This window comes from Streptomyces sp. NPDC048696 (genome assembly GCF_043198895.1).
In the GTDB taxonomy this organism is placed as follows: domain Bacteria; phylum Actinomycetota; class Actinomycetes; order Streptomycetales; family Streptomycetaceae; genus Streptomyces.
The window spans coordinates 282,129-339,799 of the sequence record NZ_JBICVJ010000009.1 but is presented as its reverse complement, the minus strand read 5'-3'; the positions used below and the strand labels follow the sequence as shown (position 1 = coordinate 339,799).

Genomic DNA, 57,671 nt, shown 5'->3' with positions numbered 1-57,671 from the left:
GGAAGCCGCGCGGAAGTCCGGCAAGAAGTAACCAGACGATACGGTTGCCGGGGTACGGGTCCTCATCGGACGCGTGCCCCGGTTTCGTTTTGCGGGAGGACATCGATGCAGCTCCAGGACACCCCCGAACAATGGCGGGTCGTCGCCACCACGACTCCGTTCGAGGGCAACAAGACCAGCGTGCGCACCGACGACGTGGTCATGCCCGACGGTACGGTCGCGCGCCGCGACTACCAGGTCCACCCGGGCTCCGTCGCCGTCCTCGCCCTCGACGGCGAGGGCCGGGTCCTGGTGCTGCGCCAGTACCGCCACCCGGTGCGCCACAAGCTGTGGGAGATCCCGGCCGGCCTGCTCGACGTGCCCGGCGAGAACCCGCTGCACGCCGCCCAGCGCGAGCTGTACGAGGAGGCGCACGTCAAGGCCGAGGACTGGCGGGTCCTCACCGACGTCTACACCACGCCCGGCGGCTGCGACGAGGCCGTACGGATCTTCCTCGCCCGCGATCTCTCCGAGGCGGAGGGCGAGCGCTTCGAGGTCTCCGAGGAGGAGGCCGACATGGAGCTCGCCCGGGTGCCCCTGGCCGAGCTCGTACGGGGTGTGCTGGCCGGTGAGCTGCACAACAACTGCCTGGTGGTGGGCGTCCTCGCGCTCACGGCCGCGCAGGCGGGGTCCGGCGTGGACACGCTGCGCCCGGCCGAGGCGCCCTGGCCGGCCCGCCCGTTCGAGAAGTAGGCCTGTCGCCCCGTTCGGGGGCGCGCCGGTGCGACGATCCGCTGATCCGATCGGGCGACCTGTCCGCCGCGCTCGACCGGGCCGGTAGCGGAGGGTGAACTACGCTCGGAACGCCCGTGCGGAGACCCGCCGGGCTCGGCTCGTGCGCAGCGGACGGAGCGTGGCCCGTGACGGATCAGGCGGTGGACGTGGGCGGCTCTGCCGCTGGTCCGCAGGAGTGGAACGGCCGTCAGTTCTTCGGCCGCCAGCGGGAGTTGAAGGAGCTGCGCGAGGACGTCGAGCGGGCCGGGCTCGACACCCTGTCCGGCCGCAAGTCGCCCCGCGCGCGCGTGCTGCTCATCGCCGGACGGCCGGGCTCCGGCCGGACCGCGCTCGCCGAGGAACTGGCTCGCCGGCTCGGCGACGACTACCCCGACGGAGTGCTCCGGGTCGGCCTCACCGAGCCCGGCGGCACCCCCGTCCCCACCGAGCGGGCGGCCCGCGAACTCCTGGACGTACTGGACGTTCCGGTGCCGCCCGGCGGCGGTGAGGACGAGCTGACGCAGCTGGTGCGCGAGGCCCTTCGCGACCGCCGGGTGCTGCTGCTCCTCGACGACGCGGCCAGCGCCGAGCAGGTCGACCCGCTGCTGCCCGAGAACGCCGACTGCCTGGTGGTGGCGACCGCGCGCGGACCGCTCACCGGCATCCCCGACGTACGGCCGTGCACGCTCGGCGGCCTGCTCCCCAAGGCGTCCGTCGAGTTCCTGGAGAGCTTCGCGGGCTCCGTCCGGATCACCGTGGACCCGCGGGCGGCCGAGCAGCTGGCCGAGGAGTGCGCGGGCCAGCCCGCCGCGCTCGCGCTGGCCGGCGGCTGGCTCTCGATCCGGCCCCAGGCGGCCGTCGCCGACGTGGCCAAGCGGCTGCACGCGCTGCCCGACGACGGCGGCGTCCTCACCGGTCAACTCCCCGTCGCCGAGCGGCCGTTGGTACGGGTCTTCCGGCTGGTGTACGAGTCGCTGCCGCAGCCCAACGCGCGGCTGCTGCGGCTGCTCTCGCTCGCCCCGGCCGGTTTCGTCGACGCCCAGACCGCCTCGGCCCTGGCCGGCTGTTCGGTGTCGGCGGCGCAGAACACACTGGAGGACTTCGTCGCGTACGGGCTGCTGCGGACCGTGGGCGAGCCGCACGAGCGGCCCGCCCAGTACGCGGTGCCCGGCTGGCTCGCGCCGCTGCTGGTGAAGCTGGCCGCGACCGACCGGGCGGGGGAGGTGCAGCTGGCCCGGGCCCGGATGCTGGAGCGGACCGTGCGGCTGCTCCAGTCCTGTCGCGCGGTCACCGAGCCGGACGGCTCCCCGGCCCGCAAGAAGCTCGCCGGACTGCCCCGCGCCCTGCGCTTCCCCAGCGCCCCGCTCGCGGCCGAGTGGCTGCGCACCCGCCGGCCCGCGCTGCTCGCGGCCGCCCGGCTCGCGGTCCACGACGGCGACCTGGACACCCTGGCCCGGCGCCTGGTGGCGGCCCTGGTGCGGGCGCTCGCCGCGCACCAGGGCACCGAGGCGGCCGCGCCCGAGCTCTACGGTCTTCACCAGCTGGTCCTCGATGTGGCTGAGCGACGGAATCTGCACCGGGAGAAGGCCGCGGCCCTGCTCAATCTGGGCGATCTGGACGCGGGGACCGGGCGGACGGCCGAGGCGCTGGTGCGCTACCGGGCGGCGCTGGACGCGGGCCGGGCCGCGAACGACCCGTACGCGACGGGCCGCGCGATGGAATCCGTAGGCGGCGCCCACCAGGAGCTCGGCGACTGGCAGCGGGCCGCCGACTGGTACGGCAGGGCGCTCGCCCAGCGGCTCGCGCGGGGCGAGCGCGAGGACGAGGCCCGGCTGTACGGGCGGCTCGGCGCGGTGCACACCTACGCGGGCCGGTACGGCGAGGCGCTGCGCAATTGGCGCGCCGCGGTGGCCGGATACCGCCGTCTCGGCGATCTGCCGGGCCAGGCGCGGGCGCTGAGCGAGGCGGCCCGGGTCCAGGAGTACGCCGGGCGTCCCGAGGAGTCGCTGCGCACCTGCCGGGAGGCGGTCGAGTGGGCGCGGCAGGCCGGTGATCTGCGTCTCCAGGCGGCCCTCCAGCTCAGGCTCGCGGACACCCTCGACCGGCTCGGCGACCCGGCCGGGGCCAGGCTGCACCGGGGTGCCGCCGAGAGGCTGCTGGGACCCGAAGGTGAAGCCGCCGTTCCGGCCTGCGAAATCCGTAGCGTGTCGGCCAAAGATTAATGGTTTGTAAGGGTAGACAGCTGGAAAACCTTCATTAGACTGGCTCCGCCGCACCTTCTTGCGGTGTCTCCCGGTGCGCCCCTGTGCATCCGGGTATGTACGTGTTAGACCCCCTTCATCCCCTGAGCCAAGGACCGTGATCGACGTGAAGGTCGGTATCCCCCGCGAGGTCAAGAACAACGAGTTCCGGGTGGCCATCACCCCCGCCGGCGTCCACGAGCTGGTGCGCCACGGCCACCAGGTCGTCATCGAGCAGAACGCCGGTGTCGGTTCGTCGATCACCGACGCCGAGTACGTCGCCGCCGGCGCCGAGATCCTCGGTACCGCCGACGAGGTGTGGGCCGCCGCCGACCTGCTGCTGAAGGTCAAGGAGCCCATCGCGGAGGAGTACCACCGCCTCCGCAAGGACCAGACGCTCTTCACGTACCTGCACCTCGCCGCCTCCCGCGAGTGCACGGACGCCCTCCTGGAGTCCGGCACCACCGCCATCGCGTACGAGACGGTCGAGACCGCGGGCCGCGCGCTGCCGCTGCTCGCCCCGATGTCCGAGGTCGCGGGCCGCCTCGCCCCGCAGGTCGGCGCGTACCACCTGATGCGCTCGGTCGGCGGCCGCGGTGTGCTCCCCGGCGGCGTCCCCGGCACCCACGCCGGCGAGTGCGTCGTCATCGGCGGCGGCGTCTCCGGCTGGAACGCCACCCAGATCGCCGTCGGCATGGGCTTCCACGTGACCCTGCTCGACAAGGACATCAACAAGCTCCGCGAGGCCGACAAGATCTTCGGCACCAAGGTGAAGACGATCGTCTCCAACGCCTACGAGCTGGAGAAGGCCGTCGTCGAGGCCGACCTCGTCATCGGCGCGGTGCTGATCCCGGGCGCCAAGGCCCCGAAGCTGGTCACCAACGAGCTCGTCGCCAAGATGAAGCCCGGAAGTGTCCTTGTCGACATTGCGATCGACCAGGGCGGCTGCTTCGAGGACTCCCGTCCGACCACGCACGCCGAGCCGACCTTCATGGTCCACGACTCGGTCTTCTACTGCGTCGCCAACATGCCGGGCGCGGTGCCGAACACCTCCACGTACGCGCTCACCAACGCCACGCTGCCCTACATCGTGTCGCTGGCGAACAACGGCTGGGTCGAGGCGCTGCGCCGCGACCCGGCGCTCGCCCTGGGTCTCAACACCCATGACGGCCAGGTCGTTTACGGCCCGGTCGCCGAGGCCCACGGCCTGGAGGCCGTCGAGCTGGGCACGCTGCTCGGCTGATCCGACGCTCTGACAAAACGGTTCGTCAACGCGGACCGTCAACATCACACACCCGGCCGGACCTTGTCGACCAAGGTCCGGCCGGGTGTGTATCACGACACTTCCACCGGAGTGTGACAGGCTCGCTCAACTCGCCTCGAACGTAACTGTTTAACCGTTTCGCGCACCCCCGAAACGTGCGCTCTGACGCCTGTACGCCCTTGACAGAGTGGTGTTCCATTGCCGACACATCCGGCCGGGTCCGGCGGATTGTGTTGCTGCGGACCGGTGACACGCCATAGAGTCGCCAACCGTCGGCATGGTGCCACGCTGACCTATCGATAAAGTTTCCTGGTCACTTCCAAGGAGGTAAGACGACTTGTGAATGAGTCGACATTTACTCCCGGAGGTGGTCAACCAGGGATGCCCGCACGGGGCCATGGCCCTTCGGGGCCTGCTGAGGCTGTCGGCTCCGTCGCGGTCCGCGCCTTCGCAACCACCCCGCACATGACGACAGCCCCACGGATGATGGACGGCCTACACGTGAACGCCATGGCCGGCAACGAGAGCGGCCGCGAGACCGCCGCTTTCGCCGACTACGACGAGGTGCCCCAGGGGCACTTCTACGACCCCGACGCCGAGTACGAGCCCGACCCCGAGTACGCGGCCACCCTCGCTCCCGACGCCGCGCGTCAGCGCCGCGAGCGGATCGGCCCCACCGGACGGCCGCTGCCGTACTTCCCGATCCCGGGTCCGCTGACCGACCACGGTCCCGCGAAGATCATCGCGATGTGCAACCAGAAGGGCGGCGTCGGCAAGACCACGTCGACCATCAACCTGGGTGCCGCGCTCGCGGAGTACGGACGCCGGGTGCTGCTCGTCGACTTCGACCCGCAGGGCGCCCTCTCGGTGGGCCTGGGTGTGAACCCGATGGAGCTCGACCTGACGGTCTACAACCTGCTCATGGAGCGGGGCATGTCGGCCGACGAGGTCCTGCTCAAGACCGCGGTTCCCAACATGGACCTGCTGCCGAGCAACATCGACCTCTCCGCCGCCGAAGTGCAGTTGGTGAGCGAGGTGGCCCGCGAGTCCACGCTCCAGCGTGCCCTCAAGCCCCTGATGGCCGACTACGACTACATCGTGATCGACTGTCAGCCCTCGCTCGGCCTGCTCACCGTCAACGCCCTGACGGCGGCTCACAAGGTGATCGTGCCGCTGGAGTGCGAGTTCTTCGCGCTGCGCGGTGTCGCCCTGCTGACCGAGACGATCGAGAAGGTCCAGGAGCGGCTCAACCCCGACCTGGAGCTCGACGGCATCCTCGCGACGATGTACGACTCGCGCACGGTGCACAGCCGCGAGGTCCTGGCCCGGGTGGTCGAGGCCTTCGACGACCACGTGTACCACACGGTGATCGGCCGCACGGTGCGCTTCCCGGAGACCACGGTCGCGGGCGAGCCCATCACCACGTACGCGTCCAACTCCGTCGGCGCCGCCGCCTACCGCCAGCTCGCCAGGGAGGTGCTCGCCCGGTGTCACGCCGAGTGAGTCTGCCCGGGGCCGACGAACTGTTCCGTACGACCGGAGGGATGGCGCTCCAGTCCTCCGCCCCGCGGCGGACCAACGGCGAGGCGCGGGTGCCGGGTCCGGCGGGCGAGAGCGACCCCGCGGCGGCGGACGGGTCCGCGTCCGGGGCCGAGCACTCGGCCGCCGAGGAGGAGTCGGCCTCGGCCGAGCCGCGCAGCCGCACGGCGTCGGCCGCCGAGGCCCCCAAGGGGGCCCGTCCGGCCCCTGCGGCCGCCTCCAGCACCGCGCAGCAGCGTCGGCGGGCCCGGGCGGCCAACCGGCGCCCCAGCGGCCGTGAGCGGCACGACGAGAAGATCACGGTGTACGTCTCCGCGGAGGAGCTGATGGACCTGGAGCACGCGCGCCTGGTCCTGCGCGGGGAGCACGGGCTCGCGGTCGACCGCGGGCGGATCGTGCGGGAGGCCGTGGCCGTGGTCCTGGCCGACCTGGAGTCGCGGGGCGACGCGAGCATCCTCGTGCGGCGTCTGCGGGGGCGGTAGCACTAGCCTGCGCCGTGCGGCCCGCCGCGCCTCGTACCGCCCGCTTCGCAGCCCCTGGAACGCCTCTTGCCCACCGCCTCCGACGCCTCCGGCGCCTTTGCACCGAACGTGCCCGCTGCGCGGGGGGCTCGGCGTGCGCTGGGGCTGGGGCCGGGGGGTTCCCCCACCCCGCCCCTTCCCGACACCCTCCGGGGGTGGGAGGGGGACGAGGAGGGTCTCCCGGGGGCTGTGCCCCCGGACCCCCACGCGGGGCTGCGCCCCCGCACCCCCTTGGAGGCTTCGCCTCCGGACCTTTCGTCGTCGGCTGCGGGCCGTCCTGGGCCGGTCGCGCAGTTCCCCGCGCCCCTGGGGGTGCCGCCGGAACCCCCGGATACCGTCCCCTCGGACGGGCGGTTCACCGTTCGGCTCGCCAACTTCGAAGGGCCCTTCGACCTGCTGCTTCAGCTCATCTCGAAGCACAAGATGGACGTGACCGAGGTCGCGCTGTCGAAGGTCACCGATGAGTTCATGGCGCACATCCGGGCCATGGGGCCGGACTGGGATCTCGACCAGACCACCGAGTTCCTGGTCGTCGCGGCCACCTTGCTCGATCTCAAGGCCGCCCGGCTGCTGCCGGTCGCCGAAGTCGAGGACGAGGGCGATCTGGCGCTGCTGGAGGCCCGGGACCTGCTGTTCGCGCGGCTGCTCCAGTACCGCGCGTACAAGCGGATCGCGGACATCTTCAGCGCGCGGCTCGACGACGAGGCGCGCCGCTACCCCCGTACCGTCGGGCTTGAGGCGCACCACGCCGAGCTGCTGCCCGAGGTCGTCATCAGCATCGGGGCCGACGGGTTCGCGAAGCTCGCCGTCAAGGCCATGCAGCCGAAGGCCAAGCCGCAGGTGTACGTGGACCACATCCACGCGCCGCTCGTCTCCGTGCGGGAGCAGGCCGAGGTCGTCATCGCGCTGCTGCGCGAGCGCGGGGACGTCAGCTTCCAGGAGCTGACCGTGGACGCGCCCGACACCCTCACCGTCGTCGCCCGCTTCCTCGCCCTGCTGGAGCTCTACCGGGAGAAGGCCGTCGTGCTCGACCAGGACGAGGCCCTGGGGGAGCTCGTGGTGCGCTGGAGCGGCGGCGACGGGGCCCGGCCCGCCGTGACGGACGAGTTCGACCAAGTCGTGGAGGTGGAGAGCGCGTGAACGGCGTACCGGAGGAGGACGGCGCGGCGCAGCGGCTCGCGCTCAAGCCCGCCCTCGAAGCCGTCCTGATGGTCGTCGACGAGCCCGCCACCGAGGAGCATCTGGCGAAGGTCCTGGACCGGCCCCGGCGGGCCGTCGCGGACGCGCTGCGGGAGCTGGCGGACGAGTACACCGTCCAGGGGCGCGGCTTCGAGCTGCGGCTGGTGGCGGGCGGCTGGCGGTTCTACAGCCGTGCACAGTACGCGGACGCCGTCGAGGGGTTCGTCCTGGACGGTCAGCAGGCGCGGCTCACCCAGGCGGCCCTGGAGACCCTGGCGGTCGTCGCCTACCGCCAGCCGGTGAGCCGTTCGCGGGTCTCCGCCGTGCGCGGGGTCAACTGCGACGGTGTCATGCGGACCCTCCTCCAGCGGGGTCTGGTGGACGAGGCGGGGACGGAACCCGAAACAGGTGCGATCCTGTACAGGACGACGAACTACTTTCTGGAGCGGATGGGCCTGCGCGGCCTGGACGAGCTCCCGGAGCTCGCGCCCTTCCTCCCCGAGGCGGACGCGATCGAGGCCGAGACGCTGGAAGGTGTGCCGTCGTTCGATCCGGACGCGCTGGACGCCCCGGAGACCCACGCAGACGACAAGACGGAAATTTGATGCGAAGCAGCGGCAGGAACAGCAGCGGAAACAACGGCGGGAGCCGTGGTGGCAACAGCGGCGGCCGCGGCAGCAGCGGCGGTGGCGGCGGTGGCGGCGGCCGGGGCGGCGCCGGGGGCGGCCGGGACGGCCACCGCCAGGGCGGCGGCCCGCGCCAGAGCGGCAGCGGCAAGCAGCGCCCGCTGCGCCCCGAGGAGCGCACCTACGACGTGGGCGGCGACGCCCCCCGCAGCGGTCGCGGCGCGGCCGCGCGCGGTGGCGCCAAGGGCGGCCCCAAGTCGCCCCAGGGCGGCACCCCGCCGCGCCGCGGCCCGCACGGCCAGCGCCAGGCCCCGGCCCGTTCGCGCGAGCTCGACGCCAAGATCGAGCAGCGCAACCGCGACCGGTACGCGAACAAGCCCGACATCAAGATCGCCAAGACCTTCCCGGGCGCCGAGGAGGAGGGCGAGCGGCTGCAGAAGGTGCTCGCCCGGGCCGGCATGGGCTCGCGGCGCGCCTGCGAGGAGCTGATCGAGCAGGCCCGCGTCGAGGTCAACGGCGAGATCGTGCTCGAACAGGGGATGCGCGTCGACCCCGAGAAGGACGAGATCAAGGTGGACGGCCTGACCGTCGCCACCCAGTCGTACCTGTTCTTCGCGCTCAACAAGCCGGCCGGTGTCGTCTCCACGATGGAGGACCCGGACGGCCGCCAGTGCCTCGGCGACTACGTGACCAACCGCGAGACGCGGCTGTTCCACGTCGGCCGCCTGGACACCGAGACCGAGGGCATCATCCTGCTCACCAACCACGGCGAGCTGGCCCACCGTCTCACCCACCCCAAGTACGGCGTGAAGAAGACCTATCTGGCCGCCATCACCGGCCCGCTGCCGCGCGAGATCGGCAAGCGGCTCAAGGAGGGCATCCAGCTGGAGGACGGCTACGCGCGCGCGGACGCCTTCCGGGTCGTGCAGCAGACCGGCAAGAACTACCTGGTCGAGATCGAGCTCCACGAGGGCCGCAAGCACATCGTGCGCCGCATGATGGCCGAGGCCGGTTTCCCGGTGGAGAAGCTCGTCCGGGTCTCCTTCGGCCCGATCGCGCTCGGCGACCAGAAGTCCGGCTGGCTGCGCCGCCTCACCAACACCGAGGTCGGCATGCTGATGCGCGAGGTCGGCCTGTAGCCGTCCTGGTGTGACCCTTTGCCGAAGCCCGGCCCCCGACCGACGGGGGCCGGGCTTCGTGCTGTGCGCGCACGCCGGTTGTGCGCGCCCCCCGCGCGCCTTTATAGTCATGATGACTATAAAGAACGCCGGAGGTGGCGGGGGTGACGGGATGAAGCGCTACGGACACGGGCTGGTGATCGGCACGTTCTGCCCGCCGCACGCCGGTCACCACCACCTCGTACGGACCGCCGAGGACCGCTGCTCGGCGCTGACCGTGCTGGTCTGCGCGGCGGCGGGGGAGCGGGCGGCGCGCACGGGGGCGCCGGTCCTGTTCTGCGCGGGCGCCCCCGCCGACGGGGACCGGCACCTGCGCCTGCTGACGGGGCCGTCGGCCTTGGGGGGCGGGGCATCGGGGAAGACGGTCGTGCTGCGGGGCTCCGGTCCGGCCGGGCTGCTCGCGGCGGCCCTCGACGCGGTGGACACGTTCCTGGGCGAGAGCTGGGGGCTGGACGGCGGCGGCCTCGCCGGATGGGGCCCGGCCGGGCGGGGCATGACCGACCCGGGCGGCCTCCGCGCGCCCGTGTCGACGCGGGGGCGACGGTGAGCGCGGCGGGGCCGGCCAGGGTGCCGGAGGGCTACGACCCGTACGCCTTCGTGCCGTTCGCGGTCACCGTCGACCTCGCCGTCTGGACGGTCCGGGACGGCGGGCTGCACGTCCTGCTGATCCGGCGCGGCGAGGAGCCGTACAAGGGGGAGTGGGCGCTGCCGGGCGGGTTCGTGCTGCCCAGGGAGAGCGCGGGGCAGGCGGCGCGGCGCGAGCTGGCCGAGGAGACCGGACTGGGTGACCCGGTCGTCGCGGGCCTGCACCTGGAGCAGCTGCGGACCTACAGCGACCCGGACCGCGACCCCCGGATGCGGGTGGTGTCGGTCGCGTACACCGCGCTGGTGCCGGACCTGCCCGAGCCGCACGGCGGCGGGGACGCGGCACACGCGCAGTGGGTGCCCTTCGGCACGTACGGCACTCTCGCCTTCGACCACGAGCGGATCCTCGCCGACGCGCGCGAGCGCATCGGCGCCAAGCTCGAATACAGCTGCCTGGCCACGGCCTTCTGCCCGCCCGAGTTCACCCTCGGCGAGCTGCAACAGGTCTACGAGACGGTCTGGGGCACCGCCCTGGACCGGCCCAACTTCCGACGCAAGGTCCTCGCCACCCCCGGCTTCGTGGAGCCGGTGGCGGGCGCCGCGCGTCTGACCGGCGGCCGGGGCAAGCCGGCCGCGCTGTACCGGGCGGGCGTGGCGACCGCGCTGCACCCGCCGCTACTGCGCCCGGAAGGACGACCCTCATGAACAGTCGAGTGACCAGCCGAGCCAAACAGGCGGCCACCGGGACGCTGGTCGGACTCGCGCTCGGGGACGCCCTCGGCTTCCCGACCGAGTTCAGCGACGTGCCCGCGATCCTGGCCAAGTGCGGGCCGTGGCGCGAGATGCGGCTGCCCAAGCCCGCGATCGTCACCGACGACACCCAGATGACCCTCGCCGTCGGGCGGGGCATACGGGCCGCCATGGACCGCGGTCTGCTCGGCCCGCGCCGCCTGGAGCGGCCGGTGCGCGAGGAGTTCGTGCAGTGGTACCACTCCCCGGAGAACAACCGGGCGCCCGGGCGCACCTGTCTGGTCGCCTGTCGGCACCTGGACAGCGAGGTGCCCTGGCAGCAGGCGAGCCAGGTCGGCTCCAAGGGCTGCGGCGCGAACATGCGGGTGGCGCCGGTGGGCCTGGCGCCCGGGCTGAGCGAGGAGCAGCGGGCGGGCGCGGCGCAGCTCCAGGCGGCGCTCACCCACGGCCACCCGACGGCGCTGGCGGCGAGCGATCTGACCGCCCGCGCGGTCTTCCTGCTCGCCCAGGGCGCCGACCCGGTGGGCCTGGTCGGCCAGCTGCGCTCCTACGCGTACGAGAACCGCACCCGCTACCATGACCGGTGGCTGGGCGACCTGTGGACGCGCGCCCACGACGAGAGCCCGGCGGCCTTCATGGCGCGCGGCTGGGACGAGTGCCTGGACGCCCTGGACCGGGTCCTCAAGGCGCTGCACAACCCGTCGCCGGAGACGGACCCGTGCCTGGAGACCGGGGACGGCTGGGTCGCCGAGGAGGCGCTGGCCACCGCGCTCGTCTGCTTCCTGCTGTTCCCGTCCGAGCCGCTGACGGCCTTGCGCCGAGCCGCCTGCACCAAGGGCGACTCGGACTCCATCGCCTGCCTCGCGGGCGCTTTCGCGGGCGCTCACCTGGGAGTGGCGGCCTGGCCGAAGGAGTGGGCGGAACGGATCGAGTACCGCGGTGAGCTCATCGCCCTTGGAGCGCTCTGGGACGCGTGAGCGCCGACTCGCGCCGCACCCGGAACAGGAAGTCCGCCACCCGGGCGCGGTCCGGCTCGGCCGGCAGCGGGGTGCGGGCGAGGGCCTGTCCGCACTCCTCGGCGAGCCGGGCCATCCGGGACTCGACCCGCGGCCAGGGCACTTCGCCGCGCTTCACGGCCAGCAGGTCCTCGCGCCCGGCGCCCACGTCGATCGTGAGGGCGCCGGTGCGCAGCAGGTCGCGGCAGCTCGTCAGCAGGCGCAGCAGATGCATGGCGTGCTTCCAGCGCGGGGCGCCGTGCACCCGGACGTCCGCCTCCAGCTTTCGGCGCTGGCTCACCGCGTAGCCCGTGAACGTCTCGTGGGCCCGTCGGGAGAGGAACGCCTCGCGCAGGGAGAGAAGTTCCCGTCCGGTGTCGTCGATCTGCTCCACGAGCGGTGAGTGCAGGCACTCCAGGATGTTGGGGTTGGCGCGCAGGGCCAGCTCGCAGAATCGTTCCAGCTCCCAGCTGAACTGCTCCTCGGCGGGGCCCTCGACATGCGTCGGCGGCTTGTCGAAGTGCCAGAACAGCTCGGTCGGGGCCACGTAGACGCCTCGGCGGTCCGTGTCGCTGGCGGACGTGGCCAGGCCGAAGGCGCGGGAGCCCATCACGCAGGAGTACACGGTGTGGTCGCGGACGAGCAGATCGGGCGTCATCCGGCGATTGTGGCCGGTCAGGCCAGGCGGATCGACTGGTTTTCGACCGTGATGCGCTCGGGCGCGAGGGGGCGCGGGGCCGGGCCCGCCGCCACCGAGGCGTCGGCCACGCGGTACTTGCTGCCGTGGCAGGGGCAGTTGATCGTGCCATTCGAGACGTCCTTGACCGTGCAGCCCTGATGGGTGCAGATCGCCGAGAACGCCTTGAAGGTGCCGGACTCCGGCTGGGTCACCACGACCTTCTCGGCCGCGAAGACCTTGCCGCCGCCCACCGGGATGTCGGACGTCTTCGCCAGTACGCCGCCGTCCCCCGCACCCTGCTGGGTACTGCCCGTACCGCCGCCCGTGTGGTCGCTCTTGCCGCAGCCCGCCAGCGCGGCCGTGCCCGCGGCCGCCGCGAGCACCGCGCGGCGGGTGGTTGCCGTTTCCATGGGGTGCATCTTGGTGCACCTGCGCCGCGAACACGGCGACGCGCGCGTGCCGTACGCCTTATGGCGCAGTCCAGCTCCCCGCGACCCGGTGCAGCTGCTCGACGCCCGTGACCGCCGCCCGCTCGATCGGGCCGTACACATGCGGGAAGGCCCCGTCCCGGCCCTCCCAGCGGACCTCGGCGCCGAGGGCGGCCTCGTCGAGGGACAGCACGAGCAGCGGGGCCGACTCGTCCCCGTAGTGGGCGTCGGCGATCGCCAAGGCGGTCGCCCGGTCGCCGGAGCAGTGCACGAAGCCCTCGGCCGCGAGCGAGGACGGGGCGTACGGGCCTGTCCCGGCCGCCGTCCACTCGGACAGGGGGACCACATGGAAGATCATTGCTTCGTTCTACCCCATGCCGTCGCGGGCCGTCGCGTGACGTCCGTACGGTGGATGCCGTGCCCGGGTGTCAGTGGGGCTGACTAGGCTTTAGGTCTCAGGCCCGGGTCCCCGGGCCCGGGAGTCCGCGCCGCTTCGGCGCCGCACGTCGCAAGGACATCGCCCAGTGAGGACCGCACTCGTCATCGGTACCGGCCTGATCGGTACCTCCGCCGCGCTCGCCCTCGCCGGGCGCGGGGTCACCGTCCACCTCGTCGACCACGACCCGGGCCAGGCCCGGACCGCGGCCGCGCTCGGCGCGGGGACGGACGAGGCGCCGGAGGGCCGGGTGGACCTGGCGGTGGTCGCGGTGCCGCCCGCCCATGTCGCGGCCACGCTCGCCGAGGCGATCCGTTCCGGCGCCGCCCGCGCCTACATAGACGTCGCCAGCGTCAAGGGCGGCCCGCGCCGCGACCTGGAGGCGCTGGGCTGCGACCTCTCCGCGTACATCGGTACGCACCCGATGTCCGGCAAGGAGCGGTCCGGCCCTCTCGCCGCCACCGCCGACCTCTTCGAGGGCCGTCCCTGGGTGCTCACCCCGACCCGGGACACCGACACCGAGGTGCTGAACCTCGCCCTGGAGCTGGTCGCGCTCTGCCGCGCGGTGCCCGTGGTGATGGACGCGGACGCGCACGACCGCGCGGTGGCGCTCGTCTCGCACACCCCGCAGCTGGTCTCCTCGATGGTCGCCGCCCGGCTGGCGGAGGCGGACGAGACGGCGGTACGGCTGTGCGGCCAGGGCATCCGGGACGTGACCCGGATCGCCGCCTCCGACCCCCGGATGTGGGTGGAGATCCTTTCCGCCAACCCGGGCCCGGTCGCGGACGTGCTGTCCGGCATCGCCGCCGACCTGGACGAGACCGTACGGGCGCTGCGCTCCCTGGAGTCCTCGGACGAGCAGAAGCGGCGCGGCGGCGCGGCCGACGTCGAGGACGTGCTGCGGCGGGGCAACGCGGGCCGCGAACGGGTGCCCGGCAAGCACGGCGCGGCTCCCACGGCGTACGAGGTCGTGGCGGTGCTCATCAGCGACCAGCCGGGCGAGCTGGCCCGGATCTTCGCCGACGCCGGCCGGGCCGGGGTCAACATCGAGGACGTGCGCATCGACCACGCCACCGCCCAGCAGGCCGGTCTGGTCCAGCTGATGGTGGAGCCGGCCGCCGCGCCGGGCCTCACCGCGTCCCTGCGGGAGCGGGGCTGGGCGATCCGCCAGTAGCCGCCGGAACGGGCCGCACGTATGAGCCAGTAACCTTGGTGCGGGGCGGATGTGTGCCCGCCCACCCCGTCTCCGTACCAGGAAGGTGTCCGTCACCGTGGAAAGCGCCGCCCGGACCGCTCCGGCAGCTGTGATCGTCGCCATCGACGGCCCTTCCGGCACCGGCAAGTCCAGCACCTCCAAGGCGGTCGCCGCCAAGCTGGGGCTGAGCTATCTGGACACCGGCGCCCAGTACCGGGCGATCACCTGGTGGATGCTCAGCAACGACGTCGACACCGAGGACCCGGCGGCGATCGCCACCGCGGCCGCCAAGCCCGTCATCGTCTCCGGCACCGACCCCTCGGCGCCGACCATCACGGTGGACGGCCTGGACGCGTCGGGTCCGATCCGTACGCAGGAGGTCACCGCCAAGGTCAGCGCGGTCAGCGCCGTCCCGGAGGTGCGGGCGCTCATCACCCAGCTCCAGCGGGACACGGCGGCCGCCGCCGAGACCGGCATCGTGGTCGAGGGGCGCGACATCGGTACGACGGTGCTGCCCGACGCCGACCTGAAGGTGTTCCTCACCGCGTCCCCGGAGGCGCGCGCCGCCCGGCGCAGCGGTGAGCTGAAGGGCGTCGACGTGGCCACCACGAAGGAAGCCCTGATCAAGCGGGACGCGGCGGACTCCAGCCGTAAGACCTCCCCGCTGGCCAAGGCGGCCGACGCCGTCGAGGTGGACACCACCGAGCTCACCCTCGACCAGGTCATCGAGTGCGTGGTGACCCTCATCGAGGAGAAGCAGGCCGCCAAGTGCTGACAGCTCCCACGGAGCGGGGCGCCGAGATCGGGCGCCGGATCGGGGTCGGGCTCATGTACGGGCTGTGGAAGCCCCGGGTGCTCGGCGCCTGGCGGGTTCCGGCGAGCGGCCCGGTGATCCTCGCCGTCAACCACTCGCACAACATCGACGGCCCGATGGTCATGGGCACCGCCCCGCGCGGCACCCACTTCCTGATCAAGAAGGAGGCCTTCGTCGGGCCTCTGGGGCCGTTCCTTGAGGGGATCGGCCAGGTGAAGGTCGACCGCTCGGCCGCCGACCGCGCGGCGATCACCGACGCGCTGGCCGTGCTCGACAACGGCGGGGTGCTCGGGATCTTCCCCGAGGGCACCCGGGGCGACGGCGACTTCGCCTCGCTGCGGGCCGGCCTCGCCTACTTCGCCGTACGGTCGGGGGCGCCCGTCGTCCCCGTGGCGGTCCTGGGCAGCACCGATCGCCCGGGACGGCTGATAAAGGCGCTGCCGCCCCTGCGCAGCCGGGTCGACGTCGTCTTCGGCGACGCCTTCCAGGCCGGGGACGGCAGCGGACGGCGGACCCGGACGGCGCTGGACGAGGCGACCGTACGGATTCAGGAGCGGCTCACCGGCCACCTGGAAAACGCCAGGCGCCTCACCGGGCGCTGAGCGAGACTTGAGACTTGAGTAGTGGACCGGACGCCCGGTCCATCGATGACGCAGAACGAGGAACGGACTTCATGAACGACCAGCACGACCACGGAGCGCTTGGCGACGCCGAGTACGCGGAGTTCATGGAGCTCGCCGCGGAAGAGGGCTTCGACATCGAGGACGTCGAGGGCGCGATCGAGGAGGCGGGCCACGGCCCGCTGCCCGTCCTCGCCGTCGTCGGCCGCCCGAACGTCGGCAAGTCGACCCTGGTGAACCGCATCATCGGCCGCCGCGAGGCGGTCGTCGAGGACAAGCCGGGCGTCACCCGCGACCGCGTCACCTACGAGGCGGAGTGGGCGGGCCGCCGCTTCAAGGTCGTCGACACCGGCGGCTGGGAGCAGGACGTCCTCGGCATCGACGCGTCCGTGGCCGCCCAGGCGGAGTACGCGATCGAGGCCGCCGACGCCTGTGTCTTCGTCGTGGACGCCAAGGTCGGCGCCACCGACACCGACGAGGCCGTCGTCAAGCTGCTGCGCCGGGCCGGCAAGCCGGTCGTGCTGTGCGCCAACAAGGTGGACGGCCAGTCGGGCGAGGCGGACGCCGCCGCGCTGTGGTCGCTCGGCCTCGGCATGCCGCACCCGGTCTCCTCGCTGCACGGCCGCGGCACCGGCGACATGCTGGACGCCGTCCTGGAGGCGCTGCCCGAGGCGCCCGCGCAGACCTTCGGCGGCGCCGCCGTCGGCGGCCCCCGCCGTATCGCGCTCATCGGCCGCCCGAACGTCGGCAAGTCCTCGCTCCTGAACAAGGTGGCGAAGGAGGACCGCGTCGTCGTCAACGAGCTGGCCGGCACCACCCGCGACCCGGTCGACGAGCTCATCGAGCTCGGCGGGGTGACCTGGAAGTTCATCGACACCGCGGGCATCCGCAAGCGGGTCCACCTCCAGCAGGGCGCCGACTACTACGCCTCGCTGCGCACGGCCGCCGCCGTCGAGAAGGCCGAGGTGGCCGTCATCCTGATCGACGCGACCGAGAACATCAGCGTCCAGGACCAGCGCATCATCACCATGGCCGTCGAGTCGGGCCGTGCCGTCGTCATCGCGTACAACAAGTGGGACGACCTCGACGAGGAGCGCCGCTACTACCTGGAGCGCGAGATCGAGACCGAGATGCAGCAGGTGGCCTGGGCCCCGCGCGTCAACGTCTCGGCCCTGACCGGCCGCCACATGGAGAAGCTGGTCCCGGCCATCGAGACCGCTCTGGCGGGCTGGGAGACGCGCGTCCCGACCGGGCGGCTCAACGCCTTCCTCGGTGAGATCGTCGCCGCCCACCCGCACCCGATCCGCGGTGGCAAGCAGCCGCGCATCCTGTTCGGTACGCAGGCGGGCACGAAGCCGCCGCGGTTCGTGCTCTTCGCCTCCGGCTTCCTGGAGCACGGCTACCGCCGCTTCGTCGAGCGCCGGCTGCGCGAGGAGTTCGGCTTCGAGGGCACCCCGATCCACATCTCGGTGCGGGTGCGCGAGAAGCGCGGCGCCAACAAGAAGAAGTAACCCCGTCGCGGGGGCTGTCACAGCCCCCGGCGCGGTGCGGGCGGCAGTGCGGCCGGGAGCGGATGGAGCCCGGTGTGCTGCCGCCCTGTCATATGGCCGGTGCCCGCGCCGATGCCGGTGGGCATGGCGCCCGTGGCGGTGCCGCTCATCTGCCAGGTGACACCGGTGTGCGCGGGGTACGCGGTCAGGCTCGGCAGGGTCTGGGGCTGCGGGCCCTGCGGGTGGAACGGCTGGTTGTGGTGCTGGTGGCCGCCGCGGAAGCCGTGCGCCGCGGCCGCCAGGGCCGCGAAGCCGCGGAAACCGAGGTCGTCCTCGCCGCTGCGGTCGCCCGGCAGAGCCCGGAAGGACCGGCGGTACTCGGAGTACAGCGCGTCGTAGATCGGGGTGGCGGAGTGCCCGCCGAACAGGTCGTGCGCGGGGCGCATGGCCGGGATCTGCGACTGGTACGGCTGGCGGGAGGGCTCGTATGAGTGCACGTATGTGCCAACGACCCCGAGGGCCGTCGGGATGCGGGCCAAAGTGCGGATATCACGCGACACCGGATGCACTGGGGCATCCCGGCGTACGCGGGGCGCTCATGTGTTCCGCCGGTGTACCGGCGGAACGGGTGACACGAAGGCCCCGCTGACTGCGTCTGGGCGCCCCGATGGAACAGGCCGAACCCGCCCGGGGCGATGTGAACGCCCCGGGCACCCGGTCGCACCGGCTCCGGCCCGAGTCGCCACGGCTCCGGCCCGAGCGGACCCTCGCTTCAACACACCGGGGCCCGGGCCGCGTATGGTCCGGGCCCCGGGTCCGTTCGAGCCGTCGGTTCAGCTCACGTGCCCGCCAGCGGCATCGCCGCCGACACCAGCGTGCCGTCGGAGGCCGCCTTCTCCAGGGCGTCGCGCAGCAGGTCCTCGCGGGGCTGCTGGCCGATCGAGCCGACCGGGGCCGCGAAGACGAGGACGCGCTGGGTGCGGTTGGCGGCCGCGCGCCAACCCTCGGTCACCTGGAGCGGCTGATGGGCCTGCCACCACGAGACCGGACTGCCGCCGCCCCCCGTGCCCGGCTGGAGGATCGCGTGCAGCTGGCCCATCGCGAGCAGCACGGACCAGCCGCTCAGCACCGACGGCATCCGGCCGACATCCGTGACCGGCACGAAGCCCTGCTCGATGAGGAGCGGCAGGAACTCGTCCACGGTGCCGCCCGAGCCGGGGCGGGCGATGGGGGCGGTCGGCTCCACGACGAGCGCCGGGTGCAGCGCGCCCTCGATCAGGATGAGGCCGCTGGTGATGCCGAGCACGGCCTGCTCGGGCGCGGCGCCACCGAACTCGTCGCCGGTGATGGACCGCACGGCCCCCTGGAGCTGCTCCTCGGAGACCTGGACGACCTGGGAGGGGATGCAGGAGGCGTGGGCGAAGGCGAGGACCGCGGTCTCGTCGCCGACGAAGAGCACGGTGCTGGTGGCTTCGTGCTCGGAGTCGCCCGGGGTGCGGCAGGAGGTGCAGTCGTAGCTGCCCGGGGCGTTCTCGCCGGCGAGCAGCCGGTCGGCTTCTTCGTCGCCGATCTCGGCGCGGACGTCCTCGCTGACGTCGAGCATGCGCGGCACGGGTGGCTCCTACTGGATGCGATCGCCGGGTGGTTCCCGGCTCCTGAAAGGACAACGGCGGATCTGTGGCAGGGGTCACGCCCCGAGGCGAACGGAATCGAACCGGCGGGCGCACAGCGTGAGCGCGCCCCCGGAACTCCTCACTCCATGTCAACAGGTGGCGGACGCACGGAAGTTGACCCGGTGAGGTGAGTCACAGATCAGCTCGACAGCAGGTCGACAAATCCTGAAATCCCTCAATCAAGTGGGTGTCCTGAAATAGCCGTTACCTGGGGTAATAGTCAACTGGCCTGGAATGACAAGGCATTGGTTGATACCAGGGTGATCCGGTCCCTACATTCCACGCCGTGTGCATCGAGCACCGCCCGGGCAGCCCGCCCCGTACGGCCGCACGAACCAGTACGACTCGTACGACCGCACCACAGGCAAGCGCACGACCCCGGCGGGCGGGGCGGCACGGACCGAGACGCCGGACGCGTCGAGGGCCGTGGCGTCAAGGGGGAACCCCGGGTCCTTCGGAAGAGGGACTTCATGTCTGTTGGTACCAGTCGTTCCGGCTCCAGGCGCGTCCGTGCCACGGCGGCGCTGATCGGAGCCGCCGTGGTGGCGGCGCCGTTGGCCCTGCTCGCGGTCTCCGCCGGCCCGGCGGGCGCGGCGGACGGTGCGGTGTGGGACCGCATCGCCCAGTGCGAGAGCGGAGGAAACTGGCACATCAGCACCGGCAACGGCTACTACGGCGGGCTCCAGTTCTCCGCCGGCTCCTGGCGGGCGTACGGCGGCGGGGCGTACGCCTCCACCGCCGACCGGGCCAGCCGGGCGCAGCAGATCGCCGTCGCCACCCGGCTCCAGCACGCGCAGGGCTGGGGCGCGTGGCCCAGCTGCTCGGCCGTCGCGGGGGCGTACGGGAGCGCGCCATCGGCGCCGAAGCCGTCCGCGCCGAAGCCCAAGAGCGTGTCGAAGACGTTCCACGCGCCCAAGTCCCAGCCGCACAAGGCGGAATCGGGCAAGGCCGAAACACGCCAGGCTCAGCCGGAGCGGGCCGCGTCCGCCGAGCGGCCGTCCGTCCACGCCGACCGCTCCGCGCGCGGCGGCGACTACACCGTGCGCGAGGGCGACACGCTCTCCGCCATCGCGGCGGCGCACGGCACGGGCTGGCAGACGCTGTACGCGGCCAACAAGGCCGTCATCGGCGCCGACCCGAACCTGATCCTGCCCGGGCAGCGGCTCGCGCTGTAGGACGGGTTGTCGTGTAGCGGCGCTACGAACGCGGTACGAACGTGGCCCCACCCGGTCCTGCGACCGGGTGGGGCCACCGGTCATCGGGGCGAGCCGTCGCCGAACTCCGCGCTCTCGCCGCTGAACACCACCCGCCCGCGCCGCAGGTGATGCACGATCGCCGTCCGTCCGGGCGGCAGCCGCTGTTCCGCGACGACGACGGCCGCCTCCCGGGCCAGCTCCGCCAGCAGGTCGTACGTGCGGTCGGCGACCGGCGGGGACATGCCCTGGGTCGGCTCGTCGAGCAGGACGAGGCGGGCACCGCGCAGCAGCGCGCGCGAGACGGCGAGCATCCGCTGCTCGCCGCCGGAGAGCGTGCCCGCCCGGCGCGGGAGCAGCGGGCGCAGCTGCGGATATCCGTCGAGCGCGACCGTGAAGTCGGCGTCGGGGGCGGCCAGTTCGAGGTTGTCGGCGACCGTCAGACCGGCGTGCACGGCCCGGGTGTCCGGGACCAGGCAGAGGCCGCGCCGCGCCCGCAGATGGGCGGGCAGCCGGGTGACGTCGGCGCCCTGCCACACCACCCGCCCGGCCGCGAGTGCCACCGTGCCCGCCAGCGCGCGCAGGGCGGTGGTGCGCCCGGAGCCGTTGCGGCCGAGCAGGACGGTGAGGGCGCGGGCGGGCACGGCCAGGTCGACCCCGTGCAGCGCCTCCAGCGGCCCGTACCGCACCCGGGCGCCGCTCAGTTCGATCTCGACGCCCATGTCCCGCCTCCGCGCCGCGCGCTCATTCGATCCGTCCCGCCCGCATCACATGCACCCGGTCGGCGATGTCCGCGACCAGGTCGAGGTCGTGCTCGACGACGAGGACGGCCATGCCGTCGGCGGCCAGCGCGCGCAGCACCCGGGCCAGTTCGCGGATCTCGGCTGCGTCCAGACCGGCCGAGGGCTCGTCGAGCAGCAGGGTGTGCGGGCGGCCCGCGAGCGCCCGGCCGAGCTCGACGCGGCGCAGCGTGCCGGTCGGCAGTCCGGCCGCGGGCAGCCGCCGTACCGCGCCCGCCAGGCCCATCAGCCGCAGGGCCTGCTCCACGGCGGCCGGGTCCCGCACCCGGCCCTGCTCGGCCCCGACCCGTACGTTCTCCTCCACGGTCAGCGAGGGGAACACGGCGATCCGCTGGAAGGTCCGCGCGATGCCGAGCCGGGTGCGGGCGTGGGCCGGGCGGCGGGTGATGTCGTCCCCGCCGAGCTCGACCCGGCCCGCGTCGGGGCGCAGGGTCCCGCACAGGCAGTGGAACAGGGTGGTCTTGCCCGCGCCGTTGCCGCCGATCAGCGCGGTGACCGAGCCCGGCGGCACGGTCAGGTCGACCCCGGCCAGGACGGTGTACGGCCCGTACGAGAGCCGTACACCGTGCGCGGTGAGCTGCGGGGGCGGCGCCGGGACCGGGCCCGGGCGCGCTGTGCGGGCTGGTGGCGGCTGCGGACGCGCGGGCCGCCGCCACCGGGACAGCAGCTCGTGGACCTGCGGGAAGCGCCCGATCAGCAGCGCGAGCAGGCCCACGACGGCCGCCGCCACCCCGCCCCGGGTCCCCGCGTCCAGGCCGACCAGGAGCGCGGCCCCGGCGAGCGCCCCCAGCGGGTTGTCGGCGCCCAGGACCACCACCGCCGCGAACCAGAGCAGCCCGCGCACCGGGTCGTACGCGCCCGGGTCGAAGGTGCGCAGGCCCATCGAGAGCAGGCCGCCGCCGAGCGCGGCCAGGGCGGCGCCCGTCACGAACGCGAGGAGCTTGAGCGCGGGGACGGGCACGCCCGCGGCGGCCGCGCCCTCCTCGTGGTCGCGCATGGCCGCCAGCGCCCGGCCCGGACGCCCCCGGCGCAGCGCGGCGACCGCGAGCAACGAGCACAGGAGCAGGGCGAGTTCGACGGTGTAGTACGCGCGGTCGTCGGCCAGGCCCGCGGGGCGGGACACGGTCAGGCCCGAGGTCGCGTACGGCTGGGCGAACACGAAACGGCTAGCCGCCACGCCCACCGCCAGCGTCGCCAGGGCCAGCGCCAGGCCGTGCCGGCGGATCGCGGGCCGGCCGGTCAGCAGGCCCAGCGGGGCGACCAGGAGCACCGCGAGGCCCAGCGCGACCAGCTCCGGCACCGACCGCGCGAGCCACGCCGTGAAGAGCGCGCCCAGACCCGCGTACGCCGTCTGGCCCAGCGAGATCTGGCCGCCCCGGCCGGTCACCACGACCAGCGAGAGCAGGATGATCGCCAGCGCCGGGACCTGCACCGAGGTGTGCAGATCGGAGCCCGCGAAGCCGAGCGGCAGCAGGAACAGGACCCCCGCCACCAGCCAGGCCACGGGCGGTATCCGCACCGCCGCCACGGTCGTACGCGACAGCGCGTCCCGCCCGCCGACCCCCGGCAGCACCAGGGCGGCGACCAGCAGCGCCACCACGAACAGGTTCGCCCCCACCGCTTGGAGGAGCGGTTCGGCGCGGCCGGACGGGTGCAGCCGGGTCAGCTGGGCCTGGGCCACGCCGATCAGGAGCGCCGCCGCCACCGCGACCACGGCACTGCGCATCCTGGCGATCACCGCGACCGCGATGACCTCGACGACGAGCAGGGGCAGCCCGTACGGGTCGAGTCGTACGTAGGGCGCGAGCAGGACACCCGTCAGACCGGCCGTGAACGCGCCGAACGCCCAGCCCACCGACGCCACCCGGTCGGTGTCGATGCCGCCGAGCGCGGCCAGTTCGCGGTTGTCGACGACCGCCCGCACCTCGCCGCCGAACCGCGTCCAGCGGGTCACCGTCACCACCAGGGCGGCCAGCGCCGCGACCACCGCCAGCTGGCCCCACGGCTCGTCCGTCACCAGGGCCGGGGCGTCGGGCCGCGCCCCCTGGCCCCAGATCAGCGCGGCGCCGCCGACGAGTAGCACGAACACACCGATCGAGGCGACCAGCGTCCGGGTGGGGTCGTTGCCCTCGACGGAGAGGCGGCGGAAGACCACGACGTCGAGCACGACGCCGACGGCCGGGGCGATCACCACCAGGGTCACGGCGGCCGCGAGCGCGAGCGGCCAGTGCCAGTCGACGACCAACTGGCGCAGCACATAGGCGCACACCATGGCGATCGCGCCGTGCGCCAGATTGAGCACTCCGGTGGTGCGGTAGGTGACGACGAGGCCCATGCCGGTGAGGGCCGCCGCGCTGCCGACCGTGAGGCCCGCGAGCGTCAGGTCGTACGTCAGGGACGCCACGGGTCAGGGCTCGCACAGGGGGCAGGGGTCGAGCGCCCGGTCGCCGACGGGCCGCGCGTCGGGGCGCGCGGCGACCAGCGGGCAGTCGGGCCGGTGCGCCAGCGTTCCGCCCGGCACGCACAGCGGCGGGCCGTCCGAGGACGGCGGCCCGGGTTCCGCCGGGGCCTCGGCCGGGCGAGGCGGTACCTGTGGGGCGGCCTCCACGCGCGCGAGGAGCACCGCGCCCGCCACCAGGAGGGCCGCGCCCGGCACGGAGCAGGAGGCGAGATACGGGATCTGGCGCGCGGCGAACCGCTCGCCGGACACGCCGTACCAGCCCGCCACGCACAGGACCGCGCCGCAGGCGACGGCCGCGAGGCCCGCCCACAGCAGCTGGGAAGTCCGCATCAGGCCCCCAGGTCCCGCGTCGCGTCTGGTGGTGGAAGGCGATTCCTTGCACTATGCCCTGAAGCGGCAGACCCTGGAAGCATTCGGTCTTGGTGGTGAGCCAGATGAGTCTCGGCACTCGCGTTCGACCTGCGGCCTGGGCGGCCGCGGCGGTCCTCGTCCTGGTCCCGGTCGCGTCCGCGTGCTCGGACAGCGGCGGCGGCTCCGCGAAGTCCCCCTCGCCCACGGTGACCGCGCCCGCCAACTCCCCGGCCCTCGACCAACCCGCCGACCCGGCGGCGGCCAAGGCGCGGATCGAGCGGAACTGGGCGGTCTTCTTCGACTCCAGGGCGTCCACCGACGCCAAGGTGAAGGTCCTGGAGAACGGCGACACCCTGCGGCCGCTGCTCGCCGCGTTCGGCGGCGACAAGAACGCGGCGCAGTCCTCGGCGAAGGTCACCGGCGTCACGTTCACCTCGCCCACCGGCGCCGCTGTGACGTACAACCTGCTGGTCGGCGGCAACCCGGCGCTGCCCGGCGCCAAGGGCACCGCGGTGCTCCAGGACGGGACATGGAAGGTCTCGGTGAAGACGCTCTGCGCGCTGGTCAAGCTGAGCGGCAATGCGGCCGCGCCGGGCTGCTGAGGCACTGCTGCTGACGGCGCTGCTCCTGCTCGGCGCCGGCTGCGGCAGCCGGCTTCCCGAGCGGGACTTCGAGGGCGGGCCGACGTCGCCCGCCGCCGCCGAGCCGATCCGGATCGGCATCATCGCCGGCGAGACCAGCCCGGTCGGCGGCGCCGCCTTCACCGGGCCGCGCGACGGCGCCCGCGCCTACTTCGCCGCGCTCAACGCCCAAGGCGGCCTCGGCGGGCGCAAGATCGAGGTGCTGACCTGCGACGACGGGGGCAGCGGGGTCGGCAACACCGAGTGTGTGCACCGGCTGGTGGACGAGAAGAAGGTGTTCGCGCTGGTCGCGACGACCGCGCTCGACTACGCGGGCGCGCCGCTGGTCTCCGCCGCCGGTGTCCCCGACATCGGCGGCCAGCCGATCGGCGCGGCCTATGACACCTATCCGCATCTGTACGGGATCTACGGCAGCGACGCCCCGCGCGACGGCACGGTCGGCTGGGACGGCAGCCTCTACGGCGGCACCGAGGTCTACCGCTACTTCAAGAACGAGCAGGGCGCGCGCACGGCCGCCGTCGTCTCCTACAACCAGGCCGCGTCCGCCGCGTACGCCCGTCTGGTGACCGCCGGGCTGAAGGCCGAGGGCTTTTCAGTGGTCGGCGAACAGGTCGACTTCGTGCTGCCGAACTTCCGTGCCGTCGCCGCCGACCTGAAGGACCGGGGCGCCGATCTGGTCTTCGACGCGCTGGACACCCACGGCAATGTGCAGCTCTGCGAGGCCATGGACGCGCTCGGCGTGAAGGTCACCGCGAAGGTCACCAATGTGCAGAACTGGAACGCGGCCGTCGGCGACGACTACCGCGACGCGCCGCGCTGCCGCAACGCCCTGTGGGCGACCGGCTCGTCGCGCGACTACGACGACAAGGACGACCCGCAGGTGGCGGCGTTCCGCGCGGCGCTGAAGGGCAAGACGCTCTCCCAGTGGCAGTTGGAGGGCTGGGCGGCCGCGATGTGGTTCACGGACGCGGCCCGCTCCTGCCCCCCGGCCGCGCTCACGCGCGCGTGCGTGGAGGACTTCCTGGGCCGCCCGCAGCCTTACACCGCGCGCGGCCTGCTCCTCCCGGTGTCGTACGGGCATCTCGCCCGGCCGCCGAAGGAGCGCCGCACCTGTCTGTCGGTGGCCCGCTGGCAGGACGGCAAGGGGTGGGTTGCCCAGGGGGAGATGACCACGAACTGCTTCACCGTCCCACAGCTGGCCTACCGGCCCTGAGCCGTCGGCGGCTCAGTCGGAGGACGGTCCGGGCTCCTGCCCGACCGGCTCCTTCTCCTTGCGGCCCTCGGCCGCCAGGTCGTCGCGGAACGGGGCGAACTCGGGGTGGTGCAGATCGAAGGCGGGGGACTCGGTGCGGATGCGGGGGATGGTCACGAAGTTGTGGCGCGGCGGCGGGCACGAGGTCGCCCACTCAAGGGAGCGCCCGAACCCCCAGGGGTCGTCGACGCCCACCAGCTCCCCGTACTTCGTGGTCTTCCAGACGTTGTAGAGGAACGGCAACGTGGACATGCCGAGCAGGAAGGCGCCGATGGAGGAGACCGTGTTGAGGGCGGTGAAGCCGTCGGCGGCCAGGTAGTCCGCGTACCGTCGGGGCATGCCCTCGGCGCCCAGCCAGTGCTGGACCAGGAACGTGGTGTGGAAGCCGATGAAGAGCGTCCAGAAGTGGATCTTGCCGAGGCGTTCGTCGAGCATCTTGCCGGTGAACTTGGGCCACCAGAAGTAGAAGCCGCCGAACGTCGCGAAGACGACCGTGCCGAAGACGACGTAGTGGAAGTGGGCCACCACGAAGTAGGAGTCGGTGACATGGAAGTCGAGCGGTGGCGAGGCGAGGATGACGCCGGTGAGGCCGCCGAACAGGAAGCTCACCAGGAACCCCACCGCCCACAGCATCGGAGTCTCGAAGCTCAGCGAGCCGCGCAGCATCGTGCCGGTCCAGTTGAAGAACTTCACCCCGGTCGGCACCGCGATCAGGAACGACATGAACGAGAAGAACGGCAGCAGCACCGCGCCGGTCGCGAACATGTGGTGCGCCCACACCACGATGGACAGGCCGGTGATCGCCATGGTGGCGCCGACCAGGGTGAGATAGCCGAAGATCGGCTTACGGGCGAAGACCGGGATGATCTCGGTGATGATGCCGAAGAACGGCAGCGCGATGATGTAGACCTCGGGATGGCCGAAGAACCAGAAGAGGTGCTGCCACAGCAGCGCGCCTCCCCACTGCGGCTCGAACACCACCGAGCCGAACCTGCGGTCCGCCTCCAGGACGAGCAGCGCCGCCGCGAGCACCGGGAAGGCGACCAGCACCAGGATCGAGGTGAACAGCACGTTCCAGGTGAAGACCGGCATCCGGAACATCGTCATACCCGGCGCGCGCATCCCGATGATCGTGGTCAGGAAGTTGACGGCACCCAGGATCGTGCCGAATCCGGCGAGCGCGAGCCCCATGATCCACAGGTCCGGGCCGACGCCGGGGGAGTGGACCGAGGAGTTGAGCGGCGCGTAGGCGAACCAGCCGAAGGCGGCCGGGCCCCCGGTGACGAAGAACGAGCCGATGACGATGAGCCCGCCGAAGAGGAACAGCCAGTACGAGAGCATGTTCAGCCGGGGGAAGGCGACGTCCGGCGAGCCGATCTGCAACGGCATGATCTCGTTGGCGAACCCGGCGAAGGTCGGGGTGGCGAAGAGCAGCAGCATGATCGTGCCGTGCATGGTGAAGAGCTGGTTGTACTCCTGATTGGTCATGATCTGCAGGCCCGGGCGGGCCAGCTCGGCCCGCATGAGCAGCGCCATCACTCCGGCGGCCAGGAAGAACACGAACGAGGTGACCAGGTAGAGGTGCCCGATCTTCTTGTGATCCGTGGTGGTCAGCCAGTCCACGATCACCCGGCCCGACTGCCGGGCCTCCACCGGTTCCGCGGTCGCCGTCTCCGTACCCATCGCCGCCCCCACTCAGGTGTCAGGCATCAGGCCGGTAGCCATGATGCTCGCGCTGGTACCCGGTCCGACAGGGTGCGTACGTGACCGGGAGAGGCGCATACGAGCCAAACGGGCCGGGCGCAGCCGACGGCGAAGCGGAACCGTCGTCGGTGCGGATTCTGTAAGGATGCCGTGAATTCCCTATGGCCCGTCAATTTCCCACGCTGGGCGCCGGGGAAGTAATTCCCGCGCATGTTTGCGAGACCCCGTCCGGTGAATTCCGTAATGGATCCGAACCATCTGTCGAAGGGTGCCGCATTTCGCGTCGGGCCGCGCGGAACTCCCCGTACGAGTGACCAAGTTCGAGGTAAACCCCACGCCGGATGCTGTGACACAAGTGTGACCGGCGGGGGACGTGGTGCGGACACGGGCAGGGCAGGAGCAGCGGAGGGGCCCCGGCTTCCGTCACCGCGCGGGGCCGCCTACGGTGGCTGACATGGCACCCATACCGACCCCTTCCGCACAGCCCGACGATGCCCCCGACGCCTATGTGGGCCTGCCCGGCGAGGACGCCGAGCGCCTCGCACGCGCGCGTGGCTGGAGCACCGTCAGGTCGCTCCCGCCCGGCTCGATCATCACCATGGAGTACCTCGAAGGGCGGCTGAACTTCGAGGTGGCCGACGGCACGGTGATCCGCTGCTGGCGCGGCTGACCGCGATCGGTCCGTACGTACGACGAAGGCCCCGGCCGCTCCGAGGGGAGCCGCGGGGCCTTCGCCTTGCGGGGGTGGTTGTGCGTACCGGTCCCCCGCCGTCCAGTGTGCCGAGCGGCAGGCGCCGGGTCAGCCGCCGATCGGGCGCGCCGGGGCCGGGCGCGGGGCGCGCTCGGAGTGCTGCGGGCGCCTGCTGGCCGCCGGGGGCACGGGGGGCCGCTCCGGGCGGGAGCCGGAGGGGGGCCGGGTGGCGCCCCGGGCCGCGCGGCCGCTACCGGCCACGCCGACCGGCTCGCGCACCGGCGCGTCGTCCTCGTTGACGCTGCGCTGGGCGAACATCGCGGGCAGCGCGCCGGCCGGAACGGGCAGCGCGGGAGCGGCAGTTCCACGCGCGCGCCACTTGGCGCGCAGGGCGAAGACCAGGGCTTCGGCGCGGGCGATCAGCGGCTCGCACCAGGGCAGCATGAGCAGGATCAGGAGCCCGGCCGCCCAGCCGAGGAGCACGTCGCTCACCCAGTGCGTACCGAGGTAGACGGTGGTGGCGCCGACGCCGAGGGCGACCATCGCCGAGATCACCGACAGCCAGCGCCGGGCCCTCGGGGTGGTGGCCAGATAGGCGAGGATGCCCCAGGTCACCACCGCGTTGGCGGTGTGGCCGGAGGGGAATATATCGCCGCCCGCGAAGAGCTCGGCGGAGCCGATCTGCGTCGCGTAGTGCGGACCGAGGCGGCCCAGGCCGAGCTTGACCGCGCCGACCGTGATGTTCAGGAGCAGCAGCGAGGCGCCGAGCGCGAGCAGCGGGCGCAGGGTGTGCTGCCGCCAGGAGCGCCAGCCCAGCCAGGCCGCGACCATCACCGCCGTCGGGCCGCGCTGGCCGAGGACCACGAAGTAGTCGAGGAAGGCGTGCAGCTGCGGCCACTGCTCGTACGGCCGGTAGAGCATGACCTTCCAGTCCAGCTCGACGAGCCAGGAGGAGGCGAGCACGGCGACGACGATGGCGAGGTAGAACGCCATCGTCGCGGCGAAGAGGATCACGCGGTGACGGCTCATCCGCGGGATCGCTATCTTCGGCGGTTCGGGCTCCCGGTCCAGACGGGCGAAGATTCGGTCGGTACGCACTCAATCGACGTTACAGCGAGTGAGTGACAGCCCAGGCCGATCCGGCGGGTTTGTGATGACGATGTGATGTGGAGTAGGTCTCACGCGCCGGATTATTCCCGGGCCCGGAAAATACGGTGATGACCTTGGGATCTATTCCGTCCGGCCCGGTTCGGGAACGCGCATTGGATCCGATGAATTGGTTCGCCGGGAAGCTGGGCGGAATTCATCGTTCGGTCATCGGCCCCGGCACGGTGTGCCGGGCAATCGCGGCACGGCGTGCCAAGATCATTTATCCTGGCCCGGCCCGTCGCCCCGCCGCACTTCCGTCGTCGCACTTCCTCGCATGGTGAGCTGTGGGTGAAGCGGAGTGCACGCAGGCGTAACGGAGTGGCGTACGCCACACCCGTGGGGCGTACGGGGTGAGAGGTGCACCACGTGCCGATGGCTTGAACTCGCGTACGCTGACGGATCACTCGCATCGTCGATGCCGGGCCCGCCAAGACCGAGCAGGTCGTGGGGCCGCCGAGAGCGAGGGACGACGCGTCACCGCGAGGCCGGCGCGTCCCGGGACCCCGGCAGGGGCCGCCGTACAGGAGGTACACACATGGCAGGAACGACACCGGCCGCCGCTCGCGCGCGTGCCGTCACCGGCGGTGCGAACCGCTGGGTCGTCCTCGTCGTCCTCTGTGTGAGCCTGCTGCTGGTCGCGCTCGACGCGACCGTTCTGCACGTCGCGGTCCCCTCGGTCACCGAGGACCTGCGCCCCAGCGCCACCGCGCTCCTGTGGATCGTCGACGCCTACCCCCTGGTCTGCGCCGCGCTCCTCATCCTCTTCGGCACCCTCGGCGACCGCGTCGGCCGCCGCCGGGTGCTGCTGCTCGGCTACGGGATATTCGGCGCGGCGTCGGCGGTCGCCGCCCTCGCCGGTTCGGCCGAGGTGCTGATCGTGGCCCGCGCGCTGCTCGGGGTCGGCGGCGCGATGATCATGCCCGCCACGCTCTCGATCCTGCGCGCGGTCTTCCCCGACCGTCGTGAACGCGCCACCGCCATCGGCGTGTGGACCGCGACCGCCGCGATCGGCGCCGCCACCGGGCCGGTGCTCGGCGGCTTCCTGGTCCAGCACTTCTGGTGGGGCTCGGTCTTCCTGATCAACATCCCGCTGATGGCGCTGATCCTGCCGCTCGGCCGCAGGCTGCTGCCCGAGTCGAAGGGCTCCGCCGACGGGCCGTGGGACGTGCTCGGCGCGCTGATGGCGGCGGCCGGTGTGCTCACCCTGGTGCTCGGCGTGAAGCGCGTCGGCGCCGGTCACGGCCTCGTGGACGACTGGACCCTGGCGCCGCTGTGCGCGGGCACCGCCCTGATCGTCCTGTTCGTACGCCGCCAGAAGCGCCGCGCGCATCCGCTCGTCGACATGCGGATGTTCTCCCGGCCCACCTTCTCCACCTCGGTGGGGTGCATCGTCCTCGCCATGCTGGCGCTGGTCGGCCTGGAGCTGATCGCGGTCCAGTACCTCCAGCTGGTCCTCGGGCTCAGCCCGCTGGAGACCGGCCTGCGGCTGCTGCCGCTCACCTTCGCCGCGATGGCCGCAGGCGCCACCGGCTCGCACACCCTGCGCAGGTTCGGCCCGCGCACGATGGTCGCCTGCGGCTTCGCGCTCACCGCCGGGGCGGTCCTCCTCCTGGTCCTGATGGGTCAGCACGACCGGCCGGCGCTGCTGACCTGCGCCTTCATAGTCCTGGGCTTCGGCCTGCAGACGACGCTCTTCGGGGCGTACGAATCGATGCTCAGCGAGGCGCCCGCCGACTGTGCGGGCGGCGCCGCCGCGATCGGCGAGACCTCGTACCAGCTCGGCGCCGGGATGGGCATAGCCCTGCTCGGCAGCGTGATGAACGCGGCCTACGCGCCCGGCGTCGCCTCGGTCCCCGGGGTGCCGGACACCGCGTCGGCGGGCGCGGCCAACTCGCTGGGCGAGGCGTACGACATCGCGGCCCGGCTCGGGGGGCCCGCGGGGGAGGCCCTGCGCAGCGCCGCGCGGCAGTCCTTCGTGCACGGTCTGCATGTGACGCTGCTGGTCAGCGTGGGTCTGCTGGTCCTCGGCGCGCTGGCCGCGCTGCGGCTGCCGCGGGTGATGGAGTGCGCGGCGCAGCACGCGGAACTGCCCGCCCAGCGCGCCGACGAGCCGTCGGCGACGGCCGCTCAGCCGATGGTCCCCGCCGCCGAGGCCGCGGGGTCTGGACGCGCGGGACACTGACCCGTAACGTCTGCGCTCAGCAATAACTACCACTGCTAGTTTTAGCTGAGCCGCACAGGTTCCGAGCGAGCCGCCGGAGGCATCCCTCATGTCCGCACCCGCCAAGCTGCCCCCCTTCGACCCGGCCGACCCCCTCGGCATCGACGATCTGCTGAGCGCCGAGGACCTCGCGATCCGCGACACCGTCCGTTCCTGGGCCGCCGACCGGGTCCTGCCGCACATCGCCGAGTGGTACGAGAACGGCGAGCTCCCCGGCATCCGCGAACTCGCCCGCGAGCTCGGCTCGATCGGCGCGCTCGGCATGTCCCTGACCGGTTACGGCTGTGCGGGCGCCACCGCCGTCCAGTACGGCCTGGCCTGCCTGGAGCTGGAGGCGGCCGACTCGGGCATCCGCTCGCTCGTCTCCGTCCAGGGCTCACTGGCGATGTACGCGATCTGGAAGTACGGCTCCGAGGAGCAGAAGCGGCGCTGGCTGCCCGGTATGGCGGCGGGCGAGATCATCGGCTGCTTCGGCCTCACCGAGCCCGACCACGGCTCCGACCCGGCCGGCATGCGCACCTACGCCAAGAAGGACGGCACCGACTGGGTGCTCAACGGGCGCAAGATGTGGATCACCAATGGCTCGGTCGCCGGGGTCGCGGTGGTGTGGGCGCAGACCGACGACGGCATCCGCGGTTTCGCCGTACCGACCGACACCCCCGGCTTCTCGGCGCCGGAGATCAAGCACAAGTGGTCGCTGCGGGCGTCGGTCACCAGTGAGCTGGTCATGGACGACGTACGGCTGCCCGCCGACGCGGTGCTGCCCGGGGTCACCGGCCTCAAGGGGCCGCTCAGCTGTCTCTCGCACGCGCGCTACGGGATCGTCTGGGGCGCGATGGGCGCGGCCCGCTCCTCCTTCGAGGCGGCCGTGGAGTACGCGAAGAGCCGCGAGCAGTTCGGCAGGCCCATCGGAGGCTTCCAGCTCACCCAGGCCAAGCTCGCCGACATGGCGGTCGAGCTCCACAAGGGCATCCTGCTCGCCCACCACCTGGGCCTGCGCATGGACGCGGGCCGGCTCCGCCCGGAACAGGTCAGCTTCGGAAAGCTCAACAACGTGCGGGAGGCCATCGAGATCTGCCGCACCTCGCGCACGATCCTCGGAGCGAACGGGATCTCGCTCGAATACCCGGTGATGCGGCACGCCACCAACCTCGAATCGGTGCTGACGTACGAGGGCACCGTCGAGATGCACCAGCTGGTGCTGGGCAAGGCGCTCACCGGACTCGACGCGTTCCGCTAGGGCCCTGGGAACGGGGATCCGGTGAGCGCCTCGCTCAGCTCTGGTTGAAGAAGCCGCCGGTGGCGCGGCCCGCCTCGCCGCTGACGATCTCGGTGTCGGCGGGGGTCAGCAGGAAGACCCTCGTCGCCACCCGCTCGATGGAGCCGCGCAGCCCGAAGGTCAGCCCGGCCGCGAAGTCGACGACGCGCTTGGCGTCACCGGGCTCCATCGACGTGAGGTTCACGATGACCGGGACGCCTTCCCGGAAGAGCTCGCCGATGCCGCGCGCGTCCCGGAAGCCGTCGGGGGTGACGGTGGCGATCCGGCGGCCCTGCTCCTCGGCCGCCTCGGAGACCACCCGCACCCGCGGGTCCGTCACCCAGGCTTCGCCGGACCCGGCTTCCTCGGTGTACTCGTCGTCGTAGTAGCGGTCGTCGTTGTCCTCGACAAGTCCCAGCCAGGCGCTCGCCTTGCGCACCGATCCCATGGACGCCTCCTCTCACAGCGGACTTCTTCTTGCCACTTCTTGCGTTCCGTATCCCTATGGTCGTCCATGATGCGGATACCGCGCCAAGTGGATAGCCGCCGCACAGGGGATTCGTGACGGTACTGGTGCAGAAGATGTGGCGAATCGTCAGCTTTCTTCCGCTGTATGACGGGTAACGGATACAAAATATGAACTTCCGTCCAGACGGGTGATGGAGGGGGCGTACGAGTGAACGGATGGCTCGATACGATGCCTGGCGCACTGTTGAACGAGGCGTAGGGCGTGTGTCCTACGTCACCGGGGGAGCGTCGTGTTCGGAATCGTCAGGCCCTGCTCGCATCGGCTCAGCGAAGGGCTGAAGACTGAGTGGATGGCCCATCTGTGCGGGCTCTGCCTGGCACTTCGCTCGGACCACGGACAGCTCGCCAGGGTGGTGACCAACTACGACGGCCTGATCGTCTCGGTTCTGACGGAGGCTCAGGTCGAGCGGACCACCGGATGGCGGCGCACGGCCGGGCCGTGCCCCCTGCGCGCGATGCGGACCGCCCCGGTCGCCAAGGGTGAGGGTGCCCGGCTCGCCGCGGCCGTCTCCCTGGTCCTGGCCTCGGCGAAGGTCCGCGACCACGTGGCCGACCGGGACGGCCTGTTGAAGCGCAGGCCCGTGGCGCTCGCCGCCCGCCGGGTCGCCGCGAGCTGGGACAGGGCGGGCGCCCGCACGGGTGCGTCGCTCGGCTTCGACACGGCGGTGCTCGTCGACGCGGTCGACCGGCAGACCGCGATCGAGGCGCTCGCCGGGCCCGGCACCTCGCTGCTCACCGTCACCGAGCCGACCGAGACGGCCACGGCCGCCGCCTTCGCCCACACCGCCGTCCTGGCCGGGCGCCCGCACAACGCGGAGCCGCTGGCGGAGGCGGGACGCCTCTTCGGCCGGCTCGCGCATCTGCTGGACGCCGTCGAGGACCAGGCATCTGACGCCGCGTCGGGCGCCTGGAACCCGCTCACCGCGACCGGCACCGACCTCGCCGAGGCCCGTCGGCTCGCCGACGACGCCGTGCACGGCATCCGGCTCGCCCTGCGCGAGGTCGACTTCGTCGACGGCAAGCTCGCGCACGTACTCCTCGCCCATGAGCTCGGCGAGTCCGTGAACCGGTCGTTCGGGACGGTGGGCTGCGCACACGGCGGTCACGGTGACGGGTCGGCGCGGGCCGCGCATCAGCCGGGACCGTACGGCCCCTACACGCCACCGCCGCCGGGCAACCCGTACGCGCCGAGCCCGGGCAGCCCGTACGCCCCGGTGCCCGGCAACCCGTACGGCGCCCCGCCGCAGGGCGAGGGTCCCCGGCCGCCCGCGCCGCGCGGCTTCCTCGCGGGGTGCGGTGTCTTCGCCGGGCTCTGCTGCACCTGTCAGATGTGCTGCGCCAAGGAGTACGAGGGGCCCTGGTCCCGGCGCAAGCGCGAGGGCTTCTGCCGGGACTGCGACTGTGACTGCTGTGACGTCTGCGACTGCTGCAGCAACTGCAGCGGCTGTGCGGACTGTTGTAGCTGTGAAGGCTGCTGCTGCGACGGATGTGACGGCTGCGGCTGCGACTGCTGACGCGCCGTCATGCCGGTGGTGCGGTGGTGCGAGGGGAGGGGTGCGCGGTGCCAGGTGGGTGAAGGCGCGGGAGGAGAAGAGAGAACCGCGATGCGCGGCCGTGCAGGGGGTCGGCTCAACAGGAACAGGACCACACTCGACCGAAGTCGATGTGGGAGCGCGTGACCAGCCACTGCTGCGGATGCATGGCCCAAGTGGAACAGGCATCCGTATCCGCGTCAACCGACCTGAGACGTACGGCTCACAGTACGGACAGGCTTGACAAGCGGCCGTACGCACCGCATAGCCTCGGCAACGGACCGTGCTGAGGGGCTGGTCCGCGCCGTGTTCGTGAAGGCATCACCGTGTTCGATCTCTGCATCCACGGAGCCTTCGCATGCCCCTTGCCGTCCCGAAACTCCCGAAACCCGCCGGACAGCCGTCGGCCCGGCCCGCCGAAGGCTCCGTTCACCGGCCGTCGATCGTCGTGGTGGGAGCCGGTCCGCGGGGGACCGGATTCCTGGAGCGCCTCGCCGCCAACCTCCCCGAGCTGTACGGGGACCGGCCCCTGGACGTCCATCTGGTCGACCCGTATCCGGCGGGCGGCGGCCGGATCTGGCGCGCCGGGCAGTCGCCGCTGCTGTGGATGAACTCCATGGCCGAGGACGTCACCATGTTCACCGACGAGACCGTCCAGCAGGAGGGGCCGGTACGCCCCGGACCCACCCTCGCCGAATGGGCCGGGATCGACGGGCGGACCTTCCCGAGCCGGCCGGCGCAGGGCGCCTACCTGCGCTGGGTGTACGAGGAGGCGGTGGCCGCGCTCGGGCCGACGGTCACCGTGCACGAGCACCGCACGCGCGCGCTGCGGATCGCCGGACCGCGCGAGGGCCGCCAGTACGTCCGCCTGGAGGGCCGCGCCGAACCGCTGCCCGCCGATCTCGTGGTGCTCACCATCGGCCATCTGGACGCCGAACTCGACGACGAACAGCGGGAGTTGGCGGCTTTCGCAGACCGCCACGGCCTCGTCCATCTGCCGCCGGACTTCACCGCCGACTCGGATCTGTCGGCCCTGCGCCCCGGCGAACCGGTGATCGTGCGCGGCTTCGGGCTCGCCTTCATCGACCTGATGGTGCTCCTGACCGAGGGGCGCGGCGGTCGGTTCGCGGCGGACGGGAGCTACCGCCCGTCGGGCCGGGAGCCGGTGCTGCACGTCGGGTCGCGGCGCGGTGTCCCGTACCACTCCAAGATCGGATACGGCTGGCAGGGCGAACGTCCGCCGCTGCCCCGCTTCTTCGGGCCCGAGGCCGTCGACGACCTGCTCGGCCGGCCGGGCCGCCCCGACTTCCGCCGGGACGTCTGGCCGCTCATCGGCAAGGAGCTCGGCTTCGCCCACTACCACCGGCTCTTCACCGCCCATCCGGAGCGCACGGCCGTCGACTGGCCGGACTTCGAGGAGAAATACGCGGCCGCCGACCCGGGCGGCCCCGAACTGCCCGCCCTGATCGCCGCCGCCGTCCCCGACCCGGCCGACCGGCTCGACCTGGAGGCCCTTGACCACCCCCTGGACGGGGTGCGCTTCGCGTCGTACGAAGCGCTTCAGGAGGGCTTGCGGGGATACATCCGCCATGACCTGACGCGACGTGATGACACCGCCCACAGCGTCGACTCGGCGGTGTTCCTCGGGCTTCTCTCCGTGTACGGGCAGCTGCCCCGGCTCGGCGATGTGGGCCGCTGGTGGCACGGGTTCTTCAGCCATCTCGCCTCCGGCCCGCCCGGCCCCCGGCTGCGCCGGCTGCTCGCCCTCTCCGACGCCGGGATCGTGCGCTTCCTCGGCGCGGGCATCACCGTCGAGAGCGACGAGGACGCGGGCGTCTTCCGGGCGGGCGGCGCCAGTGTGCCCGGGGAGTGGATCGAGGCCCGCGCACTGGTCGAGGCACGGCTGCCCGAGCCGTCCTCGGAGCGCACCCGTAGCCCACTGCTGCGTGCGCTGTACCGGGACGGGGCGGGCGCGTCCGAGGCGGGGCTGCTCACCGTGGACCCCGCCGACGGGCGCGTCCTGGACCGCGAGAGCCGCCCGCACCCCCGCCGTTTCGCGCTCGGCCCGTACACCACCGCGCGGTCGTCCGGCGCCTTCACCCGGCCCCGCACCGGCGGCACCGCGTTCCGGCAGAACGACGCGACCGCGCGCGCCGCGCTGGGTCTCCTGCGCGACCTGGCGTGCCGCCGCCTCAGTGCCTGACCGGTCGGCCGCTCACCCCGTACTCCGTCCGACGCCGCTATCCGAAAGGGACCACCCGATGAGCGCCACCGAGAGGTCGGCCACCCGGCCGCTCCACCTCGCCGCCGAGCTCGGCGGCCCACCGCACTACGACGCCCCGCACTACATCCGGCTCGCCCGGCTCGCCGAGCGCGGCAGACTCGACTTCGTCACCCTCGGCGACTCGTTCGCCCGGCCAGGCCCGGACGCGCTCGCCGTGCTCGCCCGGGTCGCGCCCGCCACCGGGCGGATCGGTCTGGTCCCCACCGTGACCACCACCCACACCGAGCCGTTCCATGTCTCCTCGGCCGTGGCCACCCTCGACTGGGTGAGCCGGGGCCGGGCGGGCTGGCGCCCGGACGTGTCCACGACCGAGGCCGAGGCCCGGCTCTTCGGCCGCCGCCCGGCCGCGCGCTTGGCCGAGCTGTGGCACGAGGCCCGTGAAGTCGCCGAAGTCTCGGCCAGGTTGTGGGACAGCTGGGAGGACGGCGCCGAGATCCGCGACGAGCCCACCGGCCGCTTCATCGACCGCGACAAGCTGCACTACGTCGACTTCGAAGGCCGTACGTTCTCGGTGCGCGGCCCCGCCATCGTGCCCCGGCCGCCCCAGGGCCACCCCGTCACCGTGATCGACGCGACCGGGGCCGAGGCCCGCGCCGCCGCCGTGCGGCACGCCGACGTCGCCCTCGTACGGGCCGAGGACCCCACCACCGCGCGCGAGGCCCGCGAGGAGCTGCGCGACCGGGTGCGGGCCCATGGCCGCGACCCGGAACGGCTCCGGGTGCTCGTCTCGATCCCGGTCGAACTGCGCACCACGGCCGACGCGGTCGGCCTCGCCACTCTGATCGGCGACTGGTGCGGGCAGGGCGCCGCCGACGGCTTCCATCTGCGCCCGGCCGACCCCGGACGCGATCTCGCGCTGATCGTCGACGGGACCGTGCCCGTGCTCCAGCACCATGGCTTACTGCGCGGCTTCTATCCCGGCGCGACACTGCGCGAACATCTGGGCCTGACCCGCGCCGTCAACCAGTACGCGCGGGCCGGGAGGGCGTCATGACCCGGCAGATGCACCTCGCCGCCCACTTCCCGGGCGTCAACAGCACCACCATCTGGACCGACCCGCGCTCGGGCAGCCAGATCGACTTCGCCTCCTTCGAGCATCTGGCCCGCACCGCCGAGCGCGGCCGGTTCGACTTCTTCTTCCTCGCCGAGGGGCTGCGGCTGCGCGAGCACAAGGGGCGCATCCACGACCTGGACGTGGTCGGCCGCCCGGAGTCCATCACGGTCCTCAGCGCCCTCGCGGCCGTCACCGAGCACCTGGGCCTGGCCGCCACGGTCAACGCCACCTTCAACGAGCCGTACGAACTCGCCCGCAGGCTCGCCTCGCTGGACCACCTCAGCGGCGGCCGCGCGGCCTGGAACGTGGTCACCTCGTTCGACGCGTTCACCGGCGAGAACTTCCGGCGCGGCGGCTATCTGGACCGGGCCGACCGGTACACCCGGGCCGCCGAGTTCGTCGCCACCGCGCGCGAGCTGTGGGACTCCTGGGCGGCGGAGGGAACCTCCCGTCCCTTCTCCCATCAGGGTCAGCACTTCGCCATATCGGGGCAGTTCACGCTGCCGCGCCCGCCGCAGGGCCATCCCGTCGTCATCCAGGCGGGGGACTCCGGCGAGGGCCGCGAGTTCGCCGCGTCCTCGGCCGACGTCGTCTTCACCCGGCACGGCGGCCTGGAGGCCGGGCGGGCGTTCTACGCCGATGTGAAGGGCCGGCTCGCCAAGTACGGCAGGAAGCCCGAGGACCTGAAGATCATGCCGGGGGTGACGTTCGTGCTCGGCGACAGCGACGCCGAGGCGCAGGAGAAGGCCGCCGAGATCCGCCGCAGCCAGGTCTCCCCGCAGAACGCGATCGTCGCCCTGGAGCAGATCTGGGGCCGCGACCTGTCCGCGTACGACCCGGACGGCCCGCTTCCCGACATCGACCCGGACCCCGGATCGACGCTGGTGCAGGGGCGGGTGAAGGTGGGCGATCCCTTCGCGGTCGCGGCCAGATGGCGGGCGCTGTCGGAGGCGAAGGGCCTGTCCATCCGGCAGACGGTCATCGAGACCACCGCCCGCCAGTCGTTCATCGGCACGCCCGGGTCGGTCGCCGCCCGACTCGACGAGTTCATCCGCGCCGACGCCGCCGACGGGTTCATCCTCGTCCCGCACCTGACCCCGGGCGGGTTGGACGACTTCGTCGACCACGTGGTGCCGCTGCTCCAGGAGCGCGGCGTGTTCCGTTCGGAATACTCCGGGCCGACACTGCGCTCGCATCTGGGGCTGCGCACCCCCGTACGGAAGGATGGATCACCATGAGCACGGACGCGGCGACGGAACCGCAGGACGCGGCACAGGAGTGGGACCGCTGGCACGAACGGCGCATCGCCACCGTCTCGGCGCCCTACGGCCCCCTGGCGCTGACCGGCACCCACTGGCTCGCCGACGCCGTGGAGGGTCGAATTCCGGCCGTGCCGGGCCGCTGGCGCGAAGACGGCGACGAGGTGGTGCTCACGGCGGGCGCCGAGGACGGGATCACCCTGGACGGCCAGGAGTTCACCGGCGAGGTCCGGCTCACCGCCGACCACGCGCCCATCGGGCAGTCACGGCTGGCCCAGGGCGCGCGGCGGCTCGTGGTGCTGCGCCGCGAGGGGCTGTGGGCGGTACGGATCTGGGACCCCGAGGCCGAGCGCCGGCGCGCCTTCAAGGGCATCGAGGCGACGCCGTACGACGCCCGCTGGGCGGTGCCCGGCACCTTCCGTCCGTACGCCGAGGCGCGCACCGTCAAAGTGGCGAACGCCGACGGGGTGGAGCGCGGGCTCGGGCTCGGCGGCGAGCTCGCCTTCACGCTCGACGGCCGAAACCACACCCTTCAGGTGGCGGTCGAGGCCGACGGCTCGCTCTGGGCCGTCTTCGCGGACGCGACCAGCGGGAACTCGACCTTCCGGTTCCGTTTTCTGCGCCCCGGCGCACCCGCGGCGGACGGCAGCGTGACGGTCGACCTCAACCGCGCACTGCTGCCTCCGTGCGCCTTCGCCGAGCACTTCATCTGCCCCTTCCCGCCCCCGGGCAACACGCTGGACGTCGCCGTCCCGGCGGGGGAGCGGACGGTGCTCACCGGCTGACCCGCGCGCCCCGGTCGCCCAACCGCCCGGCCGAAAGGCGCCCTTGCGCCTGACGGCCGGGCCGCCGAATACTCCCTCCCAGCGCTTGTCAGGAGCACGGCGGCGCTTCATCGTGCTGCCGTCGGCCCTTGGCCGCGCCTCACGGGGTCCCCCCACCCGACCCGGGCCCCTCGACTTCCCTCGGGAGGGAACAGAAGTGAGGATCAAGCGCACCATCCCCCTGCGTCGCGGCTCTCTCGCGAGACGCGCCAAAGCAGCCGCCGTCTCCACCGGGCTCGTCGCCGCCGCCGCTCTCGCGGTCCCCACCGCGAGCGCCAGCCCGGCCCAGACGTTCAGCGCCACCCAGCTCTCCGCCGTGAGCGACGCCGTACTCGGCGCCGATGTCGCGGGCACCGCCTGGCACGTCGACCCCGCCACCCACACGCTGGTCGTGACCGCCGACGCGGGCGTCACCCAGGCCGACATAGCCAAGATCAAGCGGCAGGCCGGGACCGGCGCGTCCGCGATACGCGTCGAGCGGACCGACGGCCGGATCAGCAAGCTGCTCTCCGGCGGCGACGCCATCTACGCGCCGAGCTGGCGCTGCTCGCTGGGCTTCAACGTCAAGAAGGGCAGCACCAATTACTTCCTGACGGCCGGCCACTGCACCCAGGGCTACCCGAACTACTACACCAGCTCCTCGCACGCGACGAGCATCGGCCCCACGGTCGGCACCAGCTTCCCCGGCAACGACTACGGTCTGGTGCAGTACACCAACACCTCGCTCGCCCACCCGAGCGCCGTGGGCAGCCAGCGCATCAGCAGCGCGGCCAACCCCACGGTCGGCCAGAGCGTCACCCGGCGCGGCTCCACCACCGGCATCCACAGCGGCCGGGTCACCGCGCTCAACGCCACCGTCAACTACGGCAACGGCGACATCGTGCGCGGCCTGATCCAGACCACCGTGTGCGCCGAGCCCGGCGACTCCGGCGGCCCGCTCTACGCCGGTTCGACCGCCCTCGGTCTCACCTCCGGCGGCAGCGGCAACTGCACCTCCGGCGGCACGACGTTCTTCCAGCCCGTGGTCAAGGCCATGAGCGCCTATGGCGTCAGCCTCTTCTGACGGCTGATCACTTGGCCGCCCAGGCGGCGGCGAGCCCCCGTCCGGCCACCGGGCGGGGGCTCGTTCTCGTGTGGCCGTAGTCCGCTGCGCACCACTGGACGCGTTGCGCCTTTTTGGGAGGATGTTCACGGCGGAGAGGCGAGCGGACACACGGGGTGAGCCAGTGAAACGCATCGGAGTGACCGGTCACCGAGACATTCCCGCCGAGGCGTTGGGGGAGATCCGCGGCTGTCTGCGCACGCTGCTGTGCGGCCACGAGGGTTCGCTGGAGGCCCTGTCCAGCCTCGCCGCCGGCGCCGATCAGCTCTTCGCGGCCGTCGCCCTCGAATGCGGAGCGTCCCTGACCGTGGTGATTCCCAGCGGCGACTACGAGACGGGCTTCACCGACGCCGCCGAACTCGCCCGCTACCAGGGCCTCAAACGGCAGGCCACGCAGGAGGTCCGGATGGACTTCGCGCACTCCACGGACGAGGCCTACTACGCGGCCGGCGCCTATATCGCGGACAACTGCGACCGTCTGGTGGCCGTGTGGGACGGGCGGCCCGCGCGGGGGCTCGGCGGCACGGGCGACATCGTCGAGTACGCCCGCAGCCTGGGCAGGACGGTCACGGTGGTGTGGCGCGACGGGCTCACCCGGCCCTGACGGAGATGACGTTTTGCTGACGGACGGTCAACTGCGGAGCCGGGCCAGCCAGTCGGTGTGCATGGGTGAGACGACCCGCTCGGTCTCGTACACCGCCGCCGGCCACTCCCGCTCGGTGACCGTGTTCTCCATGGCCACATGCATCTCCATCAGATCCTGCTCCACCAGCGAGTGCGCCGATATCAGCGGCTGATGGCGGCGGATCTCGCTCCAGGCGAGGGCCGCGGCGGCCGCGGCCGAGAGCAGCCCGGCCGGCTTCACGTCCTGCGCCGCCCCGAAAGTGTGCAGCGTCGCGAAGAGCAACGCGAGAAGAGTGAGCAGGGTGATCGCGGAGGTCCACAGCGCGGTGGCCCGCCGGGACGCCTCCTGTCGGCGCCGGTACCAGTTGCGCTGCTCGATCAGCCGGTCCCGTACATACGTCTCCTTGCGTACGGTGAAGGCCTTCGCCCGTAACTCCCGCATGGGCGCGGTGATGAGATCCGCGTCGGCCAGCGCGGACGCCCGGTCCTCGCGCGGGTCCTGCCAGCCCACCTTCCGCAGTTCCCGCAGTCCTTCCTCCAGACGGAGGGTGAACAGACCTTCGGGGGAAGCCGCGTGGGAGTCGAACGGAGCCCCGTGCACCGCATAGCGCCAGCACAGGGATTTGATGAACTCGGCCGCCGAACGATTCAGTTGCCAATGCGATTTGGCGTGCCCGCGGGCGGCGCGGAAGCTCACCGCGAGCACCCCCGCGTACGCCAGTGCGCTGAGCGCGCTCGTCAGCCGGAAGTCACCACCGAGCGTCATCTTCCACGGCAGCGCCGCCAGGGCCGCGCCCGCCACCAGCAGGCACAACTGCCAGCGGGTGACGTTCACCGCGGCCCGCTGACGCCCTATCGCCAGAGAGTCCGCGTGATGGAAGAGACCCGGCAGGTCGTTGTTGCGGAAGACCATGCTTTGCAGAGGACCGGGAATCGCCGTCACATCCACCCCTGTCTGCGGTTTTATCCATCACTCTTTCGATGGAACGACCCGTTCCGTACATCTTCCGCTAAGGCTGTGCCACCTGTTCGTTTCAGGTGGTCGTGCTCAGTTGCCAACAGTGGCCAAGAGAGTAAAGTCGTGCCGCCGACACTGCAACGGTGCATGTCGTCGGTACCACTGTCCACATGCAGGAATTACCCATCAAGGACGGCCGTGAAGACCTCCGTGAATTCTCTCTCCTTCGCCCCTGCGAAGAAGAGCCGTGTGCCCCTGGCAGAGATCGACGTCCGCGGCGCCGATGCCGCCAGGAAGCTCGGCCGCGTGCTGCCCTCGTCCCTCGCCCGTCCTGTGCAGGCCTCGACCTTCAACTCGGCGCTCTAGCCCCGCCCGGAGCCCTAGACTGGCGGAATGACTGGACCCGTGGTCCCATTCCGCGAGATCGTGCTCAAGGTTCACAGCAGATGCGATCTTGCTTGTGATCACTGCTATATCTACGAAGCCCCTGATCAGAGTTGGCGAACCCGCCCCAAGGCAATCTCTGACGAGGCGATCTCCTGGACGGCCCGGCGACTGGCCGAGCACGCCGAGAAACACGTACTGCCCTCCGTGTCAGTGATCCTGCACGGAGGGGAGCCGCTGCTGGCAGGGCCCGCCCGGCTGCGCCGGGTCTGCGAGGAACTGACCGCCGCTCTCGACGGCGTCGCGGCGCTCGATCTGCGCATCCACACCAACGGCCTCCAGCTCAGCCCCCGCTACCTCGACCTCTTCGACGAGTTCGGGGTGCGCGTGGGCATCTCCCTCGACGGGGACAAATCGGCCAATGACCGCCACCGCCGCTTCGCCGACGGCCGCACCAGCCATCCCCTGGTCCTCAAGGCCGTCGAACTGCTCCGGAGCGAGCGCTACCGCCATCTCTTCCTCGGGCTGCTCTGCACCATCGACGTGGCCAACGACCCGGTCGCCGTGCATGACGCGCTGATCGCCCTGGACCCGCCGCGCATCGACTATCTGTTGCCGCACGCCACCTGGGACGCGCCCCCGGCCCGGCCGAACGGTTCGCCCACCGAGTACGCCGACTGGATCCTCACCGCCTTCGACCGCTGGGAACAGCAGGGCGGACGGGTGCCGGTACGGCTGTTCGAGTCCGTACTGTCGACGTTGAACGGCGGCCCCAGCCTCACCGAGTCCCTGGGCCTGGCCCCCACCGACCTCGTGGTGGTCGAGACGGACGGAACCCTTGAGCAGGTCGACTCGCTCAAGAGCGCCTACGAGGGGGCCGCCGCCACCGGATTCGACGTCTTCCGGCACTCCTTCGACGAGGTCGCCGCCCACCCGGGCGTACGGGTGCGCCAGCTCGGGCTCGTGGGAGTGGGGCCCGAGTGCCGCGAGTGCCCGGTGGTGCGTTCCTGCGGCGGCGGGCTCTACACGCACCGCTACCGGTCGGCCCACGCCGAGCGGGGCACGGACGCCTTCGCCGGGCCGTCGGTCTACTGCCGGGACCTGGAGGCGCTGATCCGCGGCATCGAGGCGCGCACGGCCGCCCGGATGGTCCCGGAGGCGGTCACCGACCCCGGTGAACTCGTCGCGTCCCAGCACGAGCTGACCCGCACTTTGCTGGCCCGGCTGCACGTCGACCTCGCCGGGCGCGGTGGGTCCGAGTGGGACGAGGCATGGCGGCTGACCGCCCTCGTCGACGGCCCGGCGCTCGACGAGGTGCTGGCCCAGCCGTACGCGCGCAGCTGGCTGCTCACCGCCCTGGAGGCGCTGCGCGCCGGGCGCGCGGACGCCGTGGCTCATGCCCACCGCCTGGCCGCCTACACCGCCGCGGCCGCCGTCCGCGCCCGGCTCGAACTGCCCGTCGCCGTCGGGTACGAGGACGGCCGGCTGCTCCTGCCGGGCCTCGGCCAGCTGCGTGTCGGCGCCCCGGGCGAGCGCGGCCGCGTCGTGGTGACCGCCGCCGAGAAGGGCTTCCGGGCCCGGGGGGACGGCTTCGAGCTGGACGTGGAGTGCCCGCGCGAGCCGTGCGGCGAGTGGCTGCCGGTGCGGGGCCTCGGCCGGGACGGGGCGCCCGATCCGGCCCTGGACGACCTCGACCCGTACCGCGACTGCTTCGGGACGGACGTGCTGGCGCGCCTGGGTCTCGGCGAGGCCGACGAGTGGAGCGGGCGGCTGGGCGCGGCCTGGGGGCTGCTCTCGGCCACCGTGCCCGGCCACGCCGCCGAGGCGGCCGCGGTGCTGACCACGCTCACCCCGCTCGCCGGGGACGGCGAGCCGGTGGTCGGGCGGCACGGCTACGGGGCACTGGGGGTGCCGGTGGGGCTCACGGGGGAGGCGTTGGCCCTGGGGCTGCTGAAGGGCTTCCGGCGGGCCAAACTGCGCGCCCTGCTCGATGTCGCGGACCTGTACGCGCTCGACGGCGCCTGGCAGCATGCGGTCGGCTGGCGCGGCGAGCCCGTACCGGTGTCGGTCCTGCTGGCCGAAACCCATGAGCGGGTGGCCCTCGCCGCGTACGACAGGAGTGCGCGCACTCTGGCGGAGACCCGGCGCGCGCTGGAAGCTCTTGAGGAGGCGGCGGAACTCACCGTGAGCGGGAAGAGCCTGGTCGCCGCCGTCCGGCTGGAGTGGGAAGAGGCAGCCCGTGGATGAACGAGCCGAGGCAGCGCTGGGGAGCGCGTTACTCGACGACTTGGTGGCGATGGGCGTGCGGCGGGGGGACACCCTGCTCGTACACGCCTCGATGAGCGGTCTGGGGCCCCCGAGGGTGCTGGGACGGGCGCTGATGACGGCGCTCGGCGGGCCGCTGAAGGGCACGCTGGTGGTCCCGGCGTTCACCCCGGCCAACTCGCTCACCTCACCGGCCCATCGGGCCAGGACCAGAAATGTGCGCGATCCCGCCGCGTATCGGGACTTCAAGAACCACATGGAGCCCTTCGACCGGGACACCACCCGCAGCCAGGGAATCGGCCGCTTGGCGGAGTGGGTCCGCAGGCGTGACGACGCGGTACGCAGCGACCATCCGCAGACGTCCTTCGCGGCCTGGGGATGCCGGGCCCTGGAGCTGACGCAGGGACACGCACCGGATTGTCATCTGGGCGAGAAGTCGCCGCTCGGAGTGCTCTATGGCGTCGAGGACGCCAAAGTACTCATGATCAATGTGGGATTCTCCGTTTGCACCGCCTTTCACCTCGCCGAATACCGCTATCTCGCCGATCCGCCGAAGAAGTTGTACAGCTGTGTGGTGCGGGACGCGAACGGTCGGCGGGCCTGGTTCCACTATTCCGATGTGGATCTTGACGACAGCGACTTCGAGGCGGTGGGGGCGGACCTTCCGGAGGAAGTGCGCAAAGAGTGGCAGCTGGGGGCAAGGACCGCCCGGTTGTTTTCGATCAGGGGTGCGGTGGACCATGCGGTGAACTGGATGACCGAAAAGCGGCCTTGTTTGACCGAACGGTGAGGGGATGGAGCGCAGCTCGCTCCGGAATGATGTTCTTCAATACTGCAGGACGGGGGTCGTGTGCACGCATCAGCGCAGCCGCGTCCGGCCGACCAACATCGGCCCTACTTCTTTCTGAGTTACGCGCACACGCCGAGGTACGGGGCGGGCGGCCCGGACCCCGACATGTGGGTGGAGCGGCTCTTCCGTGATCTCTGCGGCCATGTGATGGCCATGACCGACCTGCCCGCCGGTGCGCCCGCCGGCTTCATGGACCGGGAGATACGCTCGGGCGAGGGCTGGTCGGAGCGCCTGGGTGAAGTCCTCGCCTCCTGCCGGGTGTTCGTGCCGCTGTTCTCGCCGCGCTACTTCGCGAGCGAGATGTGCGGCCGCGAGTGGTACGCGTTCGAGCAGCGCACCATCCAGCACCAGGCGTACACCAACCGCCCGGCCGAGGCGATCGTGCCGGCGCTGTGGGTACCGGTCCCGCCCGAACAGTTACCCGGCCCCGCCGAGCGGTTGCAGTTCAACCACCGGGCCTTCGGCGACCGCTATGTCACCGACGGGCTCTACGGGCTGATCAAGCTCAGGATCTTCGCCGAGGAGTACGAGCGGGCGGTCTACGAACTGGCCAAGCGGATAGTGAGCGTCGCCGACGCCACCGCCGTGCGCCCCGGCCGGCACGTCGACTACCGGCTGGCCCCCAGCGCCTTCGGCGCGGCCACCGGTGAAGGCCCCCGCCCCATGCACGTCACCGTCGCCGCACCCACCCGCCATGAGCTGCCCGAGGGCCGCGACGACGCGTACTACGGGGACAGTCCGCTGGACTGGAACCCCTACCACCCCATATCCGCCCGGCCGTTGGCGCTCGTCGCCGAGGACATGGTGCGCTCGCTCAACTACCAGACCACGGTCTCTTCGTTCGACGAGGAGGTGCTGCACCTCGACGGCAAACAGCCGCCGTCGCGGCCCGAGGTCCTGCTGGTGGACCGCTGGGCGCTGGAGGACCCGGACCGCCGGGCCCGGCTCGCGGCCTTCGACGCGGAACACCGGCCCTGGGTGAGTGTGGTCGTCCCCTGGAACCGGGACGACCAGCAGAGCAGAGCCTCGGAGGGGGAGTTGTCGGAGCGTCTGGAGTCGACCATGCCGTCCAAGATGCGCCAGGGACGGGCCGCCTGCCGGGCCGCCGCCAAGGGCGTGCCCAGCATGGAGGCCTTCGGGCAGATCCTGCCCCAGGTCGTGGAGGCAGCCGCACAGCAGTATCTGAGACACGCGACGGTTTATCCGCCGGCGGGGGGCGGGCACACCGAACGGCCGCGCCTGGTCGGGCCGATGGGCACCGATTTCGGCATCACGCAGTACATCCCCGACAGGCTCGATCACGCGCCCGATGCGGAGGAGACGGATGACAGCCAGTCGTGACGGACGCATCGTCACGTTCTACTCGTACAAGGGTGGTACGGGCCGCACCATGGCCCTGGCCAACACGGCCTGGATCCTCGCCGCCAACGGCAAGCGGGTCCTCGCGGTGGACTGGGACCTGGAGGCCCCGGGTCTGCACCGCTTCTTCCACCCGTTCCTGGACCCCTCGACGCTCGGCGCCACCACCGGGGTCATCGACCTGATCACCGAGTACGCCTGGGCCGCGACCAGCCCCGTGCCCCGCTCCGACGAGTGGCACCGGGACTACGCGCGCATCCAGCCGCACGCCGTCTCGCTCACCCCGGAGGCGCTGGGCTGGCAGTTCCCCGACGGCGGCACTCTCGACTTCGTCTCCGCCGGACGGCAGAACCGCGAGTACTCGGCGACCGTCTCCACCTTCGACTGGGACAACTTCTACGACCGGCTCGGCGGCGGCCACTTCTTCGACGCGCTGCGCGACGACATGAAGGAGAACTACGACTACGTCCTGATCGACAGCCGCACCGGCCTCAGCGACATCGCCGACATCTGCACCGTCCACCTGCCCGACATCCTGGTGGACTGCTTCACCCTCAGCGACCAGTCCATCGACGGCGCGGCCTCCGTGGCCCGCCAGATCGACGAGCGCTACAGCGGACAGAACATCCGCATCCTGCCGGTGCCGATGCGCATCGACGAGGGCGAGAAGGAGAAGGCGGACGCCGGCCGGGGGCTCGCCCGGCTCAAGTTCGACCGCTTCCCGGCCGGGCTGTCGGGCGAGGAACTCACCTCCTACTGGGGCGCGGTGGAGATCCCGTACAAGCCGTACTACGCCTACGAGGAGACGCTGGCGACCTTCGGCGACGAGGCCGGGCTCTCCAACTCGCTGCTCTCCGCCTTCGAACGCCTCGCCTCCGTCGTCACCGAGGGCCGGATCACCTCGATGCCGACCGTCAACGAGGAGATCCGGCTGCGGATCCGGGACGCCTTCACCCGCCGCAGGCCCGCCCTACCGGCCGATCTGTTCCTCAGCTACGTGGCCGAGAACCGGATGTGGGCCGACTGGATCGAGTCCGTCCTGACCAGGGCCGGATTCCGGGTCGTGCCGCGCGACGTGTCGGCCGAGCCCAGCAGCGCCGACGGGGAGGCGGTCGCTGCCGAGGGCGCGGCCCGTACCGTGGTGCTGCTCTCCAGCGCCTACCTCAAGTCGGCCCGGGCCGTGGAGATATGGTCCAGGGCCGCCGCCGAGGACCCCTCGGGCGCGCGCCGCCAGCTGCTGCCGCTGAGGGTCGGCGACGTCCGCCTCACCGCCCCCTACATCGACCGCAACCCGGTGGACCTGTTCCGCCTCGACGAGGTGCACGCGACCACCGCGCTGCTGCGCGCCCTGGAGCGGCCGGTGCAGATCAGCGACGGGGTGGCGCCCGGTCCCCGGTTCCCCGGCACCGTGCCGAAGATCTGGAACGCGCCGCCGCGCAACCCGGGCTTCACCGGCCGCTCGCTGGTCCTGGAGCGGATGCGCGACCAGCTCGGCGGCGGCCTCGCCGTCGTCCTGCCGCAGCCGCAGACGCTGTACGGACTCGGCGGCGTCGGCAAGACCCAGGTGGCGCTCGAATACGTCCATCGGTTCATGGCCGACTACGACCTGGTCTGGTGGATGTCCGCCGAGCAGCAGGACGACGTGGTGGCCGGACTCGCCGAACTCGGCGGACGCCTGGGCGTGCAGGGCGGCGACGACATGAACGCCGCCTCCCGCGAGGCCATCGACCGGCTGCGGCGCGGGGTGCCCACCTCGCGCTGGCTGCTGGTCTTCGACAACGCGGACGACCCCGAGCAGATCAAGCGGTTCTTCCCGCCGGGCGGCCCGGGCCACGTCCTGGTCACCTCCAGGAACCAGACCTGGTCGCAGTACGGCGACGCGCTGCCGGTCGACGTGTTCCTGCGCGAGGAGTCGGTCGAGCACCTTCAGCGGCGCGCCCCCGGGCTCTCCGCGGACGACGCCGACCAGGTCGCGATGGCGGTCGGCGACCTGCCGCTCGCCGTCGAGCAGGCGGCGGCGTGGATCGCCGAGACCGCGACACCGGTCGCCGCCTATCTGGAGCAGCTGGCCCAGCAGGCGCCCAGCGTCCTCGCGCTCAACCAGCCCGCCGGATACCCGGAGCCGGTCGCCGCCACCTGGAACGTCTCCATCGAACGGCTGAAGCAGCGCTCACCGGCGGCCGTCCGGCTGCTCCAGCTGTGCGCCTTCTTCGCGCCGGAGCCGATTTCGGCCAATCTCCTCTACAGCAAGGAGATGATCGACGCGCTCAAGCCGTACGACGCCACGCTCCAGGAGAAGCTGGTGCTCGGCCGGGTCATCCGGGAGATCGGCCGGTTCGCCCTCGCCAAGGTCGACCAGGTCGGCTCCTCCATCCAGGTGCACCGGCTCGTGCAGGCCGTGATCCGGGCGCAGTTGAGCGACCAGGAGCAGATGGACGCGCGGCACGCCGTCCACCGCATCCTCGCGGGCGCCCGGCCGGACGCCGACGAGCCGATCGACAACCCGGAGACCTGGCCGCAGTTCAGCACCATCTGGCCGCACCTCACCCCGTCCGGAGCCCGGCTCTGCGACGACCCGGAGACCCGTCGGCTCCTCATCGACCGGGTGCGCTACCTCTGGAAGCGCGGTGACTTCAACGCGGCCGCCAACCTCGCCGAGGACCTGCGCGAGGAGTGGCGCGAGAAGCTGGGGCCCAACGACCTCCAGTATCTGTATCTGCGCTTCCACCTCTCCAACATCCTTCGCTCGCGCGGCCGTTACGTGGAGGCGATGGAGCTCGACGAGGAGACCCTGGCCCGCCAGACGGAGGTGCTGGGCGCCTCGCATCCGCACACGTACATGACCACCAGCGCCCTCGCGATGGACCTCGGCGCGGTCGGCCAGTACAGCAAGGCGATGGAGCTGGCGACCGAGGCGCACGAGGGGTTCCGGCAGATCTTCGACGAGTCGCACCCCCGTACGCTCGCCGCCGCCAACAACCTCGCCCTGAACATGCGCATGCTCGGCCAGTACGCCCGGGCCCGCGAGCTCGACCAGGACGTCTACGACCGGCGCACCGAAGTGCTCGGCCCGGAGCACCCGTACACCCTGTCCTCGGCCATGAACCTGGCGCGCGACCTGCGCGAGGTCGGCCGGTACGAGGACTCGGTGGCGCTGCTCAGCCGCACCTACGACCTGTACAAGGAGCAGCTGGGCCGGGCCTTCCCGGGCACCCTCGCCGCGGCCAAGAGCCTCGCGGTGTCGCTGCGCCGGGCGGGCCGGCTCGAAGACGCGCGGCGGCTGACCACGGCCACCCGCAACCGCTACCGCGCCAAGTACACCTCCGCCAACCCGGACTGGCTGGCCTGCGACCTCAACATGGCCGCCGACCTGTTCGCGGCCGGGGACCCGGCGGCGGCGCGGGAGACCGCGCAGGAGGTCGTCGACCAGTACATAAAGGTGCCGGGGGAGCGGCACCCGTACACCCTCGCGGCCGTGAACAACCTGGGCATCTACCAGTGGGGCTGCGGGGCGCTGGACGCCGCCGAGTCGATGCTGGAGAACACCATACGGACCATGCGCGACATACTCGGCGAGAACCACCCGCACGCGTTGTTCGCCACGGTCAACCTCGCCAATGTGAAGGCCGACATGGGCGATCTGGAGGCCGCGCTGGAGATCGAGCGCAACGCGGTCGCGCGGCTTCGGGAGGTGCTGGGCGCGCATCACCCCGAGACGCTGGCCTGCGCCTCCAACCTGTCGGTGACGCTGGACGGGCTCGGCCGCAAGGAGGAGGCCACCCAGCTGCGGGCGGAGACCGTGGACGAGCTCCAGCGGCTCCTCGGCGACGAGCACGCGTTCGTACGGATCGCCCGGGACGAGCGCAGAGTACAGCGGGACCTGGAGCCGCTGGCGGTGTGAGCCCGGTGGCCGCGCCCGCCGGGTGAGGGGGCGGCCACCGGAGTGGCGGGACGGCCGGTGCGACCGGAGTGATCGCACCGGTTCCCGCCGTCCGGCGGCCGGTCCTCGCGGTCAGTCCTCCTCGATCAGCCAGGTGAGGATGTCGGGCAGCGCGTGCAGGGCGTCGAAGTGGGCGGCGGCCGGTTCCAGTACGGCCGTCGCGCCCGGGATCCGCTCGGCGAGCCAGCGCGAGTGGCCGACGGGCGAGAACACGTCCTTCACGCCGTGCCAGAGCAGCACCTGACCGGTGATGTCGGCGGGGTCGAACCCCCAGGGGCTGCTCAGGGCGAGCGCGTCGTCGATCCACCCGTACGCCGAAGTCCGCAGCGCCTCCTGGTAGTTGCGCAGCAGCATGGAGCGCACACCCGCGTCCTTGACCACCATCCGGTCGGCGTGGGTGAGATCGCGGCGCAGCTCGTCCAGGAGCTGGATCGGGTTTCTGCGGATCTCGTCGGAGCGGGGGATGAGCCGGGCGGCGAACTCCTCGGGGTCGACGCTCGCCGCGGTGTACTCCTCGACGTTGTACGCGGTCATCCCGTCGAACCAGTCGAGCCCGGGCGCGTCCCGGGGCGCCAGGGTGACCAGGGCGGCGGTCCGGGTGACCCGCTCGGGCAGCAGGGCGGCGCAGGCCAGCGCGTGCGGGGCGCCGCCGGAGCGCCCGACGACCGCGAAGCGCTCCAGCCCGTAACTGTCCGCGATCGTTCGCACGTCCTGGACGACATCGGCGACGCTGCGGCCCGCCAGCCGGTCGGATCCGCCGTAGCCGGGCCGGTCGTAGGCGATCAGCTGCATCCGGCGCTGGTAGAGCACCATGCCGCGCGGCGCGGGGCCGAGACGGCTGCCGGGGGTGCCGTGCAGCAGGAACACCGGCCTGCCCCGCGGGTCCCCGAAGCGCTCCACCATCAGATGCCGCCCGTCGGCCGCGCGCACCCGACCGCGCACTCGTGCCCCCTCCGGTCGTGGATCGCGATACCGGCCGCCGGCTGGCCCCTCGTCCCACCGGCCGTATCGATTGCCGTATGCAGGCATTGACTGTTGCGGCATTCCCCTCCCGCCCGTGCTTTACCCATCCAGTGGAGTGTGACCGGGACTCCCCCCGGGGCGGAAGCGGAGTTACCGTCGAAGTACACGTCCGATTCGGACCCTTGGGGGCCGTGATGGTCGAGGCATTGGTGGCGGCGGCAGTGGCTGCCGGATCCGCCGGGCTCGTGTACGTACTGGCGGCGGCCCGGGTCGTCAAACAGTACGAACGCGGTGTGGTCTTCCGGCTGGGAAAGCTCAGGGACGGGGTGCGCGGCCCCGGGTTCACGTTGATCCTTCCCTTCGCCGACCGGCTCCACAAGGTGAACATGCAGATTGTGACGATGCCGGTCCCGGCGCAGGACGGCATCACGCGGGACAACGTCACGGTCCGGGTGGACGCGGTGATCTACTTCAAGGTGGTCGACCCGGCCGACGCGGTCATCCAGGTGGAGGACTACCGCTTCGCGGTCTCCCAGATGGCCCAGACCTCACTGCGCTCGATCATCGGCAAGAGCGACCTCGACGATCTGCTCTCCAACCGCGAGAAGCTCAACCAGGGCCTGGAGCTGATGATCGACAGCCCGGCCATGGGCTGGGGCGTGCAGATCGACCGGGTGGAGATCAAGGACGTCTCGCTGCCGGAGACGATGAAGCGCTCGATGGCCCGTCAGGCCGAGGCCGACCGGGAGCGCCGTGCCCGGGTCATCAACGCGGACGCGGAGCTCCAGGCGTCGAAGAAGCTGGCCGAGGCGGCCGGCGTGATGTCGCAGCAGCCCGCCGCGCTCCAACTGCGGCTGCTCCAGACGGTGGTGGCGGTCGCGGCCGAGAAGAACTCGACGCTGGTCCTGCCGTTCCCGGTGGAACTGCTCAGGTTCCTGGAGCGGGCGGCCCCGCAGGGCCCGCAGCCCACTCCCGAACCCCCGGCGGCGCAGGCCCATTCGAGCCTGTTCGAGGCCGGGGAGGGAACGGAGGCGGAGCTGGAGGGCCCGCCGGGCGGCGAGACACCTTCCATAGACGCCATAGACGAGACGCCTTCCTCCGCCGAGGGGTCGGAGGTTCCGTGAGCCTGACTCCCTGACTCAGGGCTCGGAGGTCTGTGAGCCCGGCTCAGGGTCCGGTGGTCTGTGAGCCCGGCCAGGGCCGGAGGGTCTGTGAACCCGGCCGTGGAGTGCCAATTGCCGTACGGCAGAAGGGCTCTTGCGCTCCTTATGCCCTCGCCCCGACCTCCAGTGCCTCGTCCTCGGGATGCTCGCCCCGCTGGCGCAGTACGGCCATGACCATCGTGACCAGCGCGCCGCCCACCGCCCAGGCGGAGAGCACCAGGAGCGGCCCGGTGACCGCGTTGCCCCTGAAGTACGCGATGGAGCGCGCCACCCAGGTGCCGGCGCCCGGCGGCAGCGCGGGCCCGATCGCCTTCCAGAACGGCGGGAGCAGCGGATACGGATAGGCGCCGCCCGCGCTCGGATTGCCGAGGACCACGATGACCAGGATCGCGAGCCCGATGCCGACGATCCCGGCGAGCCCCTGGAAGGCCAGGGTCGTGGCGCCGACGGCGAACACGATCAGCGCGCCGAGCCCCGCGAGGCCGAGGTAGCTGCCGGGGAGCGCGCCGAGCACCGGCCCGATGATCAGCGCGCCGAGCAGCCCGGCCGCGATCGCGTACACCGCGAGCGCGGCGAGGCGGATCACTGCCCGCTGGACGTTGGCGGGCCGTGCGCCATGGCTGATCGCCAGGATCGCGGCACACAGGTAGCCGCCCACGCACCAGCCGACGACCAGGTAGAACGACGACAGGCCACGGGTGTCCTTCGGGTCCGCCGGGGCGACGTCCACCACCCTCACGGTGCGCTGCTCGGCCTTCTCGATCGTCGTCATGACCAGCTCGACGGCTCCTGAGAGGGACGCCCCGCCGCCGCTCGCGACGAGCAGGGTGTCGGTGGTGGAGGCCGGGTCGACGATCAGCGCGGCGTCGAGATCGCGCTCGCGCAGCTTCTTGACGGCCGCGGCCCGGTCGGCGACCGCGCGGGCGTCCAGCGCGCCGCCTGGCACCGCGTTCAGCCGCTGCACCGCCTGGGCGCTGATCTGCGGGGGCGCGACCACCCCGAGCGGGACGTCCTTCGGCTTGGGGCTGTGGAAGGCCCCGGCGTAGGACGCGATGAACGCGACCATCAGCCCGAGCACCCCGATGACCAGCAGTGCGGCCCGCACGGTGACGGCGTTCTTCACCTCGTCGAGGAAGGTCATGCCCTCACGCTCCGGGGCGGGCGGGGCCCGCGCAGTCAGGGGTGGGCCGAATGGCTGACAGCCGCCCGGCCCGTCTCCGCTGTTCGAACAAGTAGCTCGAACGGATGTCGTACGCATGTTCGAAAAATGGTTTATGGTGAAGGAGGGGGAACGTGAGAACGACTGGTCCAGGAGGTGCGGATGCCCGGTTTCACGCATCTGCGCACCGTTTCGGGGTACTCCCTGCGGTACGGGGCTTCCCACCCGGAACGGTTGGCCGAACGCGCCGCCGAACGGGGGATGGACGCACTCGCTCTCACCGACCGGGACACCCTCGCCGGTGCCGTGCGCTTCGCCAAGGCATGCGCGAAGGCGGGGGTGCGCCCGCTCTTCGGGGCCGACCTCGCCGTCCCGGAACACCCCCTCGAAGGCCTCCGGCAGGCCCCCCGCGCCCAGCGGCAGCGGACCCCGGTCCGGGGTGGCGCCTTCGTCGACGAGTCGGCGCCGCGCGCCACCTTCCTCGCCCGGGACGGCGCCACCGGCTGGGCCGGGCTCTGCCGTCTGATCACCGCCGCCCACGCGACCGCCGACCGGCCCGTGCTTTCCTGGCCCGCGCTGCCCGCCGACGGGCTCACCGTGCTGCTCGGACCCGACTCCGAGGTCGGCCGGGCGCTCGCCGGGGGCCGCCCGGACCTGGCCGCGCGGCTCCTCGCGCCCTGGCGGGAGATCTACGGCGACGCCCTGCGGCTGGAAGCCGTCCACCACGGCCTCCAGGGCACCGGGCCCGGCTCGCTGCGCCTGGCCGCCCGCACGCTCGGCTTCGCCGCCGAACAGGGTGTCCCGGCCGTGCTGACCAACGCCGTACGGTACGCGGACGCCGGACTCGGTCCGGTCGCCGACGTCCTGGACGCGGCCCGCCGGCTCCTCCCCGTCGACCCGGGCAAGGGGCTGGACAGCGGTGAGCGCTGGCTCAAGGACCCGGCCGCCATGGCGCGCACCGCCGAACTGGTCGCCGAGGCCGCCGGGCTCCGCCGGGACGCCGCCCACCGGCTGCTCGCCACGACCGAGGAGACCGCCGCCGTGTGCCTGGTCGACCCCGCGGAGGAACTGGGCATCGAGAAGTACAGCTACTTCCCGGAGCCGTACCTCGTCGGCGCTGCGGGCCGCACCCCGCAGCGGGTCCTGGCCTCCAAGGCCGCCGCCGGCATGGTGCTGCGCGGCCACGGCCACGACCGTGCGTACTGGGAGCGGATGCACCACGAGCTGGACATCATCGCCTACCACGGCTTCGCCTCGTACTTCCTCACCGTCGCCCAAGTCGTCGACGACATACGGAAGATGGGCATCCGGGTGGCCGCGCGCGGCTCCAGCGCGGGCTCGCTCGTCAACCACCTCCTCGGCATCGCCCACGCGGACCCCGTCGAGCACGGCCTGCTGATGGAGCGCTTCCTGTCCACCCGGCGCTTCGTGCTGCCCGACATCGACATCGACGTCGAGTCCGCCCGCCGCCTCGACGTCTACCGCGCGATCATCGACCGCTTCGGCGCCGACCGGGTCGCCACCGTCTCCATGCCCGAGACCTACCGGGTCCGCCACGCCGTACGGGACGTCGGCGCCGCCCTGTCCATGGACCCGGCCGAGATCGACCGGATCGCCAAGTCCTTCCCGCACATCCGGGCCCGCGACGCCCGCGCCGCGATGGCCGAACTGCCCGAGCTGCGCGAGATCGCGGCGGAACAGGGACGGCACGGGCGGCTGTGGGAGCTGGTCGAGGCGCTGGACGCGCTGCCGCGCGGGATCGCCATGCACCCCTGCGGGGTGCTGCTCTCGGACGCCTCGCTGCTGCGCCGCACCCCCGTGGTGCCGACCAGCGGCGAGGGGTTTCCCATGTCCCAGTTCGACAAGGAGGATGTGGAGGACCTCGGGCTGCTCAAACTCGATGTCCTCGGGGTGCGGATGCAGTCGGCGATGGCGCACGCGGTCGCCGAGATCGGCCGCACCACCGGCCGCCGCCTCGACCTCGACGACCCGCGCCAGGTGCCGCAGGGAGATCTGCCGACCTACCGGCTCATCAGGTCCACCGAGACGCTCGGCTGCTTCCAGATCGAGTCGCCGGGCCAGCGCGATCTGATCGGACGGCTGCAGCCCTCGACCTTCCACGACCTGGTCGTGGACATCTCGCTGTTCCGCCCCGGCCCGGTCGCCGCCGACATGGTCCGGCCGTTCATCGAGGCGCGGCACGGCCGCGCCCCGGTGCGCTACCCGCACGAACACCTGGCGGACGTCCTGGGCGAGACCTACGGAGTGGTCGTCTTCCACGAGCAGATCATCGAGATGGTGAACCTCATGACCGGCTGCGGCCGGGGCGAGGCCGACCGGCTGCGGCGCGGGCTCTCCGACCCCGAGTCGCAGGAGAAGGCCCGTGTCTGGTTCGCCGAGCGTGCGTCGCGCACGTACTCGCCCGAAGTCGTCGACCGCACCTGGGAGATCATCAAGGCGTTCGGCTCCTATGGCTTCTGCAAGGCGCACGCCGTCGCCTTCGCCGTGCCGACCTACCAGTCCGCCTGGCTCAAGGCCCATCACCCGGCCGCCTTCTACGCCGGGCTGCTCACCCACGACCCCGGGATGTACCCCAAGCGGCTGCTCCTGGCGGACGCGCGGCGACGCGGGGTGCCCATCCTGCCGGTGGATGTGAACCGGTCCGCGGTCGCCCATCAAATCGAACTGGTGTCCAATAGTCGGGTCTGGGGACTCCGGCTCGCCCTCGCGGACGTCC

49 protein-coding genes and 1 pseudogene (2 of these 50 cut by a window edge) are annotated in these 57,671 nt (G+C 72.2%); 36 read left to right on the top strand and 14 right to left on the bottom strand.

Features of this window, described 5'->3' with window-relative positions:
• The 12 genes and pseudogenes from ACGFRG_RS21515 to ACGFRG_RS21460 all read left to right on the top strand — a co-directional run.
• Positions 1 to 31, top strand: partial view of a CTP synthase gene (locus tag ACGFRG_RS21515; protein ID WP_361421512.1) — the 3' end only. It extends 1,646 nt beyond the left edge of the window; the window shows 31 of its 1,677 coding nt (coding positions 1,647-1,677); the start codon falls outside the window, past its left edge; its stop codon occupies positions 29 to 31.
• Between the two features lie 74 nt (positions 32 to 105).
• The gene (locus tag ACGFRG_RS21510; RefSeq protein ID WP_393266059.1) at positions 106 to 732 is read left to right on the top strand and encodes an NUDIX domain-containing protein; all 627 of its coding nucleotides are present in this window, start codon (positions 106 to 108) and stop codon (positions 730 to 732) included.
• 167 nt (positions 733 to 899) lie between these two features.
• Positions 900 to 2,975 (top strand): tetratricopeptide repeat protein, encoded by a 2,076-nt coding sequence (locus ACGFRG_RS21505; protein WP_393266056.1) that lies wholly within the window; start codon positions 900 to 902, stop codon positions 2,973 to 2,975.
• Between the two features lie 145 nt (positions 2,976 to 3,120).
• Entirely contained in the window at positions 3,121 to 4,236 is a 1,116-nt protein-coding gene (gene ald / locus ACGFRG_RS21500; RefSeq protein ID WP_393266102.1) for an alanine dehydrogenase, read from the top strand.
• Positions 4,237 to 4,638: 402 nt separating this feature from the next.
• Positions 4,639 to 5,760, top strand: a complete 1,122-nt coding sequence (locus ACGFRG_RS21495; protein ID WP_188275230.1) for a ParA family protein — start codon at positions 4,639 to 4,641, stop codon at positions 5,758 to 5,760.
• The gene (locus tag ACGFRG_RS21490) at positions 5,745 to 6,278 is read left to right on the top strand and encodes a hypothetical protein (protein WP_361421503.1); all 534 of its coding nucleotides are present in this window, start codon (positions 5,745 to 5,747) and stop codon (positions 6,276 to 6,278) included. Before ACGFRG_RS21495 ends, ACGFRG_RS21490 begins: the two co-directional genes overlap by 16 nt.
• A gap of 66 nt (positions 6,279 to 6,344) precedes the next feature.
• Positions 6,345 to 7,457: a segregation/condensation protein A gene (locus tag ACGFRG_RS21485; RefSeq protein ID WP_393266053.1), complete on the top strand. Its 1,113-nt coding sequence runs from the start codon at positions 6,345 to 6,347 to the stop codon at positions 7,455 to 7,457.
• A complete protein-coding gene (gene scpB, locus ACGFRG_RS21480) occupies positions 7,454 to 8,101 on the top strand; it encodes an SMC-Scp complex subunit ScpB (RefSeq protein WP_361421496.1) in 648 nt (215 codons plus the stop codon). The genes ACGFRG_RS21485 and scpB overlap by 4 nt, the downstream gene beginning before the upstream one ends.
• A complete protein-coding gene (locus ACGFRG_RS21475; RefSeq protein ID WP_393266049.1) occupies positions 8,101 to 9,261 on the top strand; it encodes a pseudouridine synthase in 1,161 nt (386 codons plus the stop codon). The genes scpB and ACGFRG_RS21475 overlap by 1 nt, the downstream gene beginning before the upstream one ends.
• 151 nt (positions 9,262 to 9,412) lie before the next feature.
• Positions 9,413 to 9,544 (top strand): annotated as a pseudogene (locus ACGFRG_RS21470) (transcriptional regulator); the annotation flags it as partial.
• Between the two features lie 299 nt (positions 9,545 to 9,843).
• Positions 9,844 to 10,590 (top strand): NUDIX domain-containing protein, encoded by a 747-nt coding sequence (locus ACGFRG_RS21465; protein WP_361421490.1) that lies wholly within the window; start codon positions 9,844 to 9,846, stop codon positions 10,588 to 10,590.
• Positions 10,587 to 11,612 (top strand): ADP-ribosylglycohydrolase family protein, encoded by a 1,026-nt coding sequence (locus tag ACGFRG_RS21460; protein ID WP_361421487.1) that lies wholly within the window; start codon positions 10,587 to 10,589, stop codon positions 11,610 to 11,612. The genes ACGFRG_RS21465 and ACGFRG_RS21460 overlap by 4 nt, the downstream gene beginning before the upstream one ends.
• Here the strand turns inward: ACGFRG_RS21460 and ACGFRG_RS21455 are convergent.
• Genes ACGFRG_RS21455 through ACGFRG_RS21445 form a run of 3 tightly spaced genes read right to left on the bottom strand, consistent with a single transcriptional unit; the run spans position 11,581 to position 13,095 of the window.
• Entirely contained in the window at positions 11,581 to 12,288 is a 708-nt protein-coding gene (locus tag ACGFRG_RS21455) for a DNA polymerase beta superfamily protein (RefSeq protein WP_361421485.1), read from the bottom strand. The genes ACGFRG_RS21460 and ACGFRG_RS21455 overlap by 32 nt on opposite strands.
• Positions 12,289 to 12,305: 17 nt before the next feature.
• On the bottom strand, positions 12,306 to 12,719 hold the full coding sequence (locus ACGFRG_RS21450; protein WP_361421482.1) for a Rieske (2Fe-2S) protein: 414 nt from the start codon (positions 12,717 to 12,719) through the stop codon (positions 12,306 to 12,308).
• Between the two features lie 58 nt (positions 12,720 to 12,777).
• On the bottom strand, positions 12,778 to 13,095 hold the full coding sequence (locus ACGFRG_RS21445) for a DUF952 domain-containing protein (protein ID WP_393266045.1): 318 nt from the start codon (positions 13,093 to 13,095) through the stop codon (positions 12,778 to 12,780).
• Positions 13,096 to 13,261: 166 nt separating this feature from the next.
• Here ACGFRG_RS21445 and ACGFRG_RS21440 point away from each other — a divergent pair, with 166 nt between their 5' ends.
• The 4 genes from ACGFRG_RS21440 to der all read left to right on the top strand — a co-directional run bounded on the left by ACGFRG_RS21440 (position 13,262) and on the right by der (position 17,313).
• Complete coding sequence (locus tag ACGFRG_RS21440; protein WP_361421477.1) at positions 13,262 to 14,347, top strand: prephenate dehydrogenase; 1,086 nt, start codon at positions 13,262 to 13,264, stop codon at positions 14,345 to 14,347.
• An 85-nt stretch (positions 14,348 to 14,432) separates the two neighbouring features.
• Positions 14,433 to 15,143, top strand: coding sequence for a (d)CMP kinase (gene cmk, locus ACGFRG_RS21435; protein WP_361421474.1), 711 nt, complete (start codon positions 14,433 to 14,435; stop codon positions 15,141 to 15,143).
• Positions 15,098 to 15,784 (top strand): lysophospholipid acyltransferase family protein, encoded by a 687-nt coding sequence (locus ACGFRG_RS21430; RefSeq protein WP_361421471.1) that lies wholly within the window; start codon positions 15,098 to 15,100, stop codon positions 15,782 to 15,784. The genes cmk and ACGFRG_RS21430 overlap by 46 nt, the downstream gene beginning before the upstream one ends.
• 71 nt (positions 15,785 to 15,855) lie before the next feature.
• The gene (gene der / locus ACGFRG_RS21425; protein WP_361421468.1) at positions 15,856 to 17,313 is read left to right on the top strand and encodes a ribosome biogenesis GTPase Der; all 1,458 of its coding nucleotides are present in this window, start codon (positions 15,856 to 15,858) and stop codon (positions 17,311 to 17,313) included.
• Positions 17,314 to 17,330: 17 nt separating this feature from the next.
• Here the strand turns inward: der and ACGFRG_RS21420 are convergent, their stop codons facing one another.
• A complete protein-coding gene (locus ACGFRG_RS21420) occupies positions 17,331 to 17,789 on the bottom strand; it encodes a hypothetical protein (protein WP_361421465.1) in 459 nt (152 codons plus the stop codon).
• Between the two features lie 341 nt (positions 17,790 to 18,130).
• Entirely contained in the window at positions 18,131 to 18,904 is a 774-nt protein-coding gene (locus ACGFRG_RS21415) for a hypothetical protein (RefSeq protein WP_361421462.1), read from the bottom strand.
• A 531-nt stretch (positions 18,905 to 19,435) separates the two neighbouring features.
• Between ACGFRG_RS21415 and ACGFRG_RS21410 the strand changes: the two genes are divergently transcribed.
• Positions 19,436 to 20,140 carry a transglycosylase family protein gene (locus ACGFRG_RS21410; RefSeq protein WP_361421459.1) on the top strand — a complete coding sequence of 235 codons (705 nt, stop codon included), beginning with the start codon at positions 19,436 to 19,438 and terminating at the stop codon, positions 20,138 to 20,140.
• 80 nt (positions 20,141 to 20,220) lie between these two features.
• On the opposite strand, the gene ACGFRG_RS21405 is transcribed toward ACGFRG_RS21410, so the two are convergent.
• Genes ACGFRG_RS21405 through ACGFRG_RS21395 form a run of 3 tightly spaced genes read right to left on the bottom strand, consistent with a single transcriptional unit; the run spans position 20,221 to position 23,749 of the window.
• Complete coding sequence (locus ACGFRG_RS21405) at positions 20,221 to 20,880, bottom strand: ABC transporter ATP-binding protein (protein WP_393266038.1); 660 nt, start codon at positions 20,878 to 20,880, stop codon at positions 20,221 to 20,223.
• Between the two features lie 22 nt (positions 20,881 to 20,902).
• Entirely contained in the window at positions 20,903 to 23,362 is a 2,460-nt protein-coding gene (locus ACGFRG_RS21400; RefSeq protein WP_393266036.1) for an ATP-binding cassette domain-containing protein, read from the bottom strand.
• 3 nt (positions 23,363 to 23,365) lie between these two features.
• Entirely contained in the window at positions 23,366 to 23,749 is a 384-nt protein-coding gene (locus ACGFRG_RS21395) for a hypothetical protein (RefSeq protein ID WP_393266033.1), read from the bottom strand.
• 104 nt (positions 23,750 to 23,853) lie between these two features.
• Between ACGFRG_RS21395 and ACGFRG_RS21390 the strand changes: the two genes are divergently transcribed.
• Entirely contained in the window at positions 23,854 to 24,372 is a 519-nt protein-coding gene (locus ACGFRG_RS21390) for a hypothetical protein (protein ID WP_393266030.1), read from the top strand.
• Positions 24,350 to 25,624, top strand: coding sequence for an ABC transporter substrate-binding protein (locus ACGFRG_RS21385; protein WP_361421445.1), 1,275 nt, complete (start codon positions 24,350 to 24,352; stop codon positions 25,622 to 25,624). The genes ACGFRG_RS21390 and ACGFRG_RS21385 overlap by 23 nt, the downstream gene beginning before the upstream one ends.
• 12 nt (positions 25,625 to 25,636) lie before the next feature.
• Here the strand turns inward: ACGFRG_RS21385 and ctaD are convergent, their stop codons facing one another.
• Entirely contained in the window at positions 25,637 to 27,346 is a 1,710-nt protein-coding gene (ctaD, locus tag ACGFRG_RS21380) for a cytochrome c oxidase subunit I (protein WP_361421442.1), read from the bottom strand.
• Between the two features lie 475 nt (positions 27,347 to 27,821).
• On the opposite strand from ctaD, the gene ACGFRG_RS21375 reads away from it, so the two are divergent.
• A complete protein-coding gene (locus ACGFRG_RS21375) occupies positions 27,822 to 28,037 on the top strand; it encodes an I78 family peptidase inhibitor (protein ID WP_361421439.1) in 216 nt (71 codons plus the stop codon).
• Between the two features lie 129 nt (positions 28,038 to 28,166).
• Here the strand turns inward: ACGFRG_RS21375 and ACGFRG_RS21370 are convergent, their stop codons facing one another.
• Complete coding sequence (locus tag ACGFRG_RS21370; protein ID WP_393266026.1) at positions 28,167 to 29,156, bottom strand: phosphatase PAP2 family protein; 990 nt, start codon at positions 29,154 to 29,156, stop codon at positions 28,167 to 28,169.
• Between the two features lie 586 nt (positions 29,157 to 29,742).
• On the opposite strand from ACGFRG_RS21370, the gene ACGFRG_RS21365 reads away from it, so the two are divergent.
• Both ACGFRG_RS21365 and ACGFRG_RS21360 read left to right on the top strand, forming a co-directional pair.
• Complete coding sequence (locus tag ACGFRG_RS21365) at positions 29,743 to 31,389, top strand: MFS transporter (protein WP_393266023.1); 1,647 nt, start codon at positions 29,743 to 29,745, stop codon at positions 31,387 to 31,389.
• A gap of 88 nt (positions 31,390 to 31,477) precedes the next feature.
• The gene (locus ACGFRG_RS21360) at positions 31,478 to 32,668 is read left to right on the top strand and encodes an acyl-CoA dehydrogenase family protein (protein WP_361421430.1); all 1,191 of its coding nucleotides are present in this window, start codon (positions 31,478 to 31,480) and stop codon (positions 32,666 to 32,668) included.
• Positions 32,669 to 32,702: 34 nt separating this feature from the next.
• Here the strand turns inward: ACGFRG_RS21360 and ACGFRG_RS21355 are convergent, their stop codons facing one another.
• The gene (locus tag ACGFRG_RS21355) at positions 32,703 to 33,134 is read right to left on the bottom strand and encodes a cell division protein SepF (protein ID WP_361421427.1); all 432 of its coding nucleotides are present in this window, start codon (positions 33,132 to 33,134) and stop codon (positions 32,703 to 32,705) included.
• A gap of 310 nt (positions 33,135 to 33,444) precedes the next feature.
• On the opposite strand from ACGFRG_RS21355, the gene ACGFRG_RS21350 reads away from it, so the two are divergent.
• From ACGFRG_RS21350 to ACGFRG_RS21320, 7 genes are all read left to right on the top strand, one after another.
• Entirely contained in the window at positions 33,445 to 34,728 is a 1,284-nt protein-coding gene (locus ACGFRG_RS21350; protein ID WP_393266019.1) for a DUF5685 family protein, read from the top strand.
• A gap of 376 nt (positions 34,729 to 35,104) precedes the next feature.
• Positions 35,105 to 36,949 carry an FAD/NAD(P)-binding protein gene (locus tag ACGFRG_RS21345; RefSeq protein WP_393266017.1) on the top strand — a complete coding sequence of 615 codons (1,845 nt, stop codon included), beginning with the start codon at positions 35,105 to 35,107 and terminating at the stop codon, positions 36,947 to 36,949.
• 58 nt (positions 36,950 to 37,007) lie between these two features.
• Complete coding sequence (locus ACGFRG_RS21340; protein ID WP_393266014.1) at positions 37,008 to 38,024, top strand: LLM class flavin-dependent oxidoreductase; 1,017 nt, start codon at positions 37,008 to 37,010, stop codon at positions 38,022 to 38,024.
• Entirely contained in the window at positions 38,021 to 39,322 is a 1,302-nt protein-coding gene (locus ACGFRG_RS21335; protein WP_393266011.1) for an NtaA/DmoA family FMN-dependent monooxygenase, read from the top strand. Before ACGFRG_RS21340 ends, ACGFRG_RS21335 begins: the two co-directional genes overlap by 4 nt.
• A complete protein-coding gene (locus ACGFRG_RS21330) occupies positions 39,319 to 40,128 on the top strand; it encodes a DUF1684 domain-containing protein (RefSeq protein WP_393266008.1) in 810 nt (269 codons plus the stop codon). Before ACGFRG_RS21335 ends, ACGFRG_RS21330 begins: the two co-directional genes overlap by 4 nt.
• Positions 40,129 to 40,324: 196 nt before the next feature.
• Positions 40,325 to 41,230, top strand: a complete 906-nt coding sequence (locus tag ACGFRG_RS21325; RefSeq protein WP_393266005.1) for a S1 family peptidase — start codon at positions 40,325 to 40,327, stop codon at positions 41,228 to 41,230.
• Positions 41,231 to 41,393: 163 nt separating this feature from the next.
• Entirely contained in the window at positions 41,394 to 41,873 is a 480-nt protein-coding gene (locus ACGFRG_RS21320) for a hypothetical protein (protein WP_393266002.1), read from the top strand.
• A 27-nt stretch (positions 41,874 to 41,900) separates the two neighbouring features.
• Here the strand turns inward: ACGFRG_RS21320 and ACGFRG_RS21315 are convergent, their stop codons facing one another.
• Entirely contained in the window at positions 41,901 to 42,806 is a 906-nt protein-coding gene (locus tag ACGFRG_RS21315; RefSeq protein WP_393266000.1) for a DUF4231 domain-containing protein, read from the bottom strand.
• Positions 42,807 to 43,100: 294 nt separating this feature from the next.
• Between ACGFRG_RS21315 and fxsA the strand changes: the two genes are divergently transcribed.
• From fxsA to fxsT, 5 genes are read left to right on the top strand one after another with little or no spacing between them, the layout of a single operon-like run.
• Positions 43,101 to 43,217 carry an FxSxx-COOH cyclophane-containing RiPP peptide gene (fxsA, locus tag ACGFRG_RS21310; RefSeq protein ID WP_361421402.1) on the top strand — a complete coding sequence of 39 codons (117 nt, stop codon included), beginning with the start codon at positions 43,101 to 43,103 and terminating at the stop codon, positions 43,215 to 43,217.
• 27 nt (positions 43,218 to 43,244) lie between these two features.
• A complete protein-coding gene (gene fxsBH, locus ACGFRG_RS21305; protein WP_393265996.1) occupies positions 43,245 to 45,482 on the top strand; it encodes a radical SAM/SPASM protein FxsBH, inactivated beta-hydroxylase extension form in 2,238 nt (745 codons plus the stop codon).
• Positions 45,475 to 46,290, top strand: a complete 816-nt coding sequence (locus ACGFRG_RS21300; protein ID WP_393265992.1) for an aminoglycoside N(3)-acetyltransferase — start codon at positions 45,475 to 45,477, stop codon at positions 46,288 to 46,290. Before fxsBH ends, ACGFRG_RS21300 begins: the two co-directional genes overlap by 8 nt.
• Before the next feature lie 60 nt (positions 46,291 to 46,350).
• A complete protein-coding gene (gene fsxC / locus ACGFRG_RS21295; protein ID WP_361421395.1) occupies positions 46,351 to 47,691 on the top strand; it encodes an FxsC protein in 1,341 nt (446 codons plus the stop codon).
• Positions 47,675 to 51,610, top strand: coding sequence for an FxSxx-COOH system tetratricopeptide repeat protein (gene fxsT / locus ACGFRG_RS21290; RefSeq protein ID WP_361421392.1), 3,936 nt, complete (start codon positions 47,675 to 47,677; stop codon positions 51,608 to 51,610). The genes fsxC and fxsT overlap by 17 nt, the downstream gene beginning before the upstream one ends.
• Before the next feature lie 111 nt (positions 51,611 to 51,721).
• Here the strand turns inward: fxsT and ACGFRG_RS21285 are convergent, their stop codons facing one another.
• Positions 51,722 to 52,591: an alpha/beta hydrolase gene (locus tag ACGFRG_RS21285; RefSeq protein ID WP_361421389.1), complete on the bottom strand. Its 870-nt coding sequence runs from the start codon at positions 52,589 to 52,591 to the stop codon at positions 51,722 to 51,724.
• A gap of 215 nt (positions 52,592 to 52,806) precedes the next feature.
• On the opposite strand from ACGFRG_RS21285, the gene ACGFRG_RS21280 reads away from it, so the two are divergent.
• Positions 52,807 to 53,736, top strand: a complete 930-nt coding sequence (locus tag ACGFRG_RS21280) for a slipin family protein (RefSeq protein ID WP_361421386.1) — start codon at positions 52,807 to 52,809, stop codon at positions 53,734 to 53,736.
• A 142-nt stretch (positions 53,737 to 53,878) separates the two neighbouring features.
• Here ACGFRG_RS21280 and ACGFRG_RS21275 read toward each other — a convergent pair whose 3' ends face one another.
• Complete coding sequence (locus ACGFRG_RS21275; protein ID WP_393265987.1) at positions 53,879 to 54,916, bottom strand: DUF3533 domain-containing protein; 1,038 nt, start codon at positions 54,914 to 54,916, stop codon at positions 53,879 to 53,881.
• Positions 54,917 to 55,096: 180 nt separating this feature from the next.
• Here ACGFRG_RS21275 and ACGFRG_RS21270 point away from each other — a divergent pair, with 180 nt between their 5' ends.
• On the top strand, positions 55,097 to 57,671 hold the 5' portion of the coding sequence (locus ACGFRG_RS21270) for a DNA polymerase III subunit alpha (RefSeq protein ID WP_393265984.1). 929 nt of this gene lie beyond the right edge of the window; 2,575 of the gene's 3,504 nt are visible here — the first part of the coding sequence; its start codon is at positions 55,097 to 55,099; its stop codon lies off the right edge, out of view.

Coding starts and splice junctions, on each gene's coding strand:
- ACGFRG_RS21510 (WP_393266059.1), top strand. CDS start 106: ATGCAGCTCCAGGACACCCCCGAACAATGGCGGGTCGTCGCCACCACG.
- ACGFRG_RS21495 (WP_188275230.1), top strand. CDS start 4,639: ATGCCCGCACGGGGCCATGGCCCTTCGGGGCCTGCTGAGGCTGTCGGC.
- ACGFRG_RS21475 (WP_393266049.1), top strand. CDS start 8,101: ATGCGAAGCAGCGGCAGGAACAGCAGCGGAAACAACGGCGGGAGCCGT.
- ACGFRG_RS21460 (WP_361421487.1), top strand. CDS start 10,587: ATGAACAGTCGAGTGACCAGCCGAGCCAAACAGGCGGCCACCGGGACG.
- ACGFRG_RS21455 (WP_361421485.1), bottom strand. CDS start 12,288: ATGACGCCCGATCTGCTCGTCCGCGACCACACCGTGTACTCCTGCGTG.
- ACGFRG_RS21450 (WP_361421482.1), bottom strand. CDS start 12,719: ATGGAAACGGCAACCACCCGCCGCGCGGTGCTCGCGGCGGCCGCGGGC.
- ACGFRG_RS21445 (WP_393266045.1), bottom strand. CDS start 13,095: ATGATCTTCCATGTGGTCCCCCTGTCCGAGTGGACGGCGGCCGGGACA.
- der (WP_361421468.1), top strand. CDS start 15,856: ATGAACGACCAGCACGACCACGGAGCGCTTGGCGACGCCGAGTACGCG.
- ACGFRG_RS21410 (WP_361421459.1), top strand. CDS start 19,436: ATGTCTGTTGGTACCAGTCGTTCCGGCTCCAGGCGCGTCCGTGCCACG.
- ACGFRG_RS21405 (WP_393266038.1), bottom strand. CDS start 20,880: ATGGGCGTCGAGATCGAACTGAGCGGCGCCCGGGTGCGGTACGGGCCG.
- ACGFRG_RS21395 (WP_393266033.1), bottom strand. CDS start 23,749: ATGCGGACTTCCCAGCTGCTGTGGGCGGGCCTCGCGGCCGTCGCCTGC.
- ACGFRG_RS21390 (WP_393266030.1), top strand. CDS start 23,854: ATGAGTCTCGGCACTCGCGTTCGACCTGCGGCCTGGGCGGCCGCGGCG.
- ACGFRG_RS21385 (WP_361421445.1), top strand. CDS start 24,350: ATGCGGCCGCGCCGGGCTGCTGAGGCACTGCTGCTGACGGCGCTGCTC.
- ctaD (WP_361421442.1), bottom strand. CDS start 27,346: ATGGGTACGGAGACGGCGACCGCGGAACCGGTGGAGGCCCGGCAGTCG.
- ACGFRG_RS21375 (WP_361421439.1), top strand. CDS start 27,822: ATGGCACCCATACCGACCCCTTCCGCACAGCCCGACGATGCCCCCGAC.
- ACGFRG_RS21365 (WP_393266023.1), top strand. CDS start 29,743: ATGGCAGGAACGACACCGGCCGCCGCTCGCGCGCGTGCCGTCACCGGC.
- ACGFRG_RS21360 (WP_361421430.1), top strand. CDS start 31,478: ATGTCCGCACCCGCCAAGCTGCCCCCCTTCGACCCGGCCGACCCCCTC.
- ACGFRG_RS21355 (WP_361421427.1), bottom strand. CDS start 33,134: ATGGGATCGGTGCGCAAGGCGAGCGCCTGGCTGGGACTTGTCGAGGAC.
- ACGFRG_RS21345 (WP_393266017.1), top strand. CDS start 35,105: ATGCCCCTTGCCGTCCCGAAACTCCCGAAACCCGCCGGACAGCCGTCG.
- ACGFRG_RS21340 (WP_393266014.1), top strand. CDS start 37,008: ATGAGCGCCACCGAGAGGTCGGCCACCCGGCCGCTCCACCTCGCCGCC.
- ACGFRG_RS21335 (WP_393266011.1), top strand. CDS start 38,021: ATGACCCGGCAGATGCACCTCGCCGCCCACTTCCCGGGCGTCAACAGC.
- ACGFRG_RS21330 (WP_393266008.1), top strand. CDS start 39,319: ATGAGCACGGACGCGGCGACGGAACCGCAGGACGCGGCACAGGAGTGG.
- ACGFRG_RS21315 (WP_393266000.1), bottom strand. CDS start 42,806: ATGGTCTTCCGCAACAACGACCTGCCGGGTCTCTTCCATCACGCGGAC.
- fxsBH (WP_393265996.1), top strand. CDS start 43,245: ATGACTGGACCCGTGGTCCCATTCCGCGAGATCGTGCTCAAGGTTCAC.
- fxsT (WP_361421392.1), top strand. CDS start 47,675: ATGACAGCCAGTCGTGACGGACGCATCGTCACGTTCTACTCGTACAAG.
- ACGFRG_RS21280 (WP_361421386.1), top strand. CDS start 52,807: ATGGTCGAGGCATTGGTGGCGGCGGCAGTGGCTGCCGGATCCGCCGGG.
- ACGFRG_RS21275 (WP_393265987.1), bottom strand. CDS start 54,916: ATGACCTTCCTCGACGAGGTGAAGAACGCCGTCACCGTGCGGGCCGCA.